Raw genomic sequence first — 56459 nt, 5'->3', positions numbered from 1 at the left:
TTCAGATTTCCTGATTAAAGGCGCCGATTTCAGGATAAGCGGCGAGGCGCGGTTTGATCTCCTTGCGGAACAGGTCGCGCATGTCGTCTTCGGACCGCATGCTTTCGACCACCACGACCAGCTCCGGCTTGTTGGACGAAGCGCGGACCAGGACCCAAGAGCCGTCTTCCAGGTGCACGCGAACGCCGTTGACGGTGATCGCCTCGACGATCTTGCGACCCAGGATTTCGCCGCCGGCTGCGGCCAGATCGGAATACTCCTTCACGATCCGCTCCAGCACGCCGTACTTCAGCTCGTCGTCGCAATGCGGCGACATGGTCAGGCTGGTCCAGGCGTCCGGCAGGGCGGTCTTCAGTTCGCTGAGCTTTTTGTCTGGATTGCGGTCCAGCATGGCCAAGACGGCGCCGGCCGCGACCAGGCCGTCGTCGTAGCCGTGACCCAGGTCGCCGGCCATGAAGAAGTGGCCCGACTTCTCGAACCCGGCCAGGGCGCCCAGCTCGGCGGTCTTGCGCTTGATGTAGGAGTGGCCCGTTTTCCAGTACACGACCTCGGCGCCATTCGCCTTCAGCACCTCATCGGTCTTGTATAGGCCGGTCGATTTCACATCGACGACGAAAGTGCTGTCCGGATAGACCTTGGACAAGTCGCGGGCCAGCATCAGGCCGATCTTGTCGGCGAAGATTTCTTCGCCCGTGTCGTCCACCACGCCGCAACGGTCGCCGTCGCCGTCGAAGCCCAAGGCCAGATCGGCGCCCGTCTCGCGCACGCGCTCCGCCATCTGGACAAGCATGGCATGATCTTCGGGGTTCGGGTTGTACTTGGGGAAGGTGTAGTCGAGGTCCGTGTCCATCTCGATCACCTCGACGCCCATGCGGCGCAGGGCGTCGGGGGCGAAGGCGCCGGCCGTGCCGTTGCCGCAGGCGCAGACGACCTTTAGCGGTCTCTTGATTTGAACCTTTGAGGCCACTTCGGCGACATAGGTTTCGCGGAAGTCTTCAACCCGCACCAGCTTGCCGCCCGGCCGGGCCACGCCTTCACCATTCAGTACGATCTCTTTCAGCCGCCCCATTTCATCGGGACCGAAAGTGAGGGGCTTGTTCGCCCCCATCTTGACGCCCGTCCAGCCGTTCTCATTGTGGCTCGCGGTGACCATGGCGACGCACGGCGCATCCAGTTCGAACTGACCGAAATAGGCCATGGGCGACAAGGCCAGGCCTACGTCCAGAACCTCCATCCCGCCTTCCAGCAGCCCGAGGATCAACGCCTGTTTGACGCTGAGGCTATACCCGCGGAAGTCGTGGCCGGTGACGATCTTCGGCGTCACGCCGATCTCATGGACATAGGTGGCTAGGCCAAGGCCCAGAGCCTGAATGCCGAGAAGGTTGATTTCCTTTTCCAGGATCCAGCGCGCATCATATTCGCGAAAGCCTGTCGGTTTCACGAGGGCTTGCGTCTCGTACGCTGCCGTGTTGGGCGTCATATCCTGACGAGGCTTGAGCATTGGGTGTCCTGTCGGTCGATGTTTCGGCCAAACGCGTCGCAGAACGCGTTGATTGATGGTTTAGGTTAGGCAGCGGCGCGTTTGCGAATTCGGGCGATGCGCCGAAGGCGACGCCAGAAGCGGCCGCGCTCGGGTTCGGGATAGGGTTGCAGGTTCTCGACAAACTGCTCGGCTGAGGCGCGCCAGCTGAACTTCTCAGCATAGGCGCGCACCGCCTTGCGATCGAGCTCGAGGCATTTCAGGCAGGCGGCCTTGAGATTCTTGTCGATTGCGCCTGCGTTCGATCCCGGAATGATGTCGATCGGGCCGTGGGCCGGATAGGCCGCGACCGGCGTGCCAGCTGCCATGGCCTCGAGGATAACCAGGCCGAAGGTGTCGGTCCAGCTGGGGAAGACGAAGACATCAGCGTCGCGGAAACAGCGGGCCAGATCGTCGCCGAACTTGGCGCCCAGGAACTTGGCCTCGGGATACTTCTCTTCCAAATCGGCGCGCGCCGGGCCATCGCCCACAACGATCTTGGTCCCGGGCAGGTCGAGTTGCAGGAAAGCCTCGATGTTCTTCTCGACCGCCACACGACCGACGTTCAGGAAGAAGGGGCGCGGCCAGTCCTTGCCGCCAAGCTCGTCGTAGATGCGCTCCAAGTCGGGATTGAAAACGTCCGTGTCCACGCCCCGCGACCAGGGGGAGACGTTCTTGAATCCATGCTCGACCAGTTCGTCACGCAGGGTCGGGGTCGCCACCATCAGCCGGCCCGACGGCTTGTGGAACCATTTCATGTAGGCATAGCCGACCTGAACCGGGATCGGGAAACGCGCCGAAACATATTCGGGAAATTTGGTGTGATAGCTGGTCGTGAACGGTAGTTTCCATTCCACGCAAATCCGCCGCGTGGCGATGCCGATCGGGCCTTCGGTGGCGATGTGAACGGCCTCGGGTTCGAAGGCGCGCAGCATCTCTCGGATCTCTTCTTCCGCACCCAGCGCCAGCCGGATCTCGGGATAGGTAGGGCAGGGGATGGTCTTGAACAGACTGGGTTCGATGACCTCGACTTCATGGCCCATGCCGCGGCATTCCGCGACTGTGCGCGTCAAGGTGCGGACGACGCCATTGACCTGAGGTTCCCAGGCGTCGGTGGCCAGAACGATGCGCATTGAGGCGGGCGGACCCTGAGCCGTTGGTAAGGGGCGAACTTCTAGACGGTTCGAACGACGAAGGCGAGACGGTAGCAGTTGTTTGGTCAATACCAATAGGATAAGCGGCGATCTACCCTGGCTGGCGAGCATTGGCTCTGCAGCGGCATTAGCCGTCATAAACTCGGAAAGCGTCATGAAAAACTGGTCGAAATCGGTTTCCAAGTTTTGGAGGCCGAAAAGGAGCGCTTCGGGTAAAGATCTGCTTGCGCGACCTTATTTCTATCTAGGCGACGGCTTGGCCCTTACGAGGCTTAATAGCGGTCATTTTATCTATGTCGATCCGTTGGAGGAAAGTGTCTGCGCTCACCTAATCGCCCATGGAACTTGGGAACCTTGGATCGCTAAGGTGGTGCTGAGTCTGCTTGCGCCTGGTGACCGTGTGGTGGAAGTTGGCGGTCACGTCGGATTTTATACTATCGCAATGGCTCATAGTGTGGGGCCTCGTGGAAGTGTTCTGTCCTTTGAGGCAAATCCAAGACTTGCCGCACTTGCCGCGAAGTCAGTCCGCATAAATGGGTATGCTCCTTGGGTTCAAATAGTCCAAAAGGTTGTAAGCGACACGGTTGGCACGCTGAAATTCTCGATTTCCAGACAGTACGGCGGCGGCGGTCACGTCTACGTTGGAGATAATGCGCTAGGCGTCGACACTCAGGTGCTTGAGGTCGAAGCAATCCGCTTGGATGACCTCAACTTGCCTAAAGTAAGGTTGCTTCGGATTGATGCGGAAGGGTCCGAGCCATTGATCCTATCTGGAGCTCATGCCCTTCTGCAACAGCCTGATATAATACTGTGTATGGAGTGGGATGTAGTGCAGATGCGCTCCCGCGCAGACCCTCAAGAAGTGGCCGCTCGGCTTGGGCTGATGGGATTTAGATTCTGGCGCATCACCACCAAGGCCGAGCTGCTGCCCGTCAAGGCGGATGACCTCGGAGACCTAGCTTCGTGCGATCTAATCGTAGCTCGGTCTGATCCGTTCAGCAGAGTAGGCATGCGATAGCCTTCATTCGGGCTGCAAGCTGGTTGTCATGCTGGGCTCTGTACACAACCACCGTTCATTAAGTGATGGTGTACAGAGTCCACCGACGGATGAGAAGTCGTCGGGGCGCTTGCCGCCGCGGCGCAACACGTCAAGAAATTTCAATTCGGCCAAATATCAAATTGATGGCTTTATCGTTGAGGCAGGCCACGAGATCGTAACTGCGGGAATGCTGGGGCGTCGGGTTCAATGAGTGATGCGGTTCGCATTTTCGCCCGCTCAGCCAGCTGCATTGTTTAGAGGCGGAACCTGCGTCCGGGCGGGGTCGCTACTATAGAAACCACGTTGGTACTCGTTGTCCGTCCGCTGCGAGAGGCTCGTTGGGCGACTTGTCTAAGACTCACCCACGGCCCGCGTCCCGCTGCACCGCCTCGCCGGCGCCCGATCCGGATCACGTCCGAAACTTTGCAATCTCTTTGAGCGCTAAATGCAAACTGATTGGGTATGGAGCTAGAGCGATAAATCGGCGCTTAAGCTAGGGCTCAGATCCAAGAGTGTTTGACGCGTCTGAACATACGCGGCCATGATGTGATAGAATGAACTCGCGGGCGCAGGTTCGTCGATAAAGCTCTCGTTCTCTAACATCTTATCATGCCACAGTCCTTCTGCTGTCAAATAGCGCCAAAGCGCTCGCTGCGCACGCGCCGCCTGGTCGAGACATCGGGCGCGACGCCCATCATCATTTAGTGTTGCAAGTATGAGGGAAGCTTTGAGCCATTCGGTTTGGGGCCATAGACGAGAGCGTGCGCTACGTGGACTGCCGTCGACATCTATAGCGTCGATGGCGACGCTGCGTTTCTGGTCGATGCCTACCAAGCCTGCTTCATACAGTCTCCACGCGTCTGCGATTGCTCCCTGATCCTTTCGGCTGCGACCGTACCGCGCCATCAGCCATGCCCATTCAAACTGATGACCAGGTTCGACCAGGCGGCCGTCGTCGCCTGCGGCCGGCAGCCAATCCGAGTCAAAATGCTCGCGCAGATTGCCACTTTCGGCGTCAATAAATTGAGTGCGGGCTAGGTGAACGATTTGGTCGGAGAGCGCATTCCATTCATCGCCCCCGCCGACCTCTTCCCATGCTAAGGCCGCTTCAAGAAGGTGCATGTGGGCGTTGGATTGATAGGGATGGCTTCCAGCTTCCTTTATCCCGCCCTTCTCATCCGACCGTTGGACAAGCAGATCGCGGATCATAGCGGCTTCATCTTCAAGCGCAGAGCCCGGAATTGCGGCTGAGATGCAGGCAAGCGCAAAAATGAAGAAGGCTTGATCGTAGACCATCGCCGTCTCGTCCAGCGCAGATTTGTCTGCCGCCAGCAAGGTTCGCATCTGGCCATCCGGGCGCAGATAAGTCCATTTGAGGCAATCTAGACCGCTCTGAACAACGGCCTTCCATGGCCCGCGCCATCCTTGGCGGCCCGCCTCAGCGTAGACTTGCAGCTGACGCGCTTGGACACGCGCCCTACGCGATGAAGTGATGTGTCGCCCGTCAAGCGCCAAGACCTCTTCGAATGCGCCGGTTTCGTCTTGACCCAGGCTGGACCAGGCCGGGAGTGCGGCCTGTCTCAGCCATGTCGTCAGGCGAGTGGCTCCTGCTTCCAGAGTTTCCAGAGGCTTGGCCGACGGGAAGTCGAGATGTTGAGGGGCCAGCTTGCGCAGTCGCTCGACAACCTTCTTGACATCCTGACTCTTTTTAAGGTCGGTGACCAGCACCGCATCGCGTTCCACGATGATGCCAACATCCTTGAGACCGATGGCCGCGACCATTACGCCGTCGCACGCACGAACGAGGCAACCTTCCGACTCCTCTAGGATATGAAGACCAACATCGCCTTCGCCCGAGGCTTGCACCGCGTCCCAGGCACCGAGGTCCGACCACTCGAAGCGAACAGGGAGAACCGACGCACGCGTCGTTTTTTCCATCACAGCATAGTCGATTGAGATTTTGGGCGCTGTCTCGAAGGCTGAGCCCAAGGTTATGCACCGGTGTTCTACTTCCGCTTGGGAGAGCGCGACCTGAACCGCCGCTCCAACTGCAGGCGCTTGATCGGCGATTTCCTTTCCTAGGACATCAGCGCGAACAATAAAGTTTCCGCTGTTCCAAAGGTAGCCCTCGGAAATGTAACGATGGGCCGTTGCTTGGTCCGGCTTTTCAACGAAGGCGGCCACATCCGACAGCATCGGTCCGGACGGAGCGATGTATCCATAGGCTGATGAGGCCTCGGTGGGCACAACCCCCAACGTGACGATCCGGCCCCGTTCAGCACTCGCGACGCCTTCCATAACAGACATCCGAAATGCGTCGGCGTCAGGAATATGATGGTCCGAAGCGACGAAAAGATTGACCGCGTCCGGTGCTCGGCCTGTCGTCCAAAGAGCAGCGGCTGCCATAGCTGCGGACGAGTCTCGACCCTCGGGTTCGAGTAGTATGACAGCGGTTACGCCGATCTCATCAAGCTGTTCGATTATGGTGCGCTTGTGAGCGATGCCTCCAACAACAATTAACTCACCGTCCTCGCCCGCCAGCACGGCCACCCGGGTGGCCGTCTCTTGGAACAAAGATCGATTTCCAGCGAGAGGTATAAACTGCTTCGGCAACGAGGGCCGGGAGGCAGGCCACAAACGCGTTCCCGAACCGCCGCACATAATGACGGGATAGATAGTGGTCATATGTTAACACTGCGATCTTGAAGATTGATGTGCCCTATTAGGGGAAGCAAGCGGTGCCGTCACCATCTTTGGGATGCCAAAGCAGTTTCGATGAGACGCTGCGCCACTCAAAGTCGAGGTGATGGGGCCCATCAAAGCGGTAGCACCGTCGTCGACTTCACCTCTTCCAGCACCGCATAGGTCCGCGTTTCGCGCACGCCTGGCATCCGCACCAGAACGTCGCCCAGGAAGGCCCGATAGGCGTCCATGTCGGCGACGCGGGCCTTGATCAGATAGTCGAAGCCGCCGGCGACCATGTGGCACTCCAGCACCTCGGGCTGGCTGCGCACGGCGGCGGCGAAGGCCTCGAAGACGTCGCCAGTGGTGCGGTCCAGCAGGACCTCGACGAAGATCAGCAGATCGCGACCGACCTGGGTTGGGTCGATCATGGCGGCGTAGCCGGTGATAATCTTCTTTTCGCGCAGCCGTTTGACCCGTTCGAAACAGGCGGCGGGCGACAGGTTGCACTGGCGAGCCAGCTCGGCGTTGGAAAGGCGGCCGTCCGCCTGCAAAACCCGCAGGATGCGACGGTCGACGGCGTCGATATCAATCATCGAAAATCAGGCCTCAAAGCCGAATAATCTTCGGCCTGACTTGATATCATACGAAGCACCTTCAACGAACTCCGGCCTATACGGCTGAAATCCACAGGATTTGTCGCCTATGACCACGCCCGCCTTCCTGCCTTCGAGCCTGGCCGCCTGGGACGGTCTGGATACGCACAAGTTCCGTGACGAACGTGAGGCCGTCGCCGCCAATCTGGCGCGCATGCCGCTGGATGCGGTCGAACGGGCCGATGTGGTCGCCGAGGCGACGGCCCTTGTCGAACACGCCCGCCGCAGCCAGAAGAAGCAGGGGGTCGTCGAAAGCTTCCTGAAGCAATTCTCGCTGGGGACCCGCGAGGGTCTGGCCCTGATGTGTCTGGCCGAGGCCCTGCTGCGCGTGCCGGACGAGGACACCCGCGATCGCCTGATCGCCGAGAAGATCGGCTCGGCCGACTGGGCCGCCCACTTGGGTCAGTCCGACAGCCTGTTCGTCAACGCCTCGACCTGGGGTCTGATGCTGACCGGCAAGCTGGTCGATGTGGATGACGAGGCGCGCAGCGACCTGCCCGGCTTCCTGAAGCGGATCGCCGGCCGACTGGGCGAGCCGGTCATCCGCCAGGCCGTGGCCACCGCCGTCAAGATCATGGGCGAGCAGTTCGTCGTCGGCCGCACCATCCAGAGCGCGCTGAAGCGATCGAACAAGGAAGGCTGGCTGTGCAGCTTCGACATGCTGGGCGAAGGCGCCCGGACCATGGCCGACGCCGACCGCTATGAGAAGATCTATGCCGACGCCATCGAGGCGGTGGGCAAGACATCCAAGGGCCAGGGACCGGAGCACGGCCACGGCGTGTCGGTGAAACTGTCGGCCCTGTCGCCCCGCTATGAGGCGACGCATGAGGATGACGTCTGGGCGACCCTGTATCCCCGCATCCTGCGTCTGGCCCAGATCGCGGCGAAATACGACATCAACTATACGATGGACGCCGAAGAGGCCGACCGTCTGGCCCTGTCGCTGAAACTGCTGGACCGGCTGGCGCACGAACCGTCGCTGGGCGGCTGGACGGGGCTCGGTCTTGCGGTTCAGGCCTATCAGAAGCGCGGTCGGGAGACGATCGAGCGGGTCGCCGACCTCGCCCGGCGCTCCGGCCGTCGTCTGATGGTGCGCCTGGTCAAGGGCGCCTATTGGGACACCGAGATCAAGCGCGCCCAAGTGTTCGGCCGCACCGACTATCCCGTCTATACGACCAAGGCGGCGACCGATCTGAACTACCTCGTCTGCGCCAAGGCCATGATCGAGGCCGCGCCGGCGATCTATTCCCAGTTCGCCAGTCACAACGCCCATACGCTGGCGGCCGTGCGGCGTATGGCGCGTGATCACGGCGTCACGGTCGAGCACCAGCGGCTGCACGGCATGGGCGAGGCGCTGTACGACGCCGCTCACGAAGCCTGGGCCGACGAAACCGTCATCGTCCGCGCCTATGCCCCCGTTGGCGGGCACGAAGAGTTGCTGCCCTATCTGGTGCGGCGTCTGCTTGAAAACGGCGCCAACTCCTCCTTCGTCCACGCCCTGCTGGACGAGCGCGTGCCTGCCGCGGCCGTCGCGGCCGATCCCATTTCCCTGGTCGAGCAGGCGCCCGACCGTCACCCCAAGATTCCGGTTCCGAAAGACATGTACGGCGATCGTCAGAACTCCCTCGGCCGCGATTATTCTCAGGCCGCCGACCGTGAAGCCCACGCCAAAGCGCTGGAAGGGGTCGACCGCGAGAAGTTGACCAGCGGGCCGATCATCAGCGGCAAGCTGCGCGCCGGCCTCAACGCTCAGGACGTGACCAATCCCTTCGATCGATCACAGGTGCTGGGCCATGTCTCGGAAGCCGAGGCGGCTGACATCGACGCCGCCGCCCAAGCCGCCGCCGAGGCTCAGGTCAAATGGGACCGCCAAGGCGGCGCCAAGCGCGCCATCGTCCTGCGCGCCATGGCCGATGCGCTGGAGGCCGATCTGGATCGGTTGGTCGCCCTGCTCAGCCGCGAGGCGGGCAAGACCCTGAACGATGGCGTCGCCGAGGTGCGCGAGGCCGCCGACTTCTGCCGCTATTACGCCCTACTGGCCGAGCGCGACTTCACCGCCCCGGAAACGCTGAAGGGCCCGACCGGCGAGACCAACCAGCTGTTCCTGCACGGACGGGGCGTCTTCGCCTGCATCTCGCCGTGGAACTTCCCCCTGGCCATCTTCACCGGTCAGATCGCTGCGGCTCTGGCCGCCGGCAACGCAGTTCTGGCCAAGCCTGCCGAACAGACGCCGCTGATCGCCGCCGAGGCCGTCCGCCTCTACCACAAGGCCGGCCTGAACCCTGACCTGTTGGCCCTGGTCCCTGGGCGTGGCGAGACGGTCGGCGCGGCCCTGGTCACCCATCCGGGCATCGATGGCGTCGCCTTCACCGGCGGCACCGACACGGCCGCCGCCATCAATCGCTCCATCGCCGCCCGGCCGGGCGCCATTATCCCCTTCATCGCGGAGACGGGCGGACTGAACGGCATGTTCATCGACACGACGGCGCTGAAGGAGCAGGTCATCGACGACGTGATCCAGTCGGCCTTTGGCTCCGCTGGTCAGCGCTGCTCGGCCCTACGCGTCCTCTATGTGCCCAAGGATTCGGCCGACGCCTTGATCGAGGGCCTGAAGGGCGCTCTGGCGGTCCAGACCGTCGCCGACCCCGGCGACCCCAAGACCGACATCGGCCCCGTTATCGACCCCGAATCCCGCCGGGCCCTCGAAGCCCACGTCGAGCGCCTGTCGAAGGAAGCCAAAGTCATCGCCCGCGCCGCCCTGCCGATGGGCGCCGAAAAGGGCGACCTGTTCGCCCCTACCATCGCCGAAATCCCCACGCCCGACTTCCTGGAGCGTGAGGTCTTCGGCCCCATCCTGCACATCTACCGCTACGCCCCGTCCGACCTGAAGTCGGTCGCCGGCAAGCTCGCCGCGCGCGGCTACGGCCTGACCCTGGGCGTCCACAGCCGCATCGAAGCCTTCGCCGCCGAAGTCGTCGACCTGGTTCCCGCCGGCAACGTCTACGTCAACCGCTCGATCACCGGCGCGGTCGTCGGCGTGCAGCCGTTCGGCGGCGAAGGGCTGTCAGGCACGGGCCCCAAGGCGGGGGGACCTAACAGCCTGATCCGATACGCGGCCGAAAAGGCGATCAGCGTGAACATCGCCGCGCAGGGCGGAGATCCGGCGTTGCTGAGCCTTTAGCTTTCAAAACGCGCACCTAATTTTATCATTGCTGCCACCTCAGGCGCGTACTCAGGTTCCTGATGTCCATGCTTGCTAATCGCCCACTGCGCGAGTTGGAAATCAAACTCGTCATCAATGTCCCAGGCCTCCAACCCACCCAAAGGCCAGAGCTGCATGTCCGAAGAGTAGAGACAGTAGCCCTGTCTCTCATACGCAGCTATAACTTCGGCTTTATTTAGAAAAATAAATATAAAGTTTATGAGCGCTATGGGTTCAAGTTCTTGGGTTCTTGGGCTTTTTCTATGCGAGGAAAAATTTAAAGGCGCGCCCCTGAACAGGGCATGCCTTCGAATTTGGTTAGACGAAAATAAACTCCGTCTTGTCTTTATAAAGTGCTGTGCTGCGGCGTCTATGGAAGAGCTTTTTAAAAATGGAGCTGTCGGATTTACTATCAGAATATTATCTGCCATAGAATTAATGGCATAATTATATATTATATCGTCTGTAGAGGTGTCCGAACTGGCGAGATTTGGGTCTCTTATATAGACGTTGGAGTCGTAACGCGTGGCCACATCTGCTATAATGGCACTTTCTGTGTTAACGCAGAAAGACGATATGTTTTTGACCTGCTTAAGGGTTCGTATCGTATGCGCTATTAAAGGGCGATCACCTAGAATTCGGAGATTCTTTGCTGGCACTCTTAAGCTGCCTAACCTTGCCGGGATATAGCAATCGATAGAGTTTTTCATTTCAATTATGGCCCCTATCAAAAGAAATACTACGTCGCTGGAATGCGCGTGCAAATCCTTGTCGGTCGCAAGTGTCGAATGCTTCTGCCAGGGACTGTGTAATGTCGTCGATTTCGAATGCTGTCGATGCGCAATGATGCAGCGCGTTGGCCCAGATGTCATGAGCTGTCTGATGGGGATCAAATGATCCTAGCAAGGACGAGTGGGGGGCTGCCCAATACCTGTCAAACGAAACATAACTTTTTGCCTCATACGAGTCGATCATTGGCTGCGGATTGAAAAGAAAATCTTCTAGGTAGGAGAAATATTCTTCCGAAGATTGTGAATAAGTGATGGAGCCGACGTGATCAAAATAAGCTCTTCCCGCCAGAAGCATTCTCAGACCAAGTGCAGAGAACTCAAGAGCCGGGGTGCCTCTAACAGTTATTCCGAGCTTGCACTCCCTTACGATCAACTCGGCAGGAACAGGCGAGCGAACGAAAACAATATTTTTTGAATCTTGGTATTTATCTGACAATCGATCTATAGCCGCAGTGAGATCAAAGAATCCGTCTAAAGGATGAATTTTTACAAAAAGATTGTAGTCAGACCGTTTTCTTGCGTGTTCGAGTGTCTGTTCGAGCCAATGCAGATGATCGACAAATGCCGACTTATCAGCACTGGGTTGGTCGGTGAATGTGTGGGTAAACAAGCACGCGGTAGGTAGACCGTTATTAAAAGGCCATTCAAAACTGTGATGGTCGCTCGGATGTTCGACCCAGCGCCAGTTTTTTGAAACAGAGTTATTCAGGGAATGTCGTATGTCCAAACTTTTCCGAGGCAATGAAAGTCTATGTCTATAATCATAGTAAGCCTTTTTATCGGCCTTTCGTAGTAATCCATTTAATGTCTCGTTTCGATCCATTTCACCCAAGACATATATAGGTGTTCTGACATCGCATCTATAGTAAATAGATTTTCCGCCCGCTGCCATACAGCGCTGCATAGCTAAGCCCCAAGGTGAATAGTCTATATGGCCCGATACGAAGGCCTCCGGCGGATTGTTTTCAAAAAGCTCTTTGAACCACGCACCTAATAATTCTACTTCCTCGAACGTCGAGTGTAAGGCTGGACATCTCAAAAGGGTGGGCAATAGATGAGAGCGCATGAAAGTATCTTGCACTATTCTTCCAAGCTGGAATCCATCATTGTCAGATATTTGCTGAATTTCTTCGATTATATCGCTGAGCATTCTGGCGGAAAGATAGTCTGGGGCTGCATGATGATCGGCCAAGCATGCACCTTCCCTTGTGTCTACAAGATCGTAAGTAGGCGCAAAGATAACACGCGTAACACCAAAAGACGCCGCTAGTTCAATATCGAGCTCTGCCGGATCCAAATATGCTGATCGCTTTACAACGCCTGGATTACCGCCAATACCAACTAGGTCGCAGCCGGTAATGATTGCGGCTGCTCGTCCAATGTATAGAGACCTAAGAAGGTAGCCTAGGTTATTGTGCATCAAGTCAACATACACAAATCGCTTTTCCCGGCGCTCCATGTATAGGTCTGAGATTTCCTTGTTGATTGCCAAAAAGCGTTGTCTTGCTGGGCTCTCCACGGCAGTTCGAGTCCCTTTCTTGATGAGAGGGTGCGAGTGCTAGAGTTCGTCGGTCGAGGCGAATTTCTCGTACACGGCTGTGATACCCGCTTCCAAAGTTACGCTCGGAGTCCACCCGGCTTGCCTAAGCTTGTCCCCGCTCATAAGTTTTCGCATCGTACCGTCTGGCTTGGTCTTATCCGTGTGGATTTCTCCGGTGAAGCCGACGACCTTGCAGACTAACCGTGCGAGGTCGATGATCGCGATATCTTCTCCTGATCCGACGTTGACGTGCTCGAAATCCGAGTATTGCCGCATTAAAAATACGCAAGCGTCTGCGCAGTCGTCGGCGTGCAGAAACTCTCGACGCGGCGTGCCCGTACCCCATATCGTGATGTGATCCTCGCCTGCCGCCTTTGCCTCATGCGCCTTTCGAATCAGTGCCGGCAGCACATGGCTGGTGTTCAGGTCGAAGTTGTCGCCAGGCCCATACAGATTCGTGGGCATGGCGCTGATGAAGTCGCAACCATGCTGTTTGCGATAGGCTTGGGCCAGTTTGACGCCGGCGATCTTGGCAATCGCATACCATTCATTGGTCTGTTCCAACGGGCCAGTCAGCAGGGCATTTTCGGGGATCGGCTGGGGAGCCAGTTTCGGATAGATGCAGCTGGAGCCTAGGAACAGCAGCTTGCCAACGTTGTTCCGGTACGCCGCTTCGGTGACGTTCGCCGCGATCATCACGTTGTCGTAGAGGAAGTCGGCCGGATAGGTGTCGTTGGCCAGGATGCCACCGACCTTGGCCGCCGCCATGAAGATGGCGTCCGGCTTCTTGTCTGCCACGAACACATTGACCTCGGCCGGGTTCTTCAGATCCACCTCGGCGCGAGTCGCCGTGATGATCTCGCAGTTCTCGCTTGCCAGACGGCGCACGATGGCTGAGCCGACCATGCCGCGATGGCCGGCGACCCAGACCCGCTTGCCGGCGAGCGGAAAGATGATCTCACTCGCCATTGCCGCGCTGCTCCCGCGCCACGACGATCAGATCGGCGGCGACCATCTCGGCGCACAAGGCTTCCCACTCGGTTTCGTGGGTCCAGCCCAGCTTGGCCTTGGCTTTGGCAGGGTTGCCGATCAGCAGATCAACTTCAGTTGGGCGGAAGTAGCGCGGATCGATCTCGACATAGACACGGCCAGTGTTGCTACAGATACCCTTCTCGTTCACACCCTCGCCTTCCCAGCGCAACACCACATCAATCTGGCTGAATGCGTGAGTGACGAAGTCGCGGATGACCGTGGTCTCACCGGTGGCCAAGACATAGTCGTCCGGCTTGTCCTGCTGCAGCATCAACCACATGCCACGCACATACTCGCGTGCATGGCCCCAGTCGCGCTTGGCGTCGATGTTGCCGAGGTACAGGGTGTCCTGTAAGCCGTGCTTGATGGCGGCGACCGCGCGCGTGATCTTGCGCGTCACGAAGGTCTCGCCGCGAAGCGGGCTCTCGTGGTTGAATAGGATGCCGTTCGACGCGTGCATGCCATAGGCCTCTCGGTAATTCACCACGATCCAATAGGCGTACATCTTGGCCACGGCGTACGGGCTGCGAGGGTAGAAGGGCGTTGTCTCTGACTGGGGGACTTCCTGGACCAAACCATAAAGCTCTGACGTTGAGGCTTGGTAGAACTTCGTCTTTTTCTCGAGGCCGAGAATGCGGATCGCTTCTAAAATTCGCAGGGTGCCAATACCGTCAGCATTGGCGGTGTACTCGGGCGCTTCGAAAGAAACCTGGACGTGGCTCATAGCGGCGAGATTATAAATCTCGTCGGGCTGGGTTTCCTGGACAATACGAATGAGGTTGGTGGAGTCCGTCAGGTCACCGTAATGCAGGACGAAACGCGGATCCTTCTCGTGAGGATCTTGGTAGAGATGCTCGATCCGGCCTGTGTTGAATGATGACGATCGCCGCTTCAAGCCGTGGACGATATAGCCTTTTGCTAGAAGCAGCTCCGACAGGTATGCGCCGTCTTGCCCCGTAACGCCCGTGATGAGAGCGACCTTACCATTCAGTTGAACCATTTTGTTCTCGAGCATGCTGTGCGCCGCAAGGGACGCGCTTACGCTGCTAGATAGCTGGCCTTCCTACTCGACGCGAGGCTGTTTTTCGCCTTGCCTGGGCAATCAGTCCAACTTCGCTCAACAAGTGTTTTATGACCGGGCATATGGTGTATGCAGGCGCATCGCAGGAAACCATCTCAAGGCAAGCTTTTGGCGCGCGTGATCATATCAATCCGCGAACTCGGCGGCAGGATCGCCGGGCAGGTGCGAATTACCAGGGCGCTCATGATGCGCGAGATGGTCACCCGGTATGGGCGAGAGGGCTTGGGTTTTCTGTGGGTCATTGGTGAACCTCTGCTTTTCTGTCTCGGTGTGATCGCCATGTGGAGTGTGCTCAAGCCGCCCTATGAGCACGGCGTAAGGGTGGGGGCTTTCGTCATGACGGGGTATATGTGCCTGCTACTTCTGCGGCATTTTATACAGCACAGCTTGGGGGCCATTCAGGCAAATGTCGGTCTTCTCCATCATCGACAGGTGAGAATCATACATGTGTATGCTGCAAGAGCTATGGTGGAATTCATGGGAACGACAGCAGCCTTCCTGGCTGTTTTCATCATTTTGTTTGCGATGGGACAGGTTTCGTTGCCTAAAATGCCTCTTCTTCTATACTGGGGATGGTTGTCGTTAGCTTGGCTTTCGTTTGGCTTAGCCATTTTGCTCAGCGCCCTTGCTGTGAGATTCGAAGTTGTCGAGCGAGTGACGCAGTTATTTACCTATATGCTCATACCGCTATCAGGAGCATTTTTTACTGTGTCGATCGTCCCGCCAGCATATCGAGAAGCGTTCTTACTTGTGCCCATGCCTAATGCGGTGGAAATGGTGCGCGCCGGATTTTTCGGAGAATTTTTTGAAGCGTACTACCATCCCTTTTACCCGGCCCTCTGCGGGACGATTCTTCTTTTCGCCGGTCTCCTCGTGCTTGCGACTGCCCTAAAGTACGTTGACGTGGAATAGGAGCGGGAAATTTATTCCCCTTGATGACAATGTCTGAAGCAAAATTAACTTTCCTGGGACCTGTTTCGGGTCAAGCGCTTGGCCAAAAGCGAAAGAGTTGGCGTGAACGCATTTCATGGCCATTCATGTTTGTCGTCGTTGTGCCTACCTTTGCGGCAGCAATTTATTATGCCTCCTTGGCGACACCACGTTACGTGTCGGAGGCTCGGTTTATTGTTCGCGCTCAAACACAGCAAACGCCGTCGCCTTTAGGTGTTGCTCTGCAGGGCGTCGGTCTTGGAACCGCCCAGACCGACGCCTTTGCTGTGCATGAGTACATTAAGTCACGCGACGCGCTGAAAGACCTTCAGCGCAGATATGATATTCGCGCCATGTTGAGCCAAACAGGAGTCGATCCGTTTTCTGGTGTTCGACGCCCATGGGAGGGACATAGCCGTGAAGCCCTCTACAAGGGGTTTCAGCGGTTTGTTGTAGTCGGCCATGACTCGACGAATGGCATGAGCACACTGCGCGTCGAAGCGTTTAGCCCGCAAGACGCCACGACCATCGCTAACGGTTTGTTGGACGGAGGGGAAAATCTTGTAAACCGATTGAACCGACGTGCTACGGAAACGGCCGTCGTAGAGGCTGAAGCGGCCGTCAAGGACGCTCAGGAAGATGTCGTTCAAGTTCAGGCTGAGCTAACGCGCTTTCGCACTAACCAACGATTCATCGATCCAGCGAACGTCGCCACCGAGACCTCCGAGGTGCTGGGCGGGCTCCTTCTAAATCAAGCGGAGCTTTCGGCGGAAAAGCAGCAGCTCGAGTCCCAAGCCCCCCAAAGTCCGCAGCTCGCTTCGCTGAATGCCCGACTCCGGGCTATTGAAGGGCAAATCGAAGCGCAGCGCCAGCGGATCGCAGGGACCACCAATTCTTTAGCGCCCCAGGTGGGTGACTATGAGCTTCTTGTTGGTAGGCGAGAGTTGGCTGCGCGAAACCTAGCCTCCGCCACAGCCACGCTTAACAGCGCGCGACAAGATGCCCGACGGCAGCAACTTTACCTAGAGCGTGTTGTCAGTCCCAGCCTAGCCGATAAGCCTACAGAGCCGAAGCGACTGCTGGCCGTTCTGACGGTCTTTGGCACTCTGCTATTAATTTATGGGGTAGCGTGGCTTATATGGACTGGTGTTAAGGAGCATCGCCAGTAATGACAGTTGAGGCATGTCAAAAAATTGGTCTCAAAGTCGAACAACTATCAAAAGTCTATCCCAGCGGATCGAAACAGGTGTTTTCTGATCTCAGCTTTGTGTTGGCGCATGAGGAACGTATTGCTATCCTGGGGCGAAACGGACAGGGTAAGTCTACACTGATTAAGATGTTGGGCGGGATTCTGCCGCCTACATCTGGCAAATTGACTTGGTCAATGTCTAGTTCTTGGCCGATTGGGTTTGGTGGAGGCTTTCAAGGCAGTTTATCCGGCCTAGACAATATTAGATTCATTTCTCGTATATACAGGAGGAACTTTGCCAATGTTCTGGCTCGGGTCGACGACTTCGCGGAACTGGGTAGAGCGCTACGTCAACCCGTTAAACATTATTCGTCCGGTATGAGAGCGAGGCTCGCATTTGGTCTTTCACTGGCAATCGAGTTCGACTGTTATTTAATAGATGAGTTGGTAGCTGTCGGGGACGCTCGATTTCAACAGAAATGTCAGGATGAGCTATTTGTCAAGCGCGGTAAACGGGCATTCATAATGGCATCACATGATATGAATCTAATCAGCAGTCTTTGTGAAAAAGCACTCGTCATTGAAAGTGGCAAAACAAGACTGTTTGAAGACATCGATGAAGGCGTGGACGTTTATAAGTGGTTACGGGCTGAGTAGGGTTACTTGATGGTGTCTGTCAATAAAAGGCCTGTATGTGTTGTGGTTCCAGGTCTTGCCCTCGAGGGCGACGTTGGCAGGGCGGCGCTGCTTGCAATGGCGCTCGAAAACGATGTGAAACTCTGTTTCCCGGAGTACGAAGACAACCGATCAGCGGACGTAATCGTAGTGGGATCTGCTGAGGCAGGAGTGCCTAGATCGCCAGCATCCTATGTTATCGTAAATCCCTCGCTTGGCGTCTTGTGTGATTCTGATCTGAACGAGCTTTCACGTATTCTCTCCGTGGCTTGCGACGGCCTCTCGCCTACGCAAACGGATACGGTGCCCGACTGTCCGTTGGGCGTGGCGGCTCTGTTACAGACAGTGCTGTCGGAGCGCCCGCGACCTGACCATCCGCTTCTCGATTTTCTCGCTAGCGGACCAGCAAAGGTGGCCGATTCAATACATCTTCCACTGGAAATGTTCGCTATAGATGCGCGCCATTCTGATCGTGGAAAATCGCTTGGACGAGTCGGCCTAGCAGGGCGCGCTAGATACTTGATCTATGGGGCCTATCACTGGCTGCCGCGAGGGACATGGACGGCAACAATTATATTCTCGGTAGATCGCGAGGCTGCCACTCAACATTTTCGTATTGAGTGGGGCTTGGTGAATGATTTTGTCAGCCACAGCTTCTGCCTTTCAGGCGAAGGAAAATACAGCATCTCGATCAATGCGACTCTAGCAGTTGCCGCGCAAATTGAGCTGAGGTTTATTCTGGCGAACAGCAGCCTCGGTGGTGAAATGGAGGTTTTTGACATCATACTCCAAAGATCGGCGTAATCGTTTGGTGAATTGAAGGTGAATCGTCAGGCTGTTAGCCCAGCGAGTTGCCGTGCAACGGACCTAATTTTTGGGTGTTGTCCTCTTGAGATTTGATCCAAGAAGTAATTCCACTCATCTGCACGGCTTGCTGGATGTAGATAGATTGCTAAGAGTTTAGATGCCTTTTCTTCTGTTTCTTGCTCGCCACAAACAGTAATCTGCTGAGAGCGCTGCCCCCTGACTATATTTACCTGCAGCCAGCTCATGCTACCATTTCGCAAAGATCGCTCAACTAATGTGGGATTACTACCCACACGGACGAAGACTTTGTCCGTTGCACACGGTGCGACAATTAGCAACCTCGCGATGATGTCTTCTGGTCCCGAGATAATGCCTAATTTAATAGGTGTATTCGTCAGTGACAGACCGTCCTTCTTCAAAAATCCTAGGCTTCTGGGATCTATAGATATCCTGGCGTCGATGTCATGGATGAAGCGGAAATCATGTCCTTCAAATAGACATAAGCGGTGTTCGGCTGTCCCATCATGGGTTCGCACCTTCCACTTCTGCAAAATATCGATACTACCGTTGCGATTGACGATCGGTACAGAACTACGCTTAAACTTGCGACTCTCACAGAGAGCGGCAAACCTACTAAGTTGACGGGCGATTTCTGGTATGTCGTTCGTCGCCAATCGCATGTCGGCACGGAATGCTATTCCCCCTAAACCCTGTCGGGCGGACAATGCGAGTGGCAACCCTTGGCTCGCAACGAGTAAGCCACATAGCCTTGTTTCAGGATCTGATCCGGTCAGCAATACGCCAGCCACTCGAAGCTCTTCGCCTAAATCGGTGAGCGTCGTCGAGAAAGCAAATAGTGACCTCATTTCCGGGCTCAACAATGCGAGAGCCGCGTTCACGTTTGTCATCGCTTGCGAATCTGCAGGCCCGAAAACTAGTATCGGCCCATCCGAATCGACAGACCTTTGGCTAAACGGAGCCATAGGAATGGAAACGACTTGATCTGGAATTGATCGCATGGTGTCCCGAGCGTCATAATCCGCCAAACCTAGAAATGTGATCGCACCGGACGCCACTTCGTTCATAAAGTAGAAGTAGTGCGCCGATGCGTCGTCAGCCCCGGCCGATCGACTGTTCTTAGTAGCGGTATGCGGCAAATCCACTAAACCAGCGAGGATCGGAATGTCTCTCGACCTTGCTTCATGAAGCGCGGCTTCCATATGATCCGGTCGATGAAAGGACCCGGGGCCTGCTACGATTATGGCACCGTAGCTTTCCGGGAATTCAAATGCGAGACCACTAAGGTCGTACCAGAGGCCATCGCGCCAGAGAACGACATCGACGAGTTCATGTTGCGACTTTAACGAAGCCGTGATGGCCAGCGCGACTTCTTGACCGTAATCGAGAGCGCCAGTCAAATCTAGCAGAAGCTTTCCGGGCCCTATGGCTCGATCTTTATAGCGGGGCATTTTTCGCGCACGCGCAAACTCGCGTCTAGCTTGCTCCAACGCCGTGACGCTCGAACCCAAACTTACGGCTTCATCAAAGGCGTAGGAGCTGTTTGGGGAAAGGGCAGCCGAATGTTCGTAACTCTCCCGCGCCTCGTCAAATCTGCCTTGAATCTTTAGAATGTGACCCAATTGAAGCCAAGTATCAGCGTTCGAATCATCCAATAAAAGTGCCTGTCTATAAGCGCTCTCGGCTTCGATTGTTCGCAATTCGATCTTGTGAGCGTGACCCAACTGAACCCAAATCGCCGCCAAAGATGGATCAAGGGCCACGGCCGTCAGGTAGTGCTCACGCGCTCGTGCCCAGTCCCCCTGGTCACGTGCTAGATCGCCGCGACGTGCATGTTCGCGAGGCGTAACGACTGAAGGAAGAAGAGCTTTCTGAGCGCGTCGATAAAGTCTAGCAATAAGTCGTTTCATGAAAGCAAAATCTCGTCGAGCCCCAAAGAAACCAAATGGTCGTCGGCGACGCCTTGACAGACTATCGTCGCCTGAAGCCGAAGTAGGTTGGAGCCTCGTTGAACATGCAGTGGCAGGTCAAACCAGACCTCCGAAGATCCTGACGGTATATCCTTAATACCCAGGGTCCAGCCGTTCAGTGTCACGATAAGCGACTGATTATTGATTTCGGCCGGAACTACAACACCAAGCTTCAGGCTGCTGATCGAGTTCGCAAGAGGGTCCGTCCGAAACCGAAGCTCACAGCTATGCCCCGTTATCCATGCGGTTCCTCCGGCATACTCTAGTCGGCCAGTGGCCACATATGGCTTGATGCGCCCACCTGCAACCGGTACTCGCGAGGTTTCAAGCCAAGGGGCATCATGCAGCTCCTGACCTGCTATCTCGTGAGCCGTTGCGTGGCTACTTCCAAAAGGAAGGTAATCTTTTATCCTATGTCCCGACATAGTGGCGATGAGGTCGGCGTGGTTCAGCATAAACGCTGTATATGCTGTAATGCCGCTGTAATAAGATGTCGAAAGTGCGCGCGAAAAGTCAGATATACTTGGCAGATTGACTTCTTCTGGCGCTTCACAATTGTCTACAATCTCAAGGATTTCGAGAGCTTGCAGTTCCCAATTTTGCCTGCCAATCACCGCTGTCTCGTATGCTAATCGACCGAGAGATCGTGCTTCGTCGAGTGAGACGTTGACAGATTGAGAGCTATCCGGATTATAGAGAATACCATTTTGCCAATTTGCAATATACTCATTGTGCGTTGGTTCATCACACGCCACGACTAGCATCCCGCGGCTCATAGCCTCTAGCAAGGCCATACCTATGCCTTCCGCGCGACGTGGTGCGATGAAGACGTTCGCCTGCGATAAGGCAGCGTGATAATCTGCTGCCTTCGGGAACCAGCTTGTCTGGGTGACAGCACAAGACGAGTTGGAAGGCACCTTGTACGGTCTTGTATCTAGGTCAGGATCATCGGGCGCGTTATGAACATGGAGAGATTTTATCTGTCCGTCTAACAGTTTCATGACGGCAGGCGCGTTGATGCCGTGTTCAGGTCGCCGCTGCCAAAGAAATGCTTTAAGTCCGGATTCGAAAGTCGCGCGTTCGTTTTGTGCAACGACAGGTGTGAAGTAACGCGCAAGAAATGACTGATTCCCCAATCCTGCGATTCGGTGATGCAACGTGAAACTGAAGTTCACATAATGCGCCTTGGAGGACCAAATCCAATGTAGATCTGGCATTGCCGCAGATCCGTCATACATCGGAATTACTATTGTCGGAACGCCTATTGCTAAGAATACTGGCGCAATATAGTCCATCTGCCAAATCACAACGACGTCTGCGCTTCTAGCGCGTAAAATCGTTTCTTCGGCTATGTTAGATGGAGGGTTTATATGTACTATTGTTACATCAAAACGTCGCTTCAACAAATCAATAAAAAATTGACTAGATGACGTCGAAGTATGGAACGCATGGTCCACGAACAGTAAGGTTTTCATCAAATTCTCAACCAGCTCTGAAATGCCGCGCTGTTATCCAGGTGAAATCGATGTCGAGCCTGCGCTGCGCGACCGGCAAGCACGGAACGTTTGGTGGACGCCATCTCAAATATGGCATCCACCATGGCGGGAATGTTATCCACAACAATGCCTAGGTTATAGTGACGCGCGATTCCAGCAAATGCCGTACCTTCCAAGGTGATAGCTGGTCGTCCGTGGAAAACTGATTCCATCAAGACGGCAGAGCCGCGGTAGCGGTACGTGACCGCATCATAAGGCAGCAGAACTGCATGACTGCGTTCATACGTTCGAAGCATTTCGTAAGATGAAATGGAGGATGCTTGCACTTCAACACCAGGCAAAGCGTAAAGCGATCGCGCTGCGGTCATGTGGTGCTTAAGGTCTGCCGCAGGCAAAATTTGAGTGATGAAACGGATTGTCATCTCCGGATCGCGCCGCCGGACGGCAGAGAAAATCTCTGGCAAGTGCATGAAGCCCTTGTCATGACGTGCTGAGCCGGCGCAGTAGAAGGTAAACGGGCCGTCCTCACGCATTGGGATGGGCTTTGACATTTCAGGGTAAGCTGTGACGGTTACGATTGACCCTAGCTTCTCGGCCAGTCTGTCAGCGTAGAGCGGGGTCTCGGCGCTGAAAGACATTTCAACGCCGTCGTTGATCGCAAGGCGAAGACGGCCAACCAGCTCCTCCAATGGGTCTCTGTATGAGTGAGAAGCGTTTTCCATGACGCCAATGAACCGCAATAGAAGGCGTGGACGACGCTCTTTAGGCCATGCCCTCAATGCATTCAGAAGGCCGATGCACCCGTAAAAGTCGAGATGCGGGTGGAAAATTGTATCGCGGGGCCCGATAGCGAATTCATTGAGCAAGGCGCTAGCATCGATTGTCGCTAATCTCTCTGCGTCGTCAATAAACCAACCTGCGTGAGAAGCTGGCTCGTTACTACTGTTGCGTATGCGGGGAAAATAATCTTCGTAGTAAAAATGGAAAAAAGGCGTAAAGTCATTCGCCTCTGCGATTTTGCTAGGAAGCTCCCTGCAGCATAGGGCGACAACATCAGACATATCCGATCTGAAAAAATCGCGAAAATATCCCATTGCTGGCACGTTGTGGCCGAAGGGCAGTACGCACATCGGGTCGCAAACAAAGACTCTAGGACGCCGGCTTTGGGGAGGGGGGCGTTTTCTTGCCATTTTTGCCTCTAGTATCTGTAGGGGAAGAGCAGGGTGCTACTTATCGAGTTCTTTGCTTGATTGTAAACGTGAGAAGCGTCTGGCGGAAACGAGAATATATCCACGTAGTGGGTTCGCACCATGCCGACCTGATGCTGCAAGTGGATCCAAGCTTGAACGTTTTCGAGAATTTCCGGCTGCGTTTTGTCCATAAACATCATTGGTAGTCCATAGTTATCAAATACAATGGAGGACCAGTCGCGATCCTTCAGATCTTGCAATATAGACGTCCACAAATCCGGCCTTCCTAGGGACCGGGTCAAAATATAGTCGCATTCGAAGTGAATAGCGAAATCAGGGCCGCTGTCCAAAAGATCGCGCACAATCAGCGCGTCCATCCCGTCCGTATCTGTCTTTACAAGCGCGATATCGCCATCACCTATATTCCTTGCGTAGCGCAGAAGATTTGAGGTGGTTATTGATTGAAGCTCCTGCCCATCGTCAAAAACTAAGCGTCCTGTGCCCCGGTCTTCGATAAATGACGCTGAAAGCGAAGTACTATTATTGGGGGAAACAAATCTGTCTACAATATGAATATGATCGCTATCAATAATTTTTGCGTTGTGGTGAAGATGATCTAGGAAATTTTGTCCACCTTCTACACAGACAATAGGATTTGCTGCGTGTGTCCGAATGTACGCTGCTGTGTCCCCTACGTTGGCTCCAATATCTATAATTGCTGCGTTAGGTTTCCAATCAGATAGTGATTTTATTATCCACGAATATGATCGATCGTACAGTGCATGGCTTCTGTGTATTTCAGGGAGTTTATGATCGTCAGGAAAAGATAGAAAGAAATTGCCGCAAGGGTGTAGGCGCATGGGAACATCACACATAAATGTTAAGTTGATCATATTCTGTAATTGAGGTGGTGCTAGGCCTCAATAATGTACGACAACAAGTGCTATACAGTTACAAATCCAATATTATTGTAGATTATCATATAATAGGCGAAGTCGTTCTTCGTATTCTTCAGCCGAGAATTTGCCGGCTTGAATTTTGCCCCTAGCTACCAAGCTTTCAGCTAGACCGTCGTCGATATCTAATGACTGAATACCCTTGGTTATGGCGCCCACGTCGTATGGATCGACGGTCAGCGCTGCTCCGCCGGCAATTTCAGGAAGTGACCCGGCCGTCGATGTCAGCACGGCTGTATTCAAGAGCATTGATTCAAGAACAGGTAGTCCGAATCCCTCATAAAGGGACGGAAATATAGTGGCGCGTGCTCCGCGTATCAAACTTAAAAGCATTGAGTATGACATGTATTCATAACGTCGAATACGATCAGCGCTTGGTCCACCGTCTCGTTTAACTTGTTCTAGTAGGGCGGTCTCGCCCTCCGCTAGCCAAGCGCGACCGCCAACTATAATGAGTGGCTTTTTAACACCAGAAGAAAGATAGGCTTCAATGATACGCCCGACGTTTTTCTTTGGCTCAATGGCGCCAAAATAGAGGAAATAATCTTTCCATCCAAGGCCGAATACTCCTTCAAGCTCCAGTGCTACCTCCGTTTCAGCACGACTGCGCAGCGCTAGAGGAATAGTCACTGCCTGATAGGTGTTGGTCACCCTTTCTTCTGGCACACCTAACAACCGGATGACATCTTGACGCGTAGTCTCGGAAACAACAACGATATGATCTGCCTTATTGGCTATATAGTTGCAAAGCCTGCGGTAGACGGACTTGTTCTCGGTCGTGCTGTGGGGTAACCGTAGTGGTATCAGGTCGTGTATTGTGTAAACGTTCAGAGCATTGGTGGCGTGGAGTGGCAAGGTGGCCGTCCAATGCATGATGTCTGGTTTGGGCGCGCCGTCAAACGTGACGGGCGTTGCGGTGCCGTAGACTTGTAAACCACGCTGAGCATAATGGAACAAGTTTTGAGCCGCCCAGAAAGTTTTGGCATCTGGGCGACCGCCTGATCGGCTGGGCCAAATGACCTCTCCGCTTGGCAAGACAGGGATTGCTTTGCGTCCGAACCGCGTCGAGATCGTATCGATGTATCGGCGACTTTTGCGAACTTTCGCAGATGTATTCAACGAATCTGCAAGCACGACTTCGTTAAGCACGTTGTCTGTGCTGATGGTATTTGGCGGTCCATACAGGACTTGTCCGTTGATTCCGAGCGAACTCAATGATGTCAGGAGATTCCTGCCATATGTGGCGATACCTGTGCCATTGGGCAGGGCTAAGTTATGGCCGTCGATGCAAACTGTTCTCATGTCGAATGACCTAGCGCCTTTCGAAACCCATTAGAATGGAGTGTCACATAATTCTACAGTCGGAATTGAGGAAGCAGATGCCAAGAGAGATTGGCAATGATGGCGTGACACCGCCCCCATCCCCCGCTATCTCGCGCGCGTGATGAACGAAACAGAGCGCCAGTCGGAAGAACGCAGCTGGGAGACGGCGAAGACGCTCGCCGAGGCCTTGCCGTATATTCAGGTGTATGACCGCGAGACCGTGGTCATCAAGTATGGCGGCCACGCTATGGGCGAGAGTGCCGTGGCGCGTCAGTTCGCGGCCGACGTCGTGCTGCTGAAGCTGATGGGGGTCAACCCGGTCGTGGTCCACGGGGGCGGGCCGCAGATCAGCGCCATGCTGGACAAGGCCGGGGTGAAGTCCAGCTTCGTCGATGGGCTGCGGGTTACCGATCCGGCGACGATGGAAGTCGCCGAGATGGTGCTGTCGGGCGCAGTGAACAAGGAGATCGCGCACTGGATCACCATGGCCGGCAAGGAGGCGGACGTGCGCGGCGTCGGCTTGTCGGGCAAGGACGCCGGTTTGCTGACCGTCGAGAAGACGCGCCGCACCAAGCGCGACCCCGACAGCATGATCGAGCACGAGGTCGACCTGGGCTATGTCGGCGAGCCGACCAAGGTGGATCCCAAGCTGATCGCCGGCCTCATCGCGTCAGAGACCGAAGACTGGGTGCCGGTTATCGCCCCGATCGGCGTGGCCGAGGACGGACAAACCTACAACGTCAACGCCGACACGGTGGCGGGCGCCGTGGCGGGCTCGCTGAACGCCAAGCGGATGCTGCTGCTGACGGACGTGCCGGGGGTCAAGGGCGCGGACGGCGACATCATCCGTCAGATGACGCTGGAAGAAGCGCAAAACCTGATCGACACGGGCGTCGCCACCGGCGGCATGATCCCCAAGCTGGAGACCGCCATGGCCGCCGTTCGCGCCGGCGTCGAGGCGGTGGTCATTCTGGACGGCCGTCGCCCGCACGCCATGCTGGTCGAGTTGTTCACAGAGTTCGGCGCCGGCACCCTGGTGAAGGCGTCTTGATCGATCTGTCGCATGTGCGCTCCTGGGTGTTCGACATGGACGACACCCTGTATCCGCGCGAGCAGGGTCTGATGCGGCTGGTGCAGGCGCGCATCAACGCCTTCGTGGTCGAGGCCGTCGGGCTGGAGCCCGAGGCTGCGGCCGCGATGCAGCGCCAGTTTCTGGACGAGCACGGCACGACCCTGGCCGGGCTGATGGCCAACTATGCGGTCGATACCGAACGGTTCCTGCGCGAGGTGCACGACGTGCCGCTGGACGGGGTCGAGCCCAATCCGCGTCTGGCCGAACGGCTGAAGGCTCTGCCCGGTCGTTGCTATGTGTTCACCAATGGCGCGCGCGACTACGCACATCGTGTTCTGGAGCGGATCGGCGTCGCCGAGTGTTTCGAAGGCGTCTTCGCCATCGAGGATGGGGATCTGACGCCCAAGCCCAATCCCGCGACCTTCCGCCGGATGCTGGAGCAGTTCGGCATCGATCCGCACCGATCCGCCTTCTTCGAGGACACGCCCAAGAACCTGGAGCCGGCCAAGGCGCTGGGCATGGCGACGGTCCTGATCGGCGACGGGCATGGCAAGCCGATCGGGCCGCATATCGATCATGTGGCCCCGGACCTTCTCGACTTCCTTTCCGACCTGACCTTCAAGGACGCCGCATGACCGATCTGTCGCATCTCGAATCCGTCGTCGAGGCCGCCTGGGAACAGCGCGCCGAGGTGTCCGCCGCCACGCATGGCGAGGTGCGCGACGCGGTCGAGACCGCCTTGGCCCTGTTGGATTCCGGCCAGGCGCGCGTCGCCTCGCGCGGCACGGATGGCGTCTGGACCACGCATCAATGGCTGAAGAAGGCGGTGCTGCTGTCCTTCCGTCTGAACGACAACCAGATCATGCGGGCGGGCGCCCCGTCCGTCATGCCGCTGTCGGTGGATCATCCCGTCGCCGTTGGTCCCTTCTGGGACAAGGTGCCCAACAAGTTCGGCGACTGGACCGCGTCGGATTATCAGTCGGCCGGCTTCCGCTCGGTGCCCGGCGCCATCGTCCGTCACGGTGCGCATATCGCCAGGAACGTGGTGCTGATGCCGTCGTTCGTGAACATCGGCGCCTTCGTCGACGAGGGCTCGATGGTGGATACCTGGGCCACGGTCGGATCCTGCGCCCAGATCGGCAAGAATGTGCACCTGTCGGGCGGCGCGGGCATCGGCGGCGTTCTGGAGCCGCTGCAGGCCAATCCGACCATCATCGAGGACGGCTGTTTCATCGGCGCCCGCGCCGAGGTCGCCGAGGGCGTGATCGTGCGCGAGGGCGCGGTCCTTGCCATGGGCGTCTATCTGTCAGGCTCGACCAAGATCGTGGACCGGGCGACCGGCGAAGTGTTCCGTGGCGAGGTGCCGGCCTATTCGGTGGTCGTGCCGGGGTCGCTGCCGGATCCCAATGGCGGGCCGTCGCTGTATTGCGCCGTGATCGTCAAGCGTGTGGACGCGCAGACGCGGGCCAAGACCGGCGTCAACGAACTGCTGCGCGACTGATCAGGCGGCGACGCGAACCGATTCGATCCGGGGCGCGTTGAACGTCGCGTGAAGGGTGAAGGTTGATCCTTGGCCGGGGGTCGATGTCACGGTGATCTCGCCGTCCATCAGGGCGGCCAGACGCTGGCAGATGCTGAGGCCCAGGCCGGTGCCGCCGAACTTGCGGGTGGACGACCCGTCCACCTGAGAGAAGGGCTGGAACAGGCGCGTCAGATCGTCGGCGGCGATGCCGATTCCGGAATCGGCCACCCCAAGCCGCAAGGTCGTGCGGCCCTCGCCTGCCGGCTCGCTGTCAATAATCAGGCGAACTTCGCCCTTGGGCGTGAACTTGATGGCATTGGCCAGCAGGTTATGCGTCACCTGCGCCAGGCGCAGCGGGTCCATTCTGAGAAGCGGCGGCAACGGGCCGCGGAGGTCGGTCGTGAAGGTCAGGCCGCGCGCCTCGGCCTGCGCCTTGAACGGGCCCGTCAGCCGGGCGGCGAGGGTCTCGGCTTCGACATCGACAAAGTCCAGCTCCATCTTGCCGGACTCGATCTTGGTGATGTCGAGGATGTCGTTCAGCAGCACCATCAGACCTTCGCCGGAGTTGCGGATGACGCTGACGAATTCGGTCTGACGCTCGGTCAAATCGGACATCTGCAGCAATTGGGCGGCGCCGAGCACGCCGTTCATCGGGGTGCGCAGTTCATGGGAGATGACGCCAAGAAAGCTGGATTTGGCTGCGCTTGCGGCGTCGGCGCGATCGCGGGCGGTTTCCAGCTCGGCGATCAGTTCGGCCTGGCGGCGGTTCACAGCCTCCAGATCGTTATCCTTCATCTGGGTGATGGCCACCTTGACGACCAGGGTCAGCGCCAGGAGAGGGATAGTGCTAAGCACGACGGCGAAGCCCGGCGTTCCCCACAGCATGGCAAGCAGGACAATGACCACCAAGGAGTAAGGCGTTGAGACGATCAAGGCCTCGTGCGGCGCCGCGCGCATTTGGGTGAAGACCAGAACGTATCCGGCGATCAGCAAGGCGATCCCGAGCGGCACGCCATAGGTTTCGCCATATATGAAGGCCAGCAAGGGCGCGGCAGCCCAGGCGATGCAAGACAGCGTTGCGGCCGCCAGCCTGAGAATTCCGTGAGTCGTCGCGTCCGATATCATCAATCGACGCTCGACGAACGTCCTTAACAAACCCGACAACGTGGCTATGGCGAACCAGGCGAAGGCGGTCTTCACGTCGGTGACGGTGAGAAGGGCCATCGCCCAACTGGCAATGATCCAGTACCGCATATGTCCGACCTCGATCAGATGCTGCAGAACGGTTCGCTGCGGCGCGGTCTTGGAATGCGTCATCGTAAGGGTCTCTCGGCCGATGACTCAGCCTGGAGGGGGCGGCCTAAAATACGATAAACGCCCGCTATTTTGTCGATTTGCGTCCGGTTTCGCGCGTTGGAATGAGTAAGCGGGAGGCGGCCGCAAGGCCGCCTCCGTACATTAGTCGGCCTTCATGGCTTCGGGGTTGACGGCGGCGTCGGCGATGCCGGTCAGGTCTTCGTCGGTCTGGGATTCCTCCTGCAGGGTCTCGTCCAGAAGGGCGGCGGCCTTCCATACCCAGCACCCGGGCCCACCGCTTCAGGGTGCCGTAACGGGTGATCTCATAGTGTTCGACAGCCTGGGCGGCGGCCAGCAGGCCCGCGTCGAGGGCGGGGTTGTCCTTGTACTCCTCCATGATCTCTTCACCCTCGGCCAGAATGCCTTCGATGGCGTCGCACGTCTTGCCGCGCGGGGCCTTGCCGATGATCTCGAACACCTGCTGCAGGCGTTCGATCTGGCCCTCGGTCTGGTCCCTGTGCTTTTCGAAGGCGGCCTTCAACTCAGGCGATTGGGCCGCACGAGCCATCTTGGGCAGAGATTTCAGGATTTTGCGCTCGGCGTAATAGATGTCCTTGAGCGTGTCATGGAACAGGGTGTCGAGGGTTTTCTCGGCCATGGTCGATCTCGCAAATCGTGGGTGGGGCGCTGACGCGCACCCCACCACAAGCGGTTCGACCGGCTTACGTTCCTGTGTCCAAATTCGCGCTTAGATCGTCGCCGCTCTCTTCAGATCCGGCGGTGTCGCCTCGTCGGTCAGGAGCCGGATCGCTTCCTCGACCGAAACCACGGTCTGGGCCTGGGAGCCCAGGCGGCGGATGGCGACCATGCCGTCTTCGGCTTCCTCCCTGCCAACCACGGCGATGACCGGGACCTTGCCGACCGAGTGTTCGCGGACTTTGTAGCCGACCTTCTCGTTGCGCAGGTCGACCTCGGTGCGCAGACCGGCGGCCTTGAACCGTTCCATCACGTCGCGGGCGTAGTCGTCGGCGTCAGAGGTGATGGTGGCGACCACGGCCTGGGTCGGGGCCAGCCACAAAGGGAAGGCGCCGGCGTAGTTTTCGATCATGATGCCGATGAAGCGCTCGAACGAGCCCAGGATCGCCCGGTGCAGCATGACCGGGCGGTGCTTCTGGCCGTCCTCGGCGATGTAGGTGGCGTTCAGACGTTCGGGCAGAACGTAGTCCAGCTGGATCGTGCCGCAGGTCCATTCGCGGCCGATGGCGTCCTTGACGATGAAGTCCAGCTTGGGCGCATAGAAGGCGCCGTCGCCCTCCGTGACGACCGGCTCGGTCCCGGCGGCGCGGGCGGCCTCGGCCATCAGGGTCTCGGCCTTGTCCCAAAACTCGTCCGTGCCGGCGCGGTTTTCGGGGCGAGTGCCCAGGCTGATGTAGGCCGTCTCCATGCCCAGGTCGGCGTGGACGCTGCGGGCCAGTTTGATGAACTCGGCCGTCTCCTCGACGATCTGGTCTTCGCGGCAGAAGATGTGGGCATCGTCCTGGGTGAAGCCGCGCACGCGCATCAGACCGTGCAGCGATCCCGACGGCTCATAGCGATGGCAGGCCCCGAACTCGGCCATGCGCAGCGGCAGTTCACGATAGGACCGCTGGCCCTGGTCAAAGATTTGGACGTGGCCGGGGCAGTTCATCGGCTTAAGGGACAACTCTTCGCCCTCGACCGTCTCGCAGACGAACATGTTAGGGCGGTACTTGTCCCAGTGCCCGCTCTGCTCCCAGAATTTGCGGTCCAGCACCTGGGGCGTCTTGACCTCGACATAGCCGGCGGCGTCCAGGCGGCGGCGCATATAGGCTTCCAGCACGCGCCACAGGACCCAGCCCTTCGGGTGCCAGAAGACCATGCCCCGGCCCTCTTCCTGCATGTGGAAGAGCTCCATCGCCTTGCCGACCTTGCGGTGGTCGCGCTTTTCGGCCTCTTCCAGCCGCTGCAGGTGGGCGTCCAGATCCTCCTTGGTGGCCCAGGCGGTGCCGTAGATGCGTTGCAGCTGCTCGCGCTTGGAATCGCCCCGCCAATAGGCGCCGGCCAGCTTGGTCAGTTTGAACGCCTTGCCGACGTGGCGCGTCGAGGGGAAGTGCGGGCCCCGGCACAGGTCAATCCAGTCGCCCTGCTTATACAGGGTGATGGTCTCGGTGCCCGGCAGGTCGCGGATCAGCTCGGCCTTGAACTTCTCGCCGCGCGCCTCGAAGAATTGGATCGCCTCGTCCCTTTCCCAGACCTCGCGCTCGAACTTGGCGTCGCGGTCCACGATCCGACCCATCTCCTTTTCGATGGCGGCGAAGTCGTCGGTCGAGAACGGCTCTTCGCGGTAGAAATCATAGTAGAAGCCGTCCTCGATCGCCGGACCGATCGTGACTTGGGTGCCAGGGAACAGGGTCTGGACCGCCTCGGCCAGGACGTGGGCGGTATCATGGCGGATCGTATAGAGGGCGGCGGGGTCGTCGCGCATGATCAGGCGAAAGTCGCCGCCCGTCTCCAGCACCCGGCCCATGTCGCGTTGCTCGCCGTTCAGTTCGGCCAGCACGGCCTTCTTCGCCAGCGACGGCGAGATCGAAGTCGCGACGTCGCGCGCCGTCGAACCGGCCGGGTATTGGCGCACCGCGCCGTCGGGGAATTTCAGGTCGATCATATGTCAGTCTTTAACTGGCGGGACCGGGTCGTATCCCGATCCCCCGAAGGGATGGCATTTACAGAGCCTGCGCACGGTGAGCCACCCCCCCTTTACCGGGCCGTGCTGGATCAGGGCGTCGCGCCCGTAATCCGAACAGGTCGGCAGGAACCGGCACTGCTGGCCGATCAGGGGAGACAGCGTCAGCTTGTAGCCCCGATGGGCCGCGCGCACGCCGCGTTCGTAGAGAGACATATGTCCCTTCGCCGGGGGCTTGAGAGGTTTGCCGCGCTTATCCCCTGTTGCAGCAGGGGGATCAACCGGTCCTGCCCGTCAGGCCGCGCCGGCGAGACGCGTTCGGGCGGCGAGGGCCTTGTTCACCGCCTCCAGCGTCGCTTCGATGGAGACGAGGGTGGAGGCGTGCCGGGCGGGGTAGTCGGCGACCTGTTTCAGCAGACGCAAATCCTCGAACCGACCAACGGGGCCGTCGCCGCCGGATTTCAGCATGGCGATCATGGCGTCGCGGGCGTCTTTGAGATCATCGACCGACGCGCCGATCACCGATTGACCCAGAACCCCGGCGGCGGCCTGGCCGAGGGCGCAGGCTTTGACGTCCTGGGCGAAGTCAGCGATGCGGCCTTCGTCGTCCAGCGTCACATCGACCGTTGCGCGCGACCCGCACAGTTTCGCCACCCGTTCCCCGGTGCCCTGAGGCGTTGGCAGACGCCCAGCATGCGGCAGGTTCGCCGCCAGCGACAGGATGCGGGCGCTGTAGAGGTCGTCGATCATGGGGCGAAGATAGGCGCTCAATCCTCCCCCGTGAAGCGCGGCGTGGGGGGAAGGATTACAGCGTCAGGACGAGACGTTCGTCGGATCGGACTTCCAAACTCGCATCCGCGTAGTCCACCAATGTGGGATGATCGGTCTCCAGCGGATGGGTCCAGGCGGCGGTGACGACCAGCACGTCGGCGCCGGCCGCCTCGCCCGCCTCGATGCCGGCCTCGGCGTCCTCGAAGACCAGGCAGTCGGCGATGTCGAAGCCCAGGGTCGCGGCGGCCTTCAGATAGCCCGAGGGGTCGGGCTTGCCGCGTTCGACGTCCTCGGCGGTGATCATGACGGCGGGCGGCGTGACGCCTGCGGCCTTCAGCCGGGCGCGGGCGAGGGGGACCGAGGCGGAGGTGACCACGGCCCAGCGGTCGGGCGGCAGGCGTTTGACGAAGTCGACAGCGCCGGGGATGGGGGCGACGCCGTCCACATCCTCGATCTCGCCGCGTTCGACCCAGGCGACCTCGGCGTCCAGGTCGATACCGGGCAGGTTCTGGCGACGAATGGTGTCGATCGCGCGCACGCCGTGGATGGTGGGAACGAAGGCGGCGATATCCAGCCCGTGGCGCTCGGCCCAGCGGGTCCAGACACGCTCGGCGGCCAGGGTCGAAGTGATCAGGGTGCCGTCCATGTCGAACAGGAAGGCCTGATAGGCGCGGGACGCGGGGAGGGCGGTCATGGCCTCATCCACCACGCGGGCGATCAGACCGCAACGGGCGGATCAGCCGCCTTGCAGCGAATTCCAGGTGCGGGCGGTGTCGGTCGCGGGCGACGGACTTGCCGCGCCGCCGCCGGACGTCGTCGCGCCGCCCGTGCTGCGCGAACGCAGCCATTGCAGGTTCTGCTCGGCCTGTTCGGGCGGCAGTTCGCGGCGCAGGATCTGTTCGGCCTCGCCCATCTTGCCCTGAAGGCCCAGCACCATGGCCAGGTTCTGGCGCACCTTGGCCGAGGCGGTCGGCTGGGCCACGGCGCGACGCAGCAGGGTCTCGGCGCCCGGCGCGTCGCCATGCGTCAGGGCGGCGGTGGCCGCATTGGTCAGGACGTCGGGATTGTCGGGCGACAGGGCCAGGGCCTGGTTCCAGGCAGCGCGGGCGTCGTCGGTGCGACGCACCTGCTCATAGGCCACGCCCAGAAGAGAGTAGGGGCGCCAATCGCGTGGCGCCAGGTCGCGCGCCTGCTCCAGCGGCGCGACGCCATAAAAGGCCTGGCCGCGCGCGATGTGGGCGCGGCCCAGCTCCAGCAGGGCGTCCAGATTGTTGGGCTGGACCGTCAATGTCGCCTGCGCGGCCTCGGCCGCCTGATCGTATCGCCCCAGCTCACGCAGGGCCTGGGCCAGTTTCACGCCCGCCACGGCGTCGGTCGGATCGGCCTGCTGCTCCGAGGCCCAGAAGACCGAGCGCGACAGGGCGTCCATCCGGTCATAGGTGGCGCGCACCGCAGCCGACGACGGCGCGCGAGCCTGGGCCGCCGTCGCCGCCGTCGGATCGGCCGCCAGCGCCGGCGTGCCGGACAGGGCGATCAGGGCGACGGTTGCGAGAAGGGCGGGCATGCGCGACATGGGTCAGGTCCAGACGGTCCTAGAGGTCTCGCCCCTAGAATCGCCGGTTCGCGTCAACCGATGGTTAACTTCGTTTCGAGGGCCTCATGTCCGTCTCGCATCCCCTGCTGGTGTCCGCCCGTGACGGCGACGGCGCCATTCCGATCCGCTTCATTCATGCGGGCAGCGTGCTGGACGGTGCGGCCCGCCGCTGGGGCGATCGGCATGGGTTCGAAGGCAAGCCGGGCCAGCTGCTGGTCGTGCCGGACGCGGACGGCGAGATCGGCCAGGTGGTTGTCGGCGCGGGCGCGACCTTCGACCCGATGAGCGTGCGGGGACTGTCGGCGCGGCTCCCGGGCGGCCTGTATCGGCTTGAGGTCGCCGCGCAGGACGCGGAACTGGCGACCCTGGCCTTCCTGCTGGGGGCCTATGTCTTCGACCGCTATAAGGCCCGGCCGGACCGGACGCCCGTGCGGCTGGTCGCGCCGGACGGTGTGGACGTCGCCGAAATCTCGCGCATCGCCGCCGCCTGCGCCCTGGCGCGCGAAATGGTCGATACGCCCGCCGCCGACATGGGGCCGTTGCAGATCGAGACCATCGCCCGCGAGATCGCAGAGAGCGCCGGCGCCGAGATCACCGTCACCACCGGCGACGCCCTGCTGGCAGACAACTATCCCGCTGTCCACGCCGTGGGGCGCGCCGCCGCCCCGCACCGGGCGCCGCGCCTGATCGAGATCGGCTGGAAGCTGAACCGGACCGACCTGCCGCTGGTCGCCCTGGTCGGCAAGGGGGTGGTGTTCGACACCGGCGGCCTGGACCTGAAGCCCGCCGCCGGAATGCGCAATATGAAGAAGGATATGGGCGGCTCGGCCCATGCCCTGGCCTTGGGGCGTCTGGTGATGCAGGCGGACCTGCCCGTGCGGTTGGTGGTCATCGTTGCGGCGGTCGAGAACGCCGTGTCCGCCGACGCCTTCCGGCCCGGCGACATCCTGAACAGCCGCAAGGGTCTGACGATCGAGATCGGCAATACGGACGCCGAAGGCCGGCTGATCCTGGCCGACGCCCTGACACGGGCCGGCGAGCATGAGCCCGACCTGACGCTGGACTTTGCGACGCTGACCGGCGCCGCGCGGATCGCCCTGGGGCCCGAGCTGCCGCCGCTTTACACAGACGACGAAGCCCTGGCCGCGGGGCTGCTTGCTGCGGCGGGTCAGGTGCGCGATCCCCTGTGGCGAATGCCGCTGTGGGCTGGCTATCGCGGCGCGCTGGACGCCGAGATCGCGGACCTGCGGAACGACCCGGCCGGCTGGGCCCAGGCCGGCTCGGTGACGGCCGCCCTGTTCCTGCAGAAGTTCGCCCCGACCACGGGGGCCTGGGCGCACATGGACATCTTCGCCTGGAACCCCCGCGCCCGCCCCGGCTATCCGGAAGGCGGCGAGGCCCAGGCGCTGAGAGCCTGCTACGCCATGCTGAAGGCCCGCTACGCGACGTAGTTAAGCGAAGGCGTAGGCGGGCTCGGGTTCAGGATCGCCCGACTGAGATCGCGGCGGTCGAGGCCTACTGACGCGTCGGCCCCGCGACCGCGCGCCTTTGATCCGGGCGACCAGTCTTCGAGCGAGGCCCTGCATCAGGTCGCGGCGCCGGATCAGGCCTCGCCAACCGGCGACCGCGCGCAGACTGACCGCCAGAACGACGATGTCGAAGATGACGGTCACGTCGAACATCAGAACCCAGGCCACCATGTCTGGCGCGGCCATGGAGAACAGGCGGACGCCTTCCGTCTCGAACAGCATGACGGCCGCCACGCCCACCAGAGCGACGAGGCCCAACCCTAATGTTCGACCGCGTGACAGGCCCGCTAGGAATCGCGCAGGCGTCTCGACGAGCCATTGCCTGAGGGCCGTGCCGACGACGCCTTCGTCAGCGAGGGTCAGGCCAAGAATGATCAGAACGCTCAGCAGCAGCATGGGGACCTTCCGGCGCGACGCCGCCTCAAGCCGAAATGGGCGCCCAAGGTGACGCTTCAAGACAGCATCGCGCCATCAAGAACGCGGTTCTGTTGGTTTTCTTTCGCAAAAGCGTCTCGCGTTAACGGCCCCTAAGCCATCGGGGGATAAGGCTGTGGGTTCAGCAATGCGAGTTCACGTTGACCGACGTCCTCGACCTTCTTCCGCCCGGCGACCGCCTCGTTCGCCCTGACCTCGCCGAACAGGCGCTGGAAGGGCTGGTGCGCGCAGACGCCTATCGGGCGACCGAGGCCATGCATTGTCGGGTCGCCGTGGCGGACATTTTGTCGGACGTTGACGGTCGGATCGACCAGCTTCTGCATGGCGAGATTTTCGACGTTCTGGATAGATCGAACGGCCGCGCCTGGGGCCGGGCGCGTCGCGACGGCGTCGTCGGCTGGGTCGTATTGGACAGTCTGTCGGCCGGCGCGCCGTTGGCGACGCACTGGATCGCCGGCGTGGATGCCGCCCTGCCGCTGAACGCTCTGGTGGTCGAGGCCACGGATGTGGCCGAGGCCGATCTGAAGCCGATCGGCGCATTCGAGGCGGATCTGGTCGCGGTGGCCGAGCGGTTGCTCGGGCGGCCGCATGAACTTGGCGCGCGGTCTTCGATCTCCACCGACTGTTCCGGCCTGGTGCAGCAGGCCCTGCTGGCGTGCGGCCTGCCCGGTCCCCGCCGGTCGGACGCGCAGGCCCAGATGGGGCGAGCCGCGTCTTCATCGGACCTCCAGCGCGGCGACATCGTCGTCTGGCTGGCGCCGAACGACGATAACGACTGGACCGGTCATTCGGCGCTGATGCTGGATGGCGAACGCATCATCCATGCGACAGGCGGCAAGGGCGTCGTGATCGAGACCCTGGCCGAGGTCGAGGCGCGTCTGATCGCCGAGGGCTTCGCGACCGCCGTGTTCCGCCGGCTCTAGTCCCTTAAGGTCCGCATCGCACCCAGCCGGGCGAAGGCCAGTGTCAACGCCTTGCGGCGGGCGGGGGCCAAGCTGACCACCGGCGCGTCTCGCACGACCGCCCCGCCGAAACCGTCTGCGACGATCTGCCCCGGGCCGTCGGGCAGGATGTCCTGTGGAAACTCGGGCGCGACGGCGAAGAAGAAGGCGTCGCAGAACGGTCCGTACTCGTGCCATTTGCGGTCGACGCGATAGTCCTCGACGCCCGACTTGACCTCGCAGATGACGATGTCGCCCTTGCGCCCGATCGCCATGACATCGGCGCGGCGACCGTTGGGCAGGCAGACTTCCAGGAGCGGCGCATAGCCCATATCCATCATCAGCCGCGCCGCGCCGCGCGTGACCGAAAGGGTGGTCTCGGGACGGCTGAAGACGAGTTCGAGATGGGCGACGGCGGACATGCCGAAAGCTTATGTTCCGCCTACGTTCCTATCGCAAGCGGCGCCTTAGAGGCCGGTGTGGACCAGGCGGGTGGTGCTGAAGCCCAGGGCGCGGACGCGGCTCAGAATGCGGTCGCGCTCAGCCTGAGAGGCATTCTGGTTGCGGTGCCAGATCCACCAGTTCGATTTGTCCGGCAGACCCATGATGGCCCAGCTGTAGTCCGGGGCATGGTCGTAGACCCAGTAGTTCTGGCCCGCCAGACCGCCGAAGCTGAGCAGGCCGGTCAGGCTGAACCGGAACTTGGCATTGGTCGTAGTGTCGGTGACGCGGGCGTTGGCGCGCAGCGTCTCGACCTTGCCGTCGGCGCGCCGGACGCAGGTGACGGTGATGGCGTAGCGGTCGGCGGCGCCCTGCGGCGTAAAGTCGATCTGCGCCCGGCTGCAGTCCTTCTGGACATTGTTGTGATTGCGCTCGATCTCGAACCACCGGCCGTCGAAGCGGTTTAGATCAACGTTCGACGCCTGGGCGAAGGCCATTGACGGCAGGGCGGCGAGGGCGGCGGAGGCGGCGATCAGGCTGGCGCGGAACATGGGCGTATCCTCGTTCGGTTTGAAAGGGATACGACGCGCCGACGCGTTCGGTTGTGATCAGCGCTTCAGGCGCGTCCGATTGATCGCCCATTCGTCGCGGGTCTGGCCCCACAGATCGATGGCGATGTCCTGGAGCGGTTCGGGCAGGAGGCCCGGCCCGCGATTGCGCGAACCCAACCGTGTCGCGACCGCCGCCGAGGGCAGGTTCTCGGGCGCGATGCAGTGGATCACGTCGTCCCAGCCCAGCACCTCGAAGGCGTAGTCCATCGTGGCTGCGGCCGCTTCGACTGCATAGCCCTTGCCGGTGGCGTCACGATGCAGGCTCCAGCCCACCTCGCGGCCGGGCCAGCCATAGGGGTGCAGCGGCCCGATGCGGCCAATCCACTGGCCGGTCTCCTTTTCCAGGATTGAGAACATCCCTTCGCCCGTCAGGGCCCACATGCCCGCGACGGTGCAGATCAGGCGCCAGACCTGGGGCGCGGGCTGGACCCCGCCGATGAAGCGGGCGGTTTCGGGATCGGCCATGAACTCAGTCCAGCGCGGAAAGTCCTCAACCGCCGGCGGACGCAGGATCAGTCGTTCCGTCTCCAGCATCGGCCCCAAGGTCACATGGGGCGGAACGGCGTATGCGGCAGTGGTCACAGCAGATACTCCCGCTCCAGTTCGTAATGGCTGCCGCTGTCGGTCAGGACGCTGGAATACAGGCCGAAGCGGTCGATGCGGATCGGCGGCGAATGCAGCAGATTGTGCCCCGACACCCAGGCGCCGAGCCGGTCGGGATTGGTTTGGGTCTTCAGATAGGCCAAGGTCACGTGCGGTTTGTAGGCGCGCGCCTCTATGCCGATCCCGGCGCGTTCGCCCGCGGCCTTGCAGCGCCCGGCGAGAACCGACAGGCGCTCGTTGGGCGTCTCGACCCCAGCCCACAGCGTGTGGCTGCGGTGGTCGTCGCCAAAACAGCCGACGCCCTTCAGCGCGATCTCGAACGGACCGCCCGTCACGCGCGTCAGTTCCGACGCCAAATCGTCGGCCCGACGTTCGTCGATCTCGCCATAGAAGGCGAGCGTGACGTGCAGGGCGTCCAGCGGCCGCCACCGTGCGCCGGGCAGGCCCGATTGCCGTCGTTTCAGCGTCTCTGCGACGTCGGGCGGCAGGGTCAGGGCGGTGAACAGACGAAGCATGCGACCGAAAGTAGCGGCCGGAACACAAGCCTCCAAGTCCGGTTTTCCTTGCAGCGCGGGCCACGGCTCACGATATTCAAAGCCTGTGACCGGAGAAGCCTCTCCGGCCAATCGGAGAAAGTTCGTCGCCATGAGCGATTTCAACAACGGATACGCCCGTCCTCTGCCGCAGACGGCCGACATGTCGGTCGACGCCGGCCTGCGCAGCTTCATGCTGGGCGTCTACAACAAGCTGGCCCTGGGCCTCGTGGTCGCCGGCGCCCTGGCCTACGTCACCGGCAATGTTTACGAAGTGCAGCGCCTGCTGTTCGTCCAGACGGCGGACGGCCGGATCGGCCTGACGATGTTGGGAATGGTCGTCCAGTTTTCGCCGCTGGTGATGCTGTTCGGCTCGATGTTCTTCATGAAGAACCCGACGGCCAAGGGCGTGAACATGCTCTACTGGGCCGTGGTCGCCACGATCGGCGCGGGCCTGGGCGTCCTGTTCCTGCGCTACACGGGCGGTTCGCTGGCCACCACCTTCCTGGTGACGGCGGCGGCCTTCGGCGGTCTGAGCTTGGTCGGCTACACGACCAAGAAGGATCTGACCGGCATGGGGACCTTCCTGATCATGGGCGTGATCGGCCTGATCATCGCCTCGATCGTGAACATGTTCCTGCAGTCCGGGACCTTCTATCTGATCATCTCGGGCCTGGGCGTGCTGATCTTCTCGGGTCTGATCGCCTACGACACCCAGCGTCTGAAGATGACCTACTACGCCTTGGGCGGCGACCAGAATGCGATGGGCGTGGCGACCGGCTTCGGCGCTCTGAGCCTGTTCATCAACTTCGTGAACCTGTTCCAATTCCTGCTGGCCTTCATGGGCGGCAACCGGAACTGACATCGGTCGAAAGACGGATACGGAAAGGGCCCCTCGCGGGGCCCTTTCTTTTTGCGCGCCGCTTGGTGATCCTGTGGGTGGGTTTGGGAGATGATCCGTGAAGGGATTTACGAAAGTCGTCGTCGCTCTGGCGGCTGCAATGTCTCTGACGAGTTGCCTGACTTTAGCGGCCTATCAAAGAGCGGCCGAAGAGCGGGCGTCCGATCGTTTCGGTGAGCCCGGAGCGGCGGAGAAGCCCTGGTTCGAAGCCGAGGGATTTCCTGTTTCCGGCACGCTCTCGCTGACCACGCACCTGACTCGTCCCGTTACTGGCGGTATGGGCTATGGTGCGAAGGAAACGCTGACCTGCGAGGGACGAGCCATCCGGTTGATTCCCGACACGCCTCGCAATCGCTGGCTATTGTCGGAACGTCTTGGATGGCCTCTCAAGGCGGAAGGGGTTTGGCGCATAGGCTTTATGGCGCATTGGAATTGGCCGGAGTCGACGACCTTCATTCGAGAAGGAACGTGCGGCGCAGGCGGCGCCTTCCACTTCGATCAGGCGCCCGATGGTCGCTACTTCGTCATGGCGAAGATTTCCCAGCCAGCCTACGAAACGGCTGACGTGAACATGGACTATGACGTCGTTCTCAAGCCGATCGTCGTCGTCGGCGGACCTGCCCGTCCGCAGGTCGACGTCGTCTTGGACGGTGATTCCTGGCTATCGCCCGTCTTGCGGGAGCAGTGAGACGATCACTCGACCAACTGAAACCGGCGGCCGTCAAAGACGCGCAGCACCTGGGCCAGGTCGCGGCCGCGTTTCAGGATCTGGCCGCCCTCGCCGATGACGGCCCACTGGCCCTGGCGGGTCTGGAGGGCGGGGCGCTTTTCGATGCGGTAGAGCGGGGCGTCGCCGCTGCGTCGGAAGACGGCGAATTCGGCGAAATCCTTGTGCCCGACCATGGCGTAGTCGCGCCATTCGCCCTGCGCGACCATGCGGCCATAGACCCTGAGGATCGGGTCCAGTTCGCGACGGTCGAAGAAGACGGGTCCGGGCGCCGGTGTCGTGTCGTAAGGGTTCAGGCTCATGGGTTCAACTTAGGCCGCTGGAGGCCCGATGCCAGAGGCGGCCAGGAAATCGACGCAGACACGAAATGGCCCCGTTTCGGTCCTTCGCCCGCCCGTATGCGCAACGAAATATCGATCATCGGCTCGTCGGAGTTCGGAAGCGTCCCGGATCCTGAACAGCCCCCCCAGCCCCCCTGGATGTTTCCAGTTTACGGGCTCCGGCGGCCGATGCTTCCTCCAAGCGAGCGCCCGCCCTGCCTTTCCCCTCCCCCTCCCTGGCAAGGCGGGCGTTTTGCTGTCTGGAGCCCGCCAGACAGCGCCACGTCGGCGTCTGACCCCGCCTTAGAGCGACAAGGTCAGGTTCAGGGTCTCTCCGTTTCTGAGCACGGTCGCCTCGACCGATCCCGAGGCGCCCTGCAGGGCGGTCGCGGCCGCGCGAGCGTCGGCGACGGGCGCGCCGGCGATGGCGGTGATCACATCGCCGGCCGTCAGCTCGGCCTGGGCAGCGGGCGAGCCGGCCGCGACGGCCGTGACCTGGGCGCCGCCGTCCAGGTCTCGCAGGGTCGCCCCATAGGCCAGCACCGACTGGGCGCCGACGATCACGGGCTGATCAGCAGGAGTCTCGACCGCCAGCGACGTGGTCGCCTCGCGGCCGCCGCGCAGATAGGAGACGCTGAGATCCGAGCCCGGCGCGGCGATGCCGATGGTGGCGTTGACCGAGCCGGCGTTGGCAACGGGGCGGCCCTGGATCCGGGTGATGACGTCGTTGTGGCGCAGGCCGGCGCGCTCGGCCGGCGATCCCGGCGCGACATCGGCGACAACGGCCCCACGCACGATGCCAAGATGCAGGTCGCGCGCGCGCTCGGCGTTCAGCGAGCCGAAGATGGCCCCGGTCGCGCCGCGCTTGACCTCGCCGGTCTTCTTCAGCTGGTCGGCGACGTAGAGCATGATCCGCGTCGGCACGGCGAAGGCGATGCCGTCGTTGCCGCCGCCCAGACCCCCCGACAGGATCGAGGTGTTAATGCCGATCAGCCGGCCCCGGCTGTCTAGCAGCGGCCCGCCGGAGTTGCCCGAGTTCACGGCCGCATCGGTCTGGATATAGTCCTCGACCGCATCGCCTAGCCCTGAGCGGTTCAGGCCCGAGATGACGCCCATGGTCAGGGTTTGGTCCAAGCCCAGCGGATAGCCGACCGCGAAGGCCAGGTCGCCGGTGCGCAGGGTGTCGGAATCCACCGTCTGGACCTGTTTCAGGTTCAGCGGCCGACCGTCGGGCGTGATGCGCAGCACGGCGATGTCGGTCGCCTTGTCCGCTCCGACCAGCACGGCGTCGAACAGGCGGCCGTCCGTCAGATCGACCGTGAACTTTCGCCCGCCCTCGACCACGTGATTGTTGGTGATCACCAGCCCCTCGGCCGCATCGACGATGACGCCGGAGCCGGAGGCGTAGGGTTTGGGATCGGCCGCATCCGAACTGGGACCGCGCGACTGGCCCAGGGTCGTGACCTGAACCACCGCCGGAAGCGAGCCCTCCAGCCCCGATGAAAAGCTGAAGACCCCGCGCCGGGCGTCATAGGGCAGGCCTGCCGCGCTCGATTGCGCCAGCACCGGCGTCGCTGAGGCCAGCAGGGCCAGGGCGGCGGCCATGGAGGAGGCGGGCGAAAGGCGGATCGGCATGGGCATTTCCTTGATCGAACGCCGACCCTAGACCGAGTTTTCGCTTCTGACGATGGGTCTGAAGCGAGCGGGTCGCGTGTCGGTCACGTCCAATGAACAGATTGCGATGGGGGTTGCGTCGCCGGCCGTCCGGCGTGACCATGAGGCGACGAAGCAGGGAAGGCCGCCGCCATGAGTCAGACGACGATCGACCGCCGCCGTTCGGGCTCGACCGCGTTCGACCGCCTGTTCCGCGACCATCCGCGCGAGGTCGACGAGACCTATCTGCAACATATGGCCGCCTCGGCTGGTTTCGGCTTCAAGCTGCTGGGTCTGGCCGGCGCCGCGTTCGCCCACGCGATCGTGCCGGGCGTGCACAAGACCACCGTCTCGACCGCGATCCGCAGCATGGCCAAGGACATGGGCGGCCGGGCCGAGGAGGCGCGCGAGACCCGGATGCGCGACGCCGGCGTCTGGGACGTGGGCCTCTAGGGCGGTCGAATCCGCCCCGGCCATGCAATCGCCGGGATCCGTGCTATATAGGCCTGCTCAACCTCACGCAGGATCGCCGCCTTGAGCATCACGCTCGATCTTTCGCGCGTCTCTAACGCGCCCGCCGTCAAGGCCCCCGTCAACCTCAGCGGTCTGACGCGCGCCGGCCTGCGCCAGGCCCTGATCGACGCGAACGTCTGTCCACCCGAGAAGGCCAAGATGCGCGCCAGCCAGGTGTGGAGCTGGATCCACCACTATGGCGTGACCGAGTTTTCGGCCATGAGCAATGTCGCCAAGGACATGCAGGCCAAGCTGGCCGAGCATTTCACCCTGGCCCGCCCCGAGGTCGTCGAGCGCCAGGTGTCCAAGGACGGCACGCGCAAATGGCTGATCCGCACCGCGCCGGGCATCGAGATCGAGACCGTCTATATCCCGGACGTTGGCCGCGCCGGCGCCCTGTGCGTGTCCAGCCAGGTCGGCTGCACCCTGAACTGCACCTTCTGCCACACCGGCACGCAGAAGCTGGTGCGCAACCTGACCGCCGCCGAGATCGTGGCCCAGGTTCAGGTCGCGCGCGACGACCTGGAGGAATGGCCGTCGCCCAAGGAAGACCGGCGCCTGTCCAACATCGTCTTCATGGGCATGGGCGAGCCGCTCTACAATTTGGACCACGTCGCCGACGCCATCGACATCATCTCGGACAACGAGGGCATCGCCCTGTCGCGCCGTCGGATCACCGTGTCGACCTCGGGCGTCGTGCCGCAGCTGCAGGCCTTGGGCGACCGCACGGCGGCCATGCTGGCCATCAGCCTGCACGCCACCAACGATGCGCTTCGCGACGTGCTGGTGCCGCTGAACAAGAAATACCCGCTCGACCAGCTGATGGCGGCCATCCGCGCCTATCCGGGTCTGTCAAACGCGCGGCGGGTGACGTTCGAATACGTCATGCTGAAGGGCGTCAACGATAGCCCCGAAGAGGCGCGCGCCCTGCTGAAGCTGATCGAGGGCATACCGGCCAAGATCAATCTGATCCCGTTCAACCCCTGGCCCGGCGTCGAATATGAATGCTCGGACTGGAAGACGATCGAGCGCTTCGCCGCCATCCTGAACAAGGCCGGCTACGCCTCGCCTATCCGCACCCCCCGCGGTCGCGACATCCTAGCCGCCTGCGGTCAGTTGAAGTCGGAAAGCGAGAAGATCAGAGCTTCTGCTCTGCGGAAGGCGGAGCAGGCGGCGGCCTGATCGTCACGTCCTCTCTTGATGAGAGGGCACAACCTTTGGATACATATTGTCACGCAGTGTGTCCCTGGCGCGCTTGCGGATTGGGGCGACAATCGGGCAAGGCGTCTGGGCATGGACCCCTCCTTGTCGAACGTCCTTTCCAGCGCCGAGGTGCAGGCTTTCGCCTCGGGCTTCCCGGTCATGGTGATGCACCTGATCGTGACCTTGCTGCTGCTCGCGGCGGGGGCGACGGTCTATGCCTTGCTGACGCCGTGGAAGGAGGTCGCCCTGATCCGTCAGGGCAATGTCGCCGCCGCTATCGCCTTCGCCGGCATTCTGGTGGGGTTGGCGGTGCCTCTGGCGGTGTCGCTGTCGGTGTCGACCTCGGTGCGAGACATCGCCATCTGGGGCGTGGCGACCGTGGTGCTGCAGCTTCTGGCCTTCCGGGTCGTGGACCTGCTGCTGACGGGCTTGCCCGAGCGGATCCGCCACGGCGAGATTTCGGCGGCGGTGGTGCTGCTGGGCGCCAAGCTGGCGACGGCCGTCATCCTGTCCGCCGCGCTGACCGGCTGATTGGCCGGAGCGATGCAGTTTCCCCGCCTGCCGGACTGGGCCATCTACTCAGCGGTGGCGGCCGTGTTTCTGGCGGTGTCCCTGGGGCGACGCGAGAACGCCGATGCGCCGCCGGTCGCGCAGGCCGACGCCGATGTGGCCGAGGGCGCGCTGTTGGGCCCCATCACCCCCTTTGACGCCGCCGTAACCGTCGATGCGGGCGAGGCGCCGTTCAAGCCGTCGTCGGGCACGGCCTTCTCCATCGCAGGACGGGGGCGCTGGGTGACGGCGCGCCATGTCGTCGAGGGGTGCCGCAAGCCGGCGCTTTTGGTGGGCGAGGGGCGGGCGGTCGCGGCCGACGTCCGTCTGGCGCCGCGCGCCGACGTCGCCTTGCTGATCACCGACGGCGGTCCCGCCGCGCTGCCGGTCGCGGTCGAGGCGCCGCTGCGCAAGGGGCAGCGCGCCTTCCATCCGGGCTTTCCTCAGGGGCGTCCGGGCGAGGTGACGTCACGCCTGTTGGGGCGCGAAACGCTGAAGGTCTTCGGGCGCGGCGCGCGCGACGAGCCGGTGCTGTCCTGGGCCGAGGTCGGACGCACCAACGGGCTTGAGGGCACATTGTCGGGTCTGTCCGGCGCGCCGGCCCTGGATGCGCAGGGCCGCGTCGTGGGCGTCACCATCGCCGAGGCGCCGAGACGGGGCCGGATCTATACGACGGCGCCGGAGACGTTCGGGCCGGCCATCCGCGGCGAACAGACGCCGGCCGACGACGCGCGCGGCCAGGCCATCACTACCGATGATTACGGCCAGGTGTCCAACCGGCTGAGGCGCGACCTGCGCGTGGCCCAAGTGGTGTGTCTGTCGGTCTAGCGGACGGAAATTGCACGCGGCGAAAAGGGTGCAATGGCGTACAATTCGGCGCCAAGAGACGGAAATCGAAGGGATAAATCTCCGCTCGAATTGCACGCGTGCAATTTTCGAGGCAGGTCGGCCCGGCCTTGAGACCCAGGGTCGCGTCGCGGGGCGGATCGCGATGTCAAAGATCGGGGATGGATCATATCCCCAATTGAAGCCCGTATGGATGATTGTCGAGGGCGGCCCGAAAGTCCCTGAAAAGAGACGACTTCGGTCCTGAAAATAGGACGGCTGGCGGCCGACCCCCTCCTTCGCCGCAAGGGAAGGAGGGGGCTTGCCGATCCGGTCTTATTTCAGCGAGCCGGTGTTCAGGTTCAGGGCGCCGGCCTCGATGACTTCGAGGTTCGGGTGTTTGGCGCGCAGATCGTCCAGGAACTTCGAGCCGTCGCCGACGATGACCAGGCTGGCGCGGTTGACCGGCAGGTGTTCGGCGAAGGCGGCCTCGACCTGTTCCGGCGTGACGGCGCGAACCCGGCCGGCGTAATCGGCCAGATCGCTCATCGGCAGATCATAGAGCGCCAGGTTGGCGACCAAAGCGCCCAAGCCGTCCACCGTCTCCAGCGAGCGGCCGAAGCCGCCGATCAGGGTGGCGCGGCGCGGGGCCAGATCGGCCTGGGTCGGGGTCTCGGTTCCCAGCTTGGCGATCTCGGCCAGGATCAGATCGGCGACCTCGTCGGCGGTCTCGTTCTTGGTCTGGGTCGAGGCGGTGAACAGGCCCGCATCCGCCCGTGCGCCCAGCGACGACGAGGCGCCGTAGGACAGACCGCGCTTGATGCGGATCTCCTGGTTCAGCCGCGACGAGAAGCCGCCGCCCAGCAGGGTGTTGCCGACCGTCAGCGGGAAGAAGTCCGCATCGGTGCGCGACACGCCGCGAACGGCGGCGACGACCGCGGCCTGACCGGCGCCGGGCTGGTTCACCACGACAATGCGCGGCGCCAGGGGCTGGCCAGCCGGATTGGTCGCAGCGGCCGGGGCCGCGCCGGCCGGACGCCAGTCGCCGAACGCCTGTTGCGCCAGGGCGCGGGCGGCGGCCGGCGTGATGTCGCCCGAGAAGACCAGGGTCGCGTCCGACGGCCGGTAGCGGGCGGCGTGGAAGGCGGCGACGTCGGCCGCCGTGATGGCCGGGACCGTCTGCTGGGTGATCGTCGCGCCATAGGGGGCGTCGCCGTAGATGACGCGGCCGACCGTCATGCCGGCGATGGACGCCGGCTGGCTGAGGGCGACGCGCAGGCCGTCCAGGGTCTGGGCCTGCTGACGTTCAAGCTCTTCGCCGGCGAAGGTGGGGTTCTTCACCAGATCCGCCATCAGGGCGACGGTCGCCGGGAAGGCGTTCGACGGCGCGTTGGCGTAGACGTTGGAGAAGTCGACCCCGGCCGATGCGCCGATGCTGGCGCCCAGTTGTTCGATCTGGGTGGCGATCTCGGGCGCGGTCCGGGTCTTTGTGCCCTGGGTCAGAAGCGCGGCGGTCATGGCGGCGACGCCGGCCTTGCCCGTCGGATCATCGGACGAACCGGCGTCGAAGCTGAGGCGGGCCGAGACCAGCGGCACGCCGTCGGTCGGGGCGACCAGGACGCGCAGGCCGTTATCGAGCCGGAAGTCGGCGACGGTCGGCGTCACGGGCGCGACCTCGGCGCCCGGCTGGGGCAGGGGCTTGCGCTCCGCCTCGGGCAGCAGGACGGCGGGCGGACCGGCGGGGGCCAGGTCGGCGACCTTCACGGGGGCGTCCACGTTCATCTTCTGGACCGAGGCGGGATGCTGATCGTCGGCGGCCAGATAGGTGATGGTCGATTGGCGCTGCGGCGTCAGATATTTGCGGGCGACGCGCTGGACGTCGGCGACGGTGACGGCCTGGATCTGGGCGACCTCTTCGTCCGCAGCGGCGGCCGAGCCGGTGTTGATCAGGGCATAACCCAGGGCCGTGGCGCGATCATCCACCGTCTCGCGGCTGCGCAGCGTATTGGCGACGATCTCGTTCTTGGCCTCGGCCAGTTCAGCGGCGCTGACAGGCGTGTCGCGCAGCTTGGCGATCTCGTCGTTGAGGGCGGCAATGCCTTCCTCGGCCGTGTGGCCCTGGGCCATGATGGCGAGGGCGGACAGGTTGCCGGCCTGCTGCGAGAAGTCGGGGGTCGAGCCGATCTGGGCCGCGATCTGCTTGTCATAGACCAGCGAGCGATACAGGCGGCTGGATTCGCCGGTGGACAGGATGCCGTCCAGAACGGTCAGGGCGGCGCGGTCGGCGTCGGCGTATTTCACCGTCGGCCAGGCGACGACGGCGGCCGGCAGCGGCACGTTCGGCGCATAGTAGGTGACGTTGCGCGGACCCGTCGGCTCGGGCTCGACGACATTGTTGGTCGGGATCGGCGTGGTCGGGTTCTTCAGCGGGCCGAAATACTGATCGACCCAGCGGTCCAGCTGGGCCTGGTCGAAGTTGCCGGCCACGATCAGATAGGCGGCGTCGGGACGATAATAGGTGGCGTGGAAGCGGCGCGCGTCCTCAAGAGACGAGGCCTCCAGCTCCTCGATCGAACCGATGCCCGGACGGCGATAGGGGCTGTCCTGATAGATGGTCTCGGGCACGAAGAGGCCGAACAGGCGGCCGTAGGGGTTGGCCAGGATCCGCTGGCGGTATTCCTCCTTCACCACGTCGCGCTCGGCGACGAAGGTCGGCTCGTCCACGACCAGCGAACCCATGCGGTCGGCCTCGGCGAACAGCATCCGCTCCAGATGGTTGGCGGGCACGGTCTCGAAATAGGCGGTGGTGTCGTCGGCGGTGAAGGCGTTGTTGGAGCCGCCCACGTCCTCGGTCAGCCGGTCGAAGGTCTCGGGCGGCAGGTTGGTGGTCGACTTGAACATCAGGTGTTCGAACAGGTGGGCGAAGCCTGAACGGCCGGCCGGATCGTCCTTGGAGCCGACCTTGTACCAGACCTGGACCGTGACGTTCGAGGTGTCGGCGTCACGCGCCGAATAGACCTCCAGCCCGTTCGCCAGAACGCGCTTGGTGAAGCCCAGCGGGGGCACGGTCACGCCCTGCGGCGCCTGCCCCGTCGATTGAGCGGCGGCCGCGGCGGGCGCGGCGCCCTCTGCGAAGGCGGGGGCGGCGAGGCCGAGAAGGAGGGCCGAGGCGGCGGCTGTGGCGATCAGGCGGGATTTCATGAAAGGCTCCGAAGCCCGGAACGCCGGGCGCCGAGACCGTATCAGCGATTGGGCGTCTTGCACCTTACCGAGCTGTAATGAACCGGATAAGGCGCGGGTCGTTGATGGACAAACCCCCGACGGCGCTCTATTCGCCAATAGGTCGCATCCCAGCGACGACCCAAGCCGAGGACGCGTGCCGAGACGAGCGAAAGCGACTTCTGTCTCCGACGAAAAGATCGCGGTCTGGGCCTTCGTCCTGCAAAATATGGTTACTCCGCCCGCCGTCCTCTACGGCAGCTGGGCGGCCGCCGGGCTGATCTTGGCGGCCCTCGGGCAGCCGTGGGTGGGGCTGGGGTTCGCCCTGGTCGGCATGGCGTTCGACGCCTGGGCGCAAGGGCGCGTCAGGCGATACCAGAAGGCTGAGGCGCCCGTCGCGGGCTGGCCCCTGCTGCTGATGGCCATCGTGGCGATCCGGTTCGCCCTGGGGGTGTCCGGGCCGCTTATCGCCTGGCTGATGAATCCCCGCGCAGATGTGATGCTGGTGGTGGTGTTGATCCAGGTCTGGTCGATCGGCGTGGCCTTCGTTCAGTTCAGCGCGGCTCCTCGGCTGTTGGCGCTGGCGGCGGCGCCGATCTGCGCGACCGTGCTGGTCGTGATCTATCCCTCGCTGATCGGGCCGCACGGTCTGGCGGTGGCGGCGGCCTTCGTCATGCTGGCGACAATCCTGTTCATCATCTCGCGCGCGACCCACGCCCTGTGGTGCGACCTGTTCGCGGCGGACCAGCGCAACAAGGCATTGCTGATGGACGTGCAGGCGGCGCATGAGGCGGCCGTGCTGGACCGCGACGCCGCCCGATGCGCGCGTCTGGAGGCGGACGAGGCCAATGCCGCCAAGTCTCGCTTCCTGGCCAATATGAGCCATGAGATCCGCACCCCTCTGAACGGCGTCATCGGCATGGCGCAGATCATGGCGGGCGACGCGCTGGAGGAGCGGCAGAAGGCGCGACTGGAGATCCTGGACCGGTCGGCCCACACGCTGCTGGACCTGATCAACCAGATCCTGGACCTGTCGCGGATCGAGGAGGGGCGGCTGGAGATTGTGCCGCAGCCCATCGATGCGGACGCCCTGGTCCACGAAGTCACAGAGACGCTGCGGCCCTTGGCCGAAAGCAAGGACCTGGCCTTCCGCGTCGTGTCGCCGGGCCTGGGCTGGGTCAGCGCCGACCCGGTCCGGCTTCGCCAGATCCTGTTCAACCTCCTGTCCAACGCCATCAAGTTCACGACACAGGGGCAGGTGGCGTTGGATGTCGCGCTGACGGACGCCGGGGCGGTGTTCCGCGTGTCGGACACGGGGCGGGGCATACCTGCGGACCAGATAGGGCAGCTCTTCACGCGCTTCGCCCAGATCGAGGCGGCGGCCGTCGATCGGCGCGACGGGGCCGGGCTGGGCCTTTCGATCGTGGCGACGCTGGTGGAGCTGATGGGCGGCCGGATCGAGGTGGAGAGCGAGGCGGGCGAAGGGGCGACCTTCGTCGTCACGCTGCCGCTGATGCCAGCGCAGCCCGAGAAGGCCGGCGAGGATGCGCCGGACGCCGAGCCGGAGCGGGCGCTGCGGGTGCTGGTCGCCGAGGACCACCCGGTCAATCAGCAGGTGATCCGGGGCCTTCTAGGCCAGGTCGGGATCGAGGTCGAGATTGTCGACGATGGTCTTCAGGCGGTCGAAGCGACGCAAACGCGCGACTGGGACCTGATCCTGATGGATGTGCAGATGCCGCACATGGACGGTCCGACGGCGACCCGGACGATCCGGCAGCGCGAGACCGACCAGGGGCTGGTCCGCACGCCGATCATCGCCCTGACGGCCAATGCGATGGTGGAGCAGGTCGAGAGCTATCTGGCCGCGGGCATGGACGCGGTGGTCAGCAAGCCCGTCGATCTGAAACGACTGCTGACCGCCATTTCCGACGTGATGTCCGCCAAGACCTAGTCGCGGAAGACCTGGACGCCGATCTCGCCGGCAGGCGTCAGCCAGGCGTGCTTCATGCCCTGGCTGTTGAAGGGGGCGGCGATGTTTCCGGCGGCGTCCAGGGCGATCATTCCGCCGTCGCCGCCCATCTGACCGATCTCGTCGATGACGGCCTGGGTCGCCTCGGCCAGCGACTGACCGGCGGCGACGCGCCAGGCGACCTGGGCGGAGGCGGCGACGCGGATGAAATATTCGCCCTGGCCGGTGCAGGAGGTCGCGGCGTGGGCGTCGGCCCAGGTTCCGGCGGCGGGGATCGGCGTGTCGCCGACGCGGCCCGGCATCTTGCCGAACACCCCGGCGGTCGAGGTGGCGGCGGCGAGACGGCCCTGGCTGTCCAGCACGCAGGCGCCGACAGTGCCGTGGCTGAGGATGCCGGGCGGATGGTTGTCCTCGCCCTTGCCGGCGCCGGTGAACCAGGCGGCTTCGTCGGCGATGGGCTCCAGCCCCTGGTCGTGGGCGAACAGGGCCGCGCCGTCGCCCACCAGCATGACGTGGGGGGTGCGATCCATCACCGCGCGGGCGGCGACGACGGGATTGCGGAACCCTTGCAGGGCGGCGACGGCGCCGGCGCGTTTCGTCGATCCGTCCATGATGCTGGCGTCCAGCTCATAGGCGCCGGCGAGATTGGGGGACGCGCCCTTGCCGGCGACATAGAGGCCCGAATCCTCCAGCATGACGACGGCGGCGGTGGCGACATCCAGGGCGCTGTCGCCCGCGTCCAGCCGGACCTTCATGGCTTCCACCACTTCGCGCATGTGCACGACCTCGGCGTCGTAGTTGCGTTCGCGCCGGGCGCCGGCGCCGCCGTGGAGGATGAGGGCGGTCATGTCGTCTTCCTGAGCCTTGTCCTTATCGCCTCTTTCAAACGGGCGTGGCGCTCTTTAGCGTCGCGATGAAGGCCGCGCCATGTCGGTCCAAGGGAAAACGGCCTCAAGCAGCGCAAAGCGCGATAGGCCCAGAAAGGAAACTTTGATGCGCGCTGTTCTGTCCAAGACGCCTGGCGGCCCCGAAACCCTGGTCGTGGAGGAAGTGCTCGACCCGACGCCCAAGGCGGGCGAGGTGATCATCGAGGTCAAGGCGGTGGGGATCAACTATCCCGACACCCTGATCATCGAGGACAAATACCAGTTCCGGCCCGAGCGGCCCTTCTCGCCGGGCGCCGAGGTCGCGGGCGTGGTCGAGGCGGTGGGCGAGGGCGTCAAGGGCGTACGCAAGGGCGACCGGGTCATCGCCGTGCCGGGCTGGGGCGGACTGGTCGAGCGGCTGGCGGTGCGGGCCGAGACGGTCATCCCCATCCCCGACGTCATGAGCTTCGAAGAGGCGGCGGCCCTGATCATGACCCATGGCACCAGCTACTATGCGCTGAAGGACCGGGCGCAGCTGAAGGCGGGCGAAACCCTCTTGGTGCTGGGCGCGGCCGGGGGCGTGGGCGCCGCCGCCGTCGAACTGGGCAAGGCTATGGGGGCCAAGGTGGTCGCCGCCGCCTCGACCAACGACAAGGTCGAGTTCGCGCTTGAACTGGGCGCCGACAACGGCCTGATCTATCCGTCGGGACCGATGGACAAGGCGGCGCAAAAAGAGCTGTCCGGCGAGTTCAAGCTGGCGACCGGCCGCGACGGGGCGGACGTGGTCTATGACGCGGTCGGCGGCGACTACGCCGATCCGGCGCTGAGGGCCATGGACTGGAACGGGCGCTATCTGGTGGTCGGCTTTCCGGCGGGCATTCCTTCCCTGCCGCTGAACCTGACGCTGCTGAAGTCGGTGTCGGTGATCGGCGTCTTCTGGGGTGCGGCGGTGATGCGCGATCCCAAGGCCCACGCCGCCAACATGGCCGAACTGATGCAGATGTACGCCGACGGCAAGATCAGGCCGCGGGTCTCGAAAACCTTCCCGCTGGAAAAGGCCGGCGAAGCGATCAAGGCGCTGGGCGACCGTCAGGCGCTGGGCAAGATCGTGGTGACAGTCGAGAGCTGAAGGATCAGGCCGACGGGCAGCGGAAGTCCTCGCGCGGAACGCCCGACACCGACGACAGGCGCTCCGCCGGCAGCTTGATCGTCAGGCCGGAACGCTCCAGGTGGAAGTCGTAAATAGCCCCCAAGAGGCCAGCCATCGGGCAGCCCGTGACCCGCGCGCCCTGGGCGTCAAGGCCCAGGGCCAGGCCCTCGCCCATGCTGCCGGTCCAGCGGCCGACCTTGACCCGAACCGCGCCTGAGTGATGGCGGCCGGGGCGGGGCAGCACTTCTTCGATCCACTGGCGCGGCACGCCGGTCTCGCGCTCTTCCGACATCAGGCGGTGCACCTGATAGGGGCGGGCTTCGCTCACGAACCAGCCCATGACCGCGCGTGCGACGACCGTGTTGCCGCCGCTGGGGGTGTCGGTCAGATCCAGGATGATCGTCTCGTTGCGGCGGGCCTGGGTCATGGCGGCGTCGAAGGCGGCGATGGTGCGGTCGTCGCCCAAGGAATCGTTGAAGGTTATGGTCAGGCCGTCACGTCCGCGCGTGGTCGTGATCGGCCCGGTGTCGGGGCGCGGCGCCGCATAAAGGTTGGGCAGCGCCAGCTCCCTTTGCGGACCGTCGCCGCGCTGGACCGTCAGGCGGCGCGGGCGGTCGCGGCGTCCCGCCGCCAGGACGCGCACGGCGTAGCCGGCGTCGGCGCCCGACTCCAGGCCCAGATCACGCCAATAGGCGGCGACGGCCTCGGCGACCGGCACGCCGTCGATCCGGATCAGCCGGTCGCCCACCGTCACTCCAGCGCCCTGGGCCGGGGATCGGTCGCGCACGGCTGTGATGCGATAGAGGCCGCCCTCGGGTTCGATCCACAGGTCGGCGTAGCTGGGGACGATGGCCCAGCTGTCGGAGAACGAACTGCCAGTGATGACATGGGCGTCCGCCAGCAGCGCCAGCCGCCGCTCGGCGTAGCGCAGCAGGGTGGCGCTGTCGTGAACCGCATCGGCTTCGGCGCGCAGACGCTCGGTCATGGGCGCCTGGCCAGACGGGAAGCGGTCCAGATAGGCGTAGTTCGCCGCGATCAGCCCGTCGATGGACCGGGCGTCGTTTCGATAGTCTTCGGCCGTCGGCCCGGTCATCTGGGCGGCGGCCGAAATCGGCAAGCCGAGGACGAGGACGGCGCAGAGCGGCGCCACGCGGTTCAGAATGGACATGGTCCCGAGGCTGGAACCCGTCCGACTTCGAGACAACTGAATTATCGGTAAGCTAGGCTATTTCGCCTTCAGCCGCTGCACCGCGTCCTCGGCTTGGTCGCGGTGGCGGCGTTTGATGTTGGCGCCGACCAGGGCCAGCAGGGCGGTGATGACGGCGGCGTCGTCGGTATAGCCGATGCCCGCGAAGATGTCGGGAATGGCGTCCACCGGCATGACGAAATAGGCCAGGCCCGCAAAGATCATGCCCTTGGCCGCCATCGGCGTCTGCGGATCGCGCGCGGCGTACCAGGCGGCCAGGGCCTGGTCCGCAAAGGGGATGCGGGCGGCCGTGCGCTGGATCTTGGGCCAGAAGCCCTTGGTCACGCGGGCCTCGTTGATCTTCACCACCGACGGCACGAGCGCCTTTTTCGGGTCCAGGACATCCGACGGATCGGCGGGTTTGGCTTTGGCGGTCATGGCCGCTAAATCCTCAATCGAAACTCAGGTTCACGACAATATAGGAACGATCAGGATGAAACTCGACAACACCATCGCCGCAGTGGTCACCGGCGGCGCCTCGGGCCTGGGCGAAGGCACCGCGCGCGCCATCGCGGCGACGGGGGCCAAGGTCGCCCTGTTCGACCTGAACGCCGAAAAGGGCGAGGCTATCGCCGCCGAGATCGGCGGCGTCTTCTGCCAGGTGGACGTGACCGACGACGCCTCGGTCGCCGCCGCCTTCGAAAAGGCTCGCGCCGCCCATGGACAGGAGCGTCTGACCGTCAACTGCGCCGGCATCGCCACGGGCCAGAAGACCGTCTCGCGCAAGAAGGACACCGGCGAGATCAAGGCCCACGACATGGCCCAGTTCGAACGGACCGTGCGGGTCAATCTGTTCGGCACCTTCCGCGTCCTGTCGCAGTCGGCGGCGGGCATGGTGACGCTGGAGCCGATGGCGGACGGCGAGCGCGGCCTGATCGTCAACACCGCCTCGGTGGCGGCGCAGGACGGTCAGATCGGCCAGGCGGCCTATTCGGCGTCCAAGGGCGGCGTCTATGCGATGACCCTGCCGATCGCGCGCGATCTGGCCCAGGAAGGGGTGCGCTGCAACACCATCCTGCCCGGCATCATGTGGACGCCGATGATGGCCGGGATGGATCAGAAGATCCAGGACGCCCTGGCCGCCGCCATCCCCTTCCCCAGCCGTCTGGGCACGCCGGCCGACTATGCGTCGCTGGTGCTAGAGCTGGCGCGAAACGTCTACATCAACGGCGAATGCATCCGTCTGGACGGCGGGATTCGTCTGGCGCCGCGCTGACGCGCGGAAGGGCGCTACGCTCGCGACGCGGTCGCTCGCTGCTTGAGCGCAAAAGCGCTCAGGCGGCGAGCAGCAAAGCGTTTCAGCGGCGACCGTAAAGGCAAATATCGGGCTCAAGCAGCGCGAACCGCGATAGCCCGAAAAAACCTCTTGCAGGACCGATCAACCCTCCGCTATACGCCCCCTCCTCGACGGGGAGCGCACCTAGCTCCTACGGAGTGCGGGCGTAGCTCAGTGGTAGAGCACAACCTTGCCAAGGTTGGGGTCGAGAGTTCGAATCTCTTCGCCCGCTCCAAGTCGAGACGAGTAAAATCAGGGGCCTGTCGGTTGCGGCAGGCCCCGATTTTTTGCCCGATGCCTAAGATATTTTCAGATCAGTCCGGCGACGAGCGTCAGCACGCCCAGACCGATTGACAGCGGCGCCCGCAGCGCGAGCCAGCCCTGGGGCGTCAGACCGGTCGTCTTCAGCTTCAGATCGACCAGGACGCTGGCGGCGATGAAGACGCCCAGCACGACAAGCGACACGGCCGGGTCGGAGCCCGCCGCCCAAACGACGCTGGTCGCCAACGCGAGAAGCGAGGGCGCCACAGAGGCGATCCAGACCCATTTGGGCGCCTTCAGGCCCGTCGCAGCCGCCAGTCCCCACCAGACGCCGCCCAGGAAGCTGAAGATCAGGGCGGCGTAGGCGTAGGCTAGGCCGAGAGCGGCGGTCTGCTGGTCCGCGTCGCCTGCAACAAGGACGGCGACCGCCGCCGCCTGGGGCAGCAGGCCGGCGAAACCCAGGACGCGGGCGAGCGGCGGCA

At 62.1% G+C, this 56459-nt stretch carries 51 protein-coding genes, 1 tRNA gene and 1 pseudogene (1 of these 53 running past the window's edge); 21 read left to right on the top strand and 32 right to left on the bottom strand.

The features are described from left to right. Position 1: 1 nt before the first annotated feature. Both VH88_RS03585 and VH88_RS03580 read right to left on the bottom strand, forming a co-directional pair. Positions 2–1501, bottom strand: coding sequence for a phosphomannomutase/phosphoglucomutase (locus VH88_RS03585; RefSeq protein ID WP_045810025.1), 1500 nt, complete (start codon positions 1499–1501; stop codon positions 2–4). A 65-nt stretch (positions 1502–1566) separates the two neighbouring features. After that, positions 1567–2652 (bottom strand): glycosyltransferase family 1 protein, encoded by a 1086-nt coding sequence (locus VH88_RS03580; RefSeq protein ID WP_045810024.1) that lies wholly within the window; start codon positions 2650–2652, stop codon positions 1567–1569. Between the two features lie 175 nt (positions 2653–2827). Here VH88_RS03580 and VH88_RS15565 point away from each other — a divergent pair, with 175 nt between their 5' ends. Further along, the gene (locus VH88_RS15565; protein ID WP_082064357.1) at positions 2828–3691 is read left to right on the top strand and encodes an FkbM family methyltransferase; all 864 of its coding nucleotides are present in this window, start codon (positions 2828–2830) and stop codon (positions 3689–3691) included. Between the two features lie 489 nt (positions 3692–4180). Here the strand turns inward: VH88_RS15565 and VH88_RS03570 are convergent, their stop codons facing one another. After that, positions 4181–6373: an AGE family epimerase/isomerase gene (locus VH88_RS03570; protein ID WP_045810052.1), complete on the bottom strand. Its 2193-nt coding sequence runs from the start codon at positions 6371–6373 to the stop codon at positions 4181–4183. 155 nt (positions 6374–6528) lie between these two features. After that, complete coding sequence (locus VH88_RS03565; protein WP_045810022.1) at positions 6529–6990, bottom strand: Lrp/AsnC ligand binding domain-containing protein; 462 nt, start codon at positions 6988–6990, stop codon at positions 6529–6531. A gap of 109 nt (positions 6991–7099) precedes the next feature. Here VH88_RS03565 and putA point away from each other — a divergent pair, with 109 nt between their 5' ends. Further along, on the top strand, positions 7100–10231 hold the full coding sequence (putA, locus tag VH88_RS03560) for a bifunctional proline dehydrogenase/L-glutamate gamma-semialdehyde dehydrogenase PutA (RefSeq protein ID WP_045810021.1): 3132 nt from the start codon (positions 7100–7102) through the stop codon (positions 10229–10231). On the opposite strand, the gene VH88_RS15560 is transcribed toward putA, so the two are convergent. The 4 genes from VH88_RS15560 to gmd form a co-directional block, all read right to left on the bottom strand. Then, positions 10228–10962 (bottom strand): cytidylyltransferase domain-containing protein, encoded by a 735-nt coding sequence (locus VH88_RS15560; RefSeq protein WP_197070981.1) that lies wholly within the window; start codon positions 10960–10962, stop codon positions 10228–10230. The two genes, putA and VH88_RS15560, sit on opposite strands and share 4 nt — an antisense overlap. A 1-nt stretch (position 10963) precedes the next feature. Continuing rightward, positions 10964–12502, bottom strand: a complete 1539-nt coding sequence (locus tag VH88_RS15930) for a hypothetical protein (protein WP_156146739.1) — start codon at positions 12500–12502, stop codon at positions 10964–10966. A 99-nt stretch (positions 12503–12601) separates the two neighbouring features. Beyond that, the gene (locus tag VH88_RS03555; RefSeq protein ID WP_082064355.1) at positions 12602–13552 is read right to left on the bottom strand and encodes a GDP-L-fucose synthase; all 951 of its coding nucleotides are present in this window, start codon (positions 13550–13552) and stop codon (positions 12602–12604) included. Beyond that, positions 13542–14615 carry a GDP-mannose 4,6-dehydratase gene (gene gmd, locus VH88_RS03550; RefSeq protein WP_045810050.1) on the bottom strand — a complete coding sequence of 358 codons (1074 nt, stop codon included), beginning with the start codon at positions 14613–14615 and terminating at the stop codon, positions 13542–13544. Before gmd ends, VH88_RS03555 begins: the two co-directional genes overlap by 11 nt. A 150-nt stretch (positions 14616–14765) precedes the next feature. Between gmd and VH88_RS03545 the strand changes: the two genes are divergently transcribed. From VH88_RS03545 to VH88_RS15925, 4 genes are all read left to right on the top strand, one after another. Beyond that, on the top strand, positions 14766–15608 hold the full coding sequence (locus tag VH88_RS03545; RefSeq protein WP_197070980.1) for an ABC transporter permease: 843 nt from the start codon (positions 14766–14768) through the stop codon (positions 15606–15608). Between the two features lie 125 nt (positions 15609–15733). Continuing rightward, on the top strand, positions 15734–16795 hold the full coding sequence (locus VH88_RS03540; RefSeq protein WP_231576571.1) for a chain-length determining protein: 1062 nt from the start codon (positions 15734–15736) through the stop codon (positions 16793–16795). After that, positions 16795–17472, top strand: a complete 678-nt coding sequence (locus VH88_RS15555) for an ABC transporter ATP-binding protein (protein WP_082064354.1) — start codon at positions 16795–16797, stop codon at positions 17470–17472. Before VH88_RS03540 ends, VH88_RS15555 begins: the two co-directional genes overlap by 1 nt. 6 nt (positions 17473–17478) lie before the next feature. After that, entirely contained in the window at positions 17479–18294 is an 816-nt protein-coding gene (locus VH88_RS15925; protein WP_156146738.1) for a hypothetical protein, read from the top strand. 26 nt (positions 18295–18320) lie between these two features. On the opposite strand, the gene VH88_RS15550 is transcribed toward VH88_RS15925, so the two are convergent. From VH88_RS15550 to VH88_RS15540, 5 genes are all read right to left on the bottom strand, one after another. Then, the gene (locus VH88_RS15550; RefSeq protein WP_082064353.1) at positions 18321–20225 is read right to left on the bottom strand and encodes a tetratricopeptide repeat protein; all 1905 of its coding nucleotides are present in this window, start codon (positions 20223–20225) and stop codon (positions 18321–18323) included. After that, positions 20222–21760 carry a glycosyltransferase gene (locus VH88_RS15545; RefSeq protein WP_082064352.1) on the bottom strand — a complete coding sequence of 513 codons (1539 nt, stop codon included), beginning with the start codon at positions 21758–21760 and terminating at the stop codon, positions 20222–20224. The genes VH88_RS15550 and VH88_RS15545 overlap by 4 nt, the downstream gene beginning before the upstream one ends. Beyond that, positions 21760–22911 carry a glycosyltransferase gene (locus tag VH88_RS15920; RefSeq protein WP_156146737.1) on the bottom strand — a complete coding sequence of 384 codons (1152 nt, stop codon included), beginning with the start codon at positions 22909–22911 and terminating at the stop codon, positions 21760–21762. The genes VH88_RS15545 and VH88_RS15920 overlap by 1 nt, the downstream gene beginning before the upstream one ends. Before the next feature lie 68 nt (positions 22912–22979). Further along, the gene (locus VH88_RS15915) at positions 22980–23831 is read right to left on the bottom strand and encodes an FkbM family methyltransferase (RefSeq protein WP_197070979.1); all 852 of its coding nucleotides are present in this window, start codon (positions 23829–23831) and stop codon (positions 22980–22982) included. A gap of 105 nt (positions 23832–23936) precedes the next feature. Further along, on the bottom strand, positions 23937–25229 hold the full coding sequence (locus VH88_RS15540; protein WP_082064351.1) for a glycosyltransferase family 1 protein: 1293 nt from the start codon (positions 25227–25229) through the stop codon (positions 23937–23939). A gap of 142 nt (positions 25230–25371) precedes the next feature. Between VH88_RS15540 and argB the strand changes: the two genes are divergently transcribed. Genes argB through dapD form a run of 3 tightly spaced genes read left to right on the top strand, consistent with a single transcriptional unit; the run spans position 25372 to position 27823 of the window. After that, positions 25372–26301 carry an acetylglutamate kinase gene (argB, locus tag VH88_RS03525; RefSeq protein WP_045810017.1) on the top strand — a complete coding sequence of 310 codons (930 nt, stop codon included), beginning with the start codon at positions 25372–25374 and terminating at the stop codon, positions 26299–26301. Beyond that, a complete protein-coding gene (locus VH88_RS03520) occupies positions 26298–26957 on the top strand; it encodes a pyrimidine 5'-nucleotidase (protein ID WP_197070978.1) in 660 nt (219 codons plus the stop codon). The genes argB and VH88_RS03520 overlap by 4 nt, the downstream gene beginning before the upstream one ends. Continuing rightward, complete coding sequence (dapD, locus tag VH88_RS03515) at positions 26954–27823, top strand: 2,3,4,5-tetrahydropyridine-2,6-dicarboxylate N-succinyltransferase (RefSeq protein ID WP_045810016.1); 870 nt, start codon at positions 26954–26956, stop codon at positions 27821–27823. The genes VH88_RS03520 and dapD overlap by 4 nt, the downstream gene beginning before the upstream one ends. Here the strand turns inward: dapD and VH88_RS03510 are convergent, their stop codons facing one another. From VH88_RS03510 to VH88_RS03480, 7 genes and pseudogenes are all read right to left on the bottom strand, one after another. Continuing rightward, on the bottom strand, positions 27824–29161 hold the full coding sequence (locus tag VH88_RS03510; protein ID WP_052689478.1) for a HAMP domain-containing sensor histidine kinase: 1338 nt from the start codon (positions 29159–29161) through the stop codon (positions 27824–27826). Positions 29162–29302: 141 nt separating this feature from the next. Further along, positions 29303–29798: pseudogene (locus VH88_RS03505) on the bottom strand (ferritin-like domain-containing protein). A 90-nt stretch (positions 29799–29888) separates the two neighbouring features. Beyond that, complete coding sequence (gene thrS / locus VH88_RS03500) at positions 29889–31823, bottom strand: threonine--tRNA ligase (protein ID WP_045810015.1); 1935 nt, start codon at positions 31821–31823, stop codon at positions 29889–29891. A gap of 3 nt (positions 31824–31826) precedes the next feature. Continuing rightward, complete coding sequence (gene yidD, locus VH88_RS03495; protein WP_039243812.1) at positions 31827–32057, bottom strand: membrane protein insertion efficiency factor YidD; 231 nt, start codon at positions 32055–32057, stop codon at positions 31827–31829. A gap of 78 nt (positions 32058–32135) precedes the next feature. Next, positions 32136–32591: an iron-sulfur cluster assembly scaffold protein gene (locus tag VH88_RS03490; RefSeq protein ID WP_045810014.1), complete on the bottom strand. Its 456-nt coding sequence runs from the start codon at positions 32589–32591 to the stop codon at positions 32136–32138. 55 nt (positions 32592–32646) lie between these two features. After that, complete coding sequence (locus VH88_RS03485) at positions 32647–33306, bottom strand: HAD-IA family hydrolase (protein ID WP_045810046.1); 660 nt, start codon at positions 33304–33306, stop codon at positions 32647–32649. 42 nt (positions 33307–33348) lie between these two features. Next, complete coding sequence (locus VH88_RS03480) at positions 33349–34185, bottom strand: tetratricopeptide repeat protein (RefSeq protein ID WP_045810013.1); 837 nt, start codon at positions 34183–34185, stop codon at positions 33349–33351. Between the two features lie 86 nt (positions 34186–34271). Here VH88_RS03480 and VH88_RS03475 point away from each other — a divergent pair, with 86 nt between their 5' ends. Beyond that, positions 34272–35657, top strand: coding sequence for a M17 family metallopeptidase (locus VH88_RS03475; RefSeq protein WP_045810012.1), 1386 nt, complete (start codon positions 34272–34274; stop codon positions 35655–35657). On the opposite strand, the gene VH88_RS03470 is transcribed toward VH88_RS03475, so the two are convergent. After that, entirely contained in the window at positions 35658–36131 is a 474-nt protein-coding gene (locus VH88_RS03470) for a hypothetical protein (RefSeq protein ID WP_045810011.1), read from the bottom strand. A 179-nt stretch (positions 36132–36310) separates the two neighbouring features. Between VH88_RS03470 and VH88_RS03465 the strand changes: the two genes are divergently transcribed. Beyond that, positions 36311–37093 carry a C40 family peptidase gene (locus VH88_RS03465; protein ID WP_045810010.1) on the top strand — a complete coding sequence of 261 codons (783 nt, stop codon included), beginning with the start codon at positions 36311–36313 and terminating at the stop codon, positions 37091–37093. On the opposite strand, the gene mmcB is transcribed toward VH88_RS03465, so the two are convergent. The 4 genes from mmcB to thpR are packed head-to-tail and all read right to left on the bottom strand — an operon-like array spanning position 37090 to position 39281. Next, complete coding sequence (gene mmcB, locus VH88_RS03460) at positions 37090–37533, bottom strand: DNA repair putative endonuclease MmcB (protein ID WP_045810009.1); 444 nt, start codon at positions 37531–37533, stop codon at positions 37090–37092. The genes VH88_RS03465 and mmcB overlap by 4 nt on opposite strands. Before the next feature lie 45 nt (positions 37534–37578). Beyond that, on the bottom strand, positions 37579–38103 hold the full coding sequence (locus VH88_RS03455; RefSeq protein ID WP_045810008.1) for a lipocalin family protein: 525 nt from the start codon (positions 38101–38103) through the stop codon (positions 37579–37581). Positions 38104–38160: 57 nt separating this feature from the next. Then, entirely contained in the window at positions 38161–38697 is a 537-nt protein-coding gene (locus VH88_RS03450; protein ID WP_045810007.1) for a GNAT family N-acetyltransferase, read from the bottom strand. Between the two features lie 44 nt (positions 38698–38741). Then, positions 38742–39281, bottom strand: a complete 540-nt coding sequence (gene thpR, locus VH88_RS03445) for an RNA 2',3'-cyclic phosphodiesterase (protein ID WP_045810006.1) — start codon at positions 39279–39281, stop codon at positions 38742–38744. Between the two features lie 130 nt (positions 39282–39411). Here thpR and VH88_RS03440 point away from each other — a divergent pair, with 130 nt between their 5' ends. Together VH88_RS03440 and VH88_RS15910 are read left to right on the top strand one after the other, a co-directional pair. Then, positions 39412–40161, top strand: a complete 750-nt coding sequence (locus tag VH88_RS03440) for a Bax inhibitor-1/YccA family protein (RefSeq protein WP_045810005.1) — start codon at positions 39412–39414, stop codon at positions 40159–40161. A 97-nt stretch (positions 40162–40258) separates the two neighbouring features. After that, positions 40259–40888 (top strand): hypothetical protein, encoded by a 630-nt coding sequence (locus VH88_RS15910; protein ID WP_156146735.1) that lies wholly within the window; start codon positions 40259–40261, stop codon positions 40886–40888. A 5-nt stretch (positions 40889–40893) separates the two neighbouring features. Here the strand turns inward: VH88_RS15910 and VH88_RS03430 are convergent, their stop codons facing one another. Beyond that, complete coding sequence (locus VH88_RS03430; RefSeq protein WP_045810003.1) at positions 40894–41229, bottom strand: DUF2794 domain-containing protein; 336 nt, start codon at positions 41227–41229, stop codon at positions 40894–40896. 321 nt (positions 41230–41550) lie between these two features. After that, entirely contained in the window at positions 41551–42882 is a 1332-nt protein-coding gene (locus VH88_RS03425; protein WP_197070977.1) for a trypsin-like peptidase domain-containing protein, read from the bottom strand. 171 nt (positions 42883–43053) lie between these two features. Here VH88_RS03425 and VH88_RS03420 point away from each other — a divergent pair, with 171 nt between their 5' ends. The 4 genes from VH88_RS03420 (at position 43054) to VH88_RS03405 (ending at position 45993) form a co-directional block, all read left to right on the top strand. After that, on the top strand, positions 43054–43353 hold the full coding sequence (locus VH88_RS03420; protein WP_045810002.1) for a DUF6356 family protein: 300 nt from the start codon (positions 43054–43056) through the stop codon (positions 43351–43353). Between the two features lie 81 nt (positions 43354–43434). Beyond that, positions 43435–44595, top strand: a complete 1161-nt coding sequence (gene rlmN, locus VH88_RS03415) for a 23S rRNA (adenine(2503)-C(2))-methyltransferase RlmN (RefSeq protein WP_045810001.1) — start codon at positions 43435–43437, stop codon at positions 44593–44595. Between the two features lie 111 nt (positions 44596–44706). Then, complete coding sequence (locus VH88_RS03410) at positions 44707–45147, top strand: DUF350 domain-containing protein (protein WP_017506264.1); 441 nt, start codon at positions 44707–44709, stop codon at positions 45145–45147. 12 nt (positions 45148–45159) lie between these two features. Then, positions 45160–45993 carry a serine protease gene (locus VH88_RS03405; RefSeq protein WP_045810000.1) on the top strand — a complete coding sequence of 278 codons (834 nt, stop codon included), beginning with the start codon at positions 45160–45162 and terminating at the stop codon, positions 45991–45993. Positions 45994–46326: 333 nt separating this feature from the next. On the opposite strand, the gene VH88_RS03400 is transcribed toward VH88_RS03405, so the two are convergent. Beyond that, positions 46327–49191 carry a pitrilysin family protein gene (locus VH88_RS03400; protein ID WP_045809999.1) on the bottom strand — a complete coding sequence of 955 codons (2865 nt, stop codon included), beginning with the start codon at positions 49189–49191 and terminating at the stop codon, positions 46327–46329. A gap of 247 nt (positions 49192–49438) precedes the next feature. On the opposite strand from VH88_RS03400, the gene VH88_RS15345 reads away from it, so the two are divergent. Then, on the top strand, positions 49439–51160 hold the full coding sequence (locus VH88_RS15345) for an ATP-binding protein (protein ID WP_052689476.1): 1722 nt from the start codon (positions 49439–49441) through the stop codon (positions 51158–51160). On the opposite strand, the gene VH88_RS03390 is transcribed toward VH88_RS15345, so the two are convergent. After that, positions 51157–52026 carry an isoaspartyl peptidase/L-asparaginase family protein gene (locus VH88_RS03390; RefSeq protein ID WP_045809998.1) on the bottom strand — a complete coding sequence of 290 codons (870 nt, stop codon included), beginning with the start codon at positions 52024–52026 and terminating at the stop codon, positions 51157–51159. The genes VH88_RS15345 and VH88_RS03390 overlap by 4 nt on opposite strands. 145 nt (positions 52027–52171) lie before the next feature. Between VH88_RS03390 and VH88_RS03385 the strand changes: the two genes are divergently transcribed. Beyond that, positions 52172–53173, top strand: coding sequence for an NADPH:quinone oxidoreductase family protein (locus VH88_RS03385; RefSeq protein ID WP_045809997.1), 1002 nt, complete (start codon positions 52172–52174; stop codon positions 53171–53173). 4 nt (positions 53174–53177) lie between these two features. Here the strand turns inward: VH88_RS03385 and VH88_RS03380 are convergent, their stop codons facing one another. After that, entirely contained in the window at positions 53178–54362 is a 1185-nt protein-coding gene (locus tag VH88_RS03380; protein WP_052689475.1) for a S41 family peptidase, read from the bottom strand. 57 nt (positions 54363–54419) lie between these two features. Then, positions 54420–54818: a YkvA family protein gene (locus VH88_RS03375; RefSeq protein ID WP_045809996.1), complete on the bottom strand. Its 399-nt coding sequence runs from the start codon at positions 54816–54818 to the stop codon at positions 54420–54422. Positions 54819–54873: 55 nt separating this feature from the next. Between VH88_RS03375 and VH88_RS03370 the strand changes: the two genes are divergently transcribed. Next, positions 54874–55656, top strand: coding sequence for an SDR family oxidoreductase (locus VH88_RS03370; RefSeq protein ID WP_045809995.1), 783 nt, complete (start codon positions 54874–54876; stop codon positions 55654–55656). Positions 55657–55876: 220 nt separating this feature from the next. Further along, positions 55877–55951: transfer RNA gene (locus VH88_RS03365), tRNA-Gly, on the top strand. Between the two features lie 74 nt (positions 55952–56025). Here VH88_RS03365 and VH88_RS03360 read toward each other — a convergent pair. Next, on the bottom strand, positions 56026–56459 hold the 3' portion of the coding sequence (locus tag VH88_RS03360) for a DUF3429 domain-containing protein (RefSeq protein ID WP_045809994.1). It continues 31 nt past the right edge of the window; 434 of the gene's 465 nt are visible here — the last part of the coding sequence; the start codon falls outside the window, past its right edge; its stop codon occupies positions 56026–56028.

It is taken from the genome of Brevundimonas sp. KM4 (assembly GCF_000964075.1).
Lineage (GTDB): Bacteria > Pseudomonadota > Alphaproteobacteria > Caulobacterales > Caulobacteraceae > Brevundimonas > Brevundimonas huaxiensis.
Note: the sequence above shows the minus strand (reverse complement) of the source record. Positions and strands in the feature narration are given on the sequence as shown.

Coding starts and splice junctions, on each gene's coding strand:
- VH88_RS03585 (WP_045810025.1), bottom strand. CDS start 1,501: ATGCTCAAGCCTCGTCAGGATATGACGCCCAACACGGCAGCGTACGAG.
- VH88_RS03580 (WP_045810024.1), bottom strand. CDS start 2,652: ATGCGCATCGTTCTGGCCACCGACGCCTGGGAACCTCAGGTCAATGGC.
- VH88_RS15565 (WP_082064357.1), top strand. CDS start 2,828: ATGAAAAACTGGTCGAAATCGGTTTCCAAGTTTTGGAGGCCGAAAAGG.
- VH88_RS03570 (WP_045810052.1), bottom strand. CDS start 6,373: ATGTGCGGCGGTTCGGGAACGCGTTTGTGGCCTGCCTCCCGGCCCTCG.
- VH88_RS03565 (WP_045810022.1), bottom strand. CDS start 6,990: ATGATTGATATCGACGCCGTCGACCGTCGCATCCTGCGGGTTTTGCAG.
- putA (WP_045810021.1), top strand. CDS start 7,100: ATGACCACGCCCGCCTTCCTGCCTTCGAGCCTGGCCGCCTGGGACGGT.
- VH88_RS15560 (WP_197070981.1), bottom strand. CDS start 10,962: ATGAAAAACTCTATCGATTGCTATATCCCGGCAAGGTTAGGCAGCTTA.
- VH88_RS15930 (WP_156146739.1), bottom strand. CDS start 12,502: ATGGAGCGCCGGGAAAAGCGATTTGTGTATGTTGACTTGATGCACAAT.
- VH88_RS03555 (WP_082064355.1), bottom strand. CDS start 13,552: ATGGCGAGTGAGATCATCTTTCCGCTCGCCGGCAAGCGGGTCTGGGTC.
- gmd (WP_045810050.1), bottom strand. CDS start 14,615: ATGGTTCAACTGAATGGTAAGGTCGCTCTCATCACGGGCGTTACGGGG.
- VH88_RS03545 (WP_197070980.1), top strand. CDS start 14,766: ATGCAGGCGCATCGCAGGAAACCATCTCAAGGCAAGCTTTTGGCGCGC.
- VH88_RS03540 (WP_231576571.1), top strand. CDS start 15,734: ATGTTTGTCGTCGTTGTGCCTACCTTTGCGGCAGCAATTTATTATGCC.
- VH88_RS15555 (WP_082064354.1), top strand. CDS start 16,795: ATGACAGTTGAGGCATGTCAAAAAATTGGTCTCAAAGTCGAACAACTA.
- VH88_RS15550 (WP_082064353.1), bottom strand. CDS start 20,225: ATGAAACGACTTATTGCTAGACTTTATCGACGCGCTCAGAAAGCTCTT.
- VH88_RS15545 (WP_082064352.1), bottom strand. CDS start 21,760: ATGAAAACCTTACTGTTCGTGGACCATGCGTTCCATACTTCGACGTCA.
- VH88_RS15920 (WP_156146737.1), bottom strand. CDS start 22,911: ATGTGCGTACTGCCCTTCGGCCACAACGTGCCAGCAATGGGATATTTT.
- VH88_RS15915 (WP_197070979.1), bottom strand. CDS start 23,831: ATGCGCCTACACCCTTGCGGCAATTTCTTTCTATCTTTTCCTGACGAT.
- VH88_RS15540 (WP_082064351.1), bottom strand. CDS start 25,229: ATGAGAACAGTTTGCATCGACGGCCATAACTTAGCCCTGCCCAATGGC.
- argB (WP_045810017.1), top strand. CDS start 25,372: ATGAACGAAACAGAGCGCCAGTCGGAAGAACGCAGCTGGGAGACGGCG.
- dapD (WP_045810016.1), top strand. CDS start 26,954: ATGACCGATCTGTCGCATCTCGAATCCGTCGTCGAGGCCGCCTGGGAA.
- VH88_RS03510 (WP_052689478.1), bottom strand. CDS start 29,161: ATGACGCATTCCAAGACCGCGCCGCAGCGAACCGTTCTGCAGCATCTG.
- thrS (WP_045810015.1), bottom strand. CDS start 31,823: ATGATCGACCTGAAATTCCCCGACGGCGCGGTGCGCCAATACCCGGCC.
- yidD (WP_039243812.1), bottom strand. CDS start 32,057: ATGTCTCTCTACGAACGCGGCGTGCGCGCGGCCCATCGGGGCTACAAG.
- VH88_RS03490 (WP_045810014.1), bottom strand. CDS start 32,591: ATGATCGACGACCTCTACAGCGCCCGCATCCTGTCGCTGGCGGCGAAC.
- VH88_RS03485 (WP_045810046.1), bottom strand. CDS start 33,306: ATGACCGCCCTCCCCGCGTCCCGCGCCTATCAGGCCTTCCTGTTCGAC.
- VH88_RS03480 (WP_045810013.1), bottom strand. CDS start 34,185: ATGTCGCGCATGCCCGCCCTTCTCGCAACCGTCGCCCTGATCGCCCTG.
- VH88_RS03475 (WP_045810012.1), top strand. CDS start 34,272: ATGTCCGTCTCGCATCCCCTGCTGGTGTCCGCCCGTGACGGCGACGGC.
- VH88_RS03470 (WP_045810011.1), bottom strand. CDS start 36,131: ATGCTGCTGCTGAGCGTTCTGATCATTCTTGGCCTGACCCTCGCTGAC.
- mmcB (WP_045810009.1), bottom strand. CDS start 37,533: ATGTCCGCCGTCGCCCATCTCGAACTCGTCTTCAGCCGTCCCGAGACC.
- VH88_RS03455 (WP_045810008.1), bottom strand. CDS start 38,103: ATGTTCCGCGCCAGCCTGATCGCCGCCTCCGCCGCCCTCGCCGCCCTG.
- VH88_RS03450 (WP_045810007.1), bottom strand. CDS start 38,697: ATGCTGGAGACGGAACGACTGATCCTGCGTCCGCCGGCGGTTGAGGAC.
- thpR (WP_045810006.1), bottom strand. CDS start 39,281: ATGCTTCGTCTGTTCACCGCCCTGACCCTGCCGCCCGACGTCGCAGAG.
- VH88_RS03440 (WP_045810005.1), top strand. CDS start 39,412: ATGAGCGATTTCAACAACGGATACGCCCGTCCTCTGCCGCAGACGGCC.
- VH88_RS03430 (WP_045810003.1), bottom strand. CDS start 41,229: ATGAGCCTGAACCCTTACGACACGACACCGGCGCCCGGACCCGTCTTC.
- VH88_RS03425 (WP_197070977.1), bottom strand. CDS start 42,882: ATGCCGATCCGCCTTTCGCCCGCCTCCTCCATGGCCGCCGCCCTGGCC.
- VH88_RS03420 (WP_045810002.1), top strand. CDS start 43,054: ATGAGTCAGACGACGATCGACCGCCGCCGTTCGGGCTCGACCGCGTTC.
- VH88_RS03410 (WP_017506264.1), top strand. CDS start 44,707: ATGGACCCCTCCTTGTCGAACGTCCTTTCCAGCGCCGAGGTGCAGGCT.
- VH88_RS03405 (WP_045810000.1), top strand. CDS start 45,160: ATGCAGTTTCCCCGCCTGCCGGACTGGGCCATCTACTCAGCGGTGGCG.
- VH88_RS03400 (WP_045809999.1), bottom strand. CDS start 49,191: ATGAAATCCCGCCTGATCGCCACAGCCGCCGCCTCGGCCCTCCTTCTC.
- VH88_RS15345 (WP_052689476.1), top strand. CDS start 49,439: ATGGTTACTCCGCCCGCCGTCCTCTACGGCAGCTGGGCGGCCGCCGGG.
- VH88_RS03390 (WP_045809998.1), bottom strand. CDS start 52,026: ATGACCGCCCTCATCCTCCACGGCGGCGCCGGCGCCCGGCGCGAACGC.
- VH88_RS03385 (WP_045809997.1), top strand. CDS start 52,172: ATGCGCGCTGTTCTGTCCAAGACGCCTGGCGGCCCCGAAACCCTGGTC.
- VH88_RS03380 (WP_052689475.1), bottom strand. CDS start 54,362: ATGTCCATTCTGAACCGCGTGGCGCCGCTCTGCGCCGTCCTCGTCCTC.
- VH88_RS03375 (WP_045809996.1), bottom strand. CDS start 54,818: ATGACCGCCAAAGCCAAACCCGCCGATCCGTCGGATGTCCTGGACCCG.
- VH88_RS03370 (WP_045809995.1), top strand. CDS start 54,874: ATGAAACTCGACAACACCATCGCCGCAGTGGTCACCGGCGGCGCCTCG.